At 68.7% G+C, this 55624-nt stretch carries 52 protein-coding genes and 2 pseudogenes (1 of these 54 cut by a window edge); 26 read left to right on the top strand and 28 right to left on the bottom strand.

Annotation, left to right across the window (positions count from 1 at the left end; translation table 11 throughout):
• Positions 1–1340: the 3' portion of a nickel-dependent hydrogenase large subunit gene (locus AAAZ40_RS00890; protein WP_476660737.1), read on the top strand. Its footprint begins 136 nt before the window's first position; the window shows 1340 of its 1476 coding nt (coding positions 137–1476); its start codon lies off the left edge, out of view; the stop codon is at positions 1338–1340.
• A gap of 2 nt (positions 1341–1342) precedes the next feature.
• Positions 1343–2719 (top strand): sensor histidine kinase, encoded by a 1377-nt coding sequence (locus AAAZ40_RS00885; RefSeq protein ID WP_476660736.1) that lies wholly within the window; start codon positions 1343–1345, stop codon positions 2717–2719.
• On the opposite strand, the gene AAAZ40_RS00880 is transcribed toward AAAZ40_RS00885, so the two are convergent.
• The 16 genes from AAAZ40_RS00880 to AAAZ40_RS00805 form a co-directional block, all read right to left on the bottom strand.
• A complete protein-coding gene (locus AAAZ40_RS00880; protein WP_476660735.1) occupies positions 2691–2984 on the bottom strand; it encodes a DciA family protein in 294 nt (97 codons plus the stop codon). The genes AAAZ40_RS00885 and AAAZ40_RS00880 overlap by 29 nt on opposite strands.
• A gap of 62 nt (positions 2985–3046) precedes the next feature.
• The gene (locus AAAZ40_RS00875) at positions 3047–3874 is read right to left on the bottom strand and encodes a S1 family peptidase (RefSeq protein ID WP_476660734.1); all 828 of its coding nucleotides are present in this window, start codon (positions 3872–3874) and stop codon (positions 3047–3049) included.
• 3 nt (positions 3875–3877) lie between these two features.
• A complete protein-coding gene (locus AAAZ40_RS00870; RefSeq protein WP_476660733.1) occupies positions 3878–4534 on the bottom strand; it encodes a BMC domain-containing protein in 657 nt (218 codons plus the stop codon).
• A complete protein-coding gene (locus AAAZ40_RS00865; RefSeq protein WP_476660732.1) occupies positions 4531–6900 on the bottom strand; it encodes a nitric oxide reductase activation protein NorD in 2370 nt (789 codons plus the stop codon). Before AAAZ40_RS00865 ends, AAAZ40_RS00870 begins: the two co-directional genes overlap by 4 nt.
• Before the next feature lie 48 nt (positions 6901–6948).
• A complete protein-coding gene (locus AAAZ40_RS00860; RefSeq protein WP_476661650.1) occupies positions 6949–7857 on the bottom strand; it encodes an AAA family ATPase in 909 nt (302 codons plus the stop codon).
• Between the two features lie 110 nt (positions 7858–7967).
• A complete protein-coding gene (locus AAAZ40_RS00855) occupies positions 7968–8327 on the bottom strand; it encodes a hypothetical protein (protein WP_476660731.1) in 360 nt (119 codons plus the stop codon).
• The gene (locus AAAZ40_RS00850; protein ID WP_476660730.1) at positions 8324–8965 is read right to left on the bottom strand and encodes an AAA family ATPase; all 642 of its coding nucleotides are present in this window, start codon (positions 8963–8965) and stop codon (positions 8324–8326) included. The genes AAAZ40_RS00855 and AAAZ40_RS00850 overlap by 4 nt, the downstream gene beginning before the upstream one ends.
• Before the next feature lie 7 nt (positions 8966–8972).
• On the bottom strand, positions 8973–9293 hold the full coding sequence (locus tag AAAZ40_RS00845) for a 4a-hydroxytetrahydrobiopterin dehydratase (protein ID WP_476660729.1): 321 nt from the start codon (positions 9291–9293) through the stop codon (positions 8973–8975).
• A 19-nt stretch (positions 9294–9312) separates the two neighbouring features.
• On the bottom strand, positions 9313–9621 hold the full coding sequence (locus AAAZ40_RS00840; protein ID WP_476660728.1) for a BMC domain-containing protein: 309 nt from the start codon (positions 9619–9621) through the stop codon (positions 9313–9315).
• A 66-nt stretch (positions 9622–9687) separates the two neighbouring features.
• Complete coding sequence (locus AAAZ40_RS00835; protein WP_476660727.1) at positions 9688–9984, bottom strand: BMC domain-containing protein; 297 nt, start codon at positions 9982–9984, stop codon at positions 9688–9690.
• Positions 9985–10111: 127 nt separating this feature from the next.
• Positions 10112–10450, bottom strand: a complete 339-nt coding sequence (locus tag AAAZ40_RS00830) for a carboxysome peptide B (RefSeq protein WP_476660726.1) — start codon at positions 10448–10450, stop codon at positions 10112–10114.
• The gene (locus AAAZ40_RS00825; RefSeq protein ID WP_476660725.1) at positions 10450–10710 is read right to left on the bottom strand and encodes a carboxysome peptide A; all 261 of its coding nucleotides are present in this window, start codon (positions 10708–10710) and stop codon (positions 10450–10452) included. Before AAAZ40_RS00825 ends, AAAZ40_RS00830 begins: the two co-directional genes overlap by 1 nt.
• 17 nt (positions 10711–10727) lie before the next feature.
• Entirely contained in the window at positions 10728–12257 is a 1530-nt protein-coding gene (locus AAAZ40_RS00820; protein WP_476660724.1) for a carboxysome shell carbonic anhydrase, read from the bottom strand.
• 25 nt (positions 12258–12282) lie between these two features.
• Positions 12283–14142 carry a CsoS2 family carboxysome shell protein gene (locus tag AAAZ40_RS00815; RefSeq protein ID WP_476660723.1) on the bottom strand — a complete coding sequence of 620 codons (1860 nt, stop codon included), beginning with the start codon at positions 14140–14142 and terminating at the stop codon, positions 12283–12285.
• Positions 14143–14250: 108 nt separating this feature from the next.
• Entirely contained in the window at positions 14251–14577 is a 327-nt protein-coding gene (locus AAAZ40_RS00810) for a ribulose bisphosphate carboxylase small subunit (protein ID WP_476660722.1), read from the bottom strand.
• 53 nt (positions 14578–14630) lie between these two features.
• Positions 14631–16052 carry a form I ribulose bisphosphate carboxylase large subunit gene (locus AAAZ40_RS00805; protein ID WP_476660721.1) on the bottom strand — a complete coding sequence of 474 codons (1422 nt, stop codon included), beginning with the start codon at positions 16050–16052 and terminating at the stop codon, positions 14631–14633.
• A gap of 151 nt (positions 16053–16203) precedes the next feature.
• Between AAAZ40_RS00805 and AAAZ40_RS00800 the strand changes: the two genes are divergently transcribed.
• Entirely contained in the window at positions 16204–17157 is a 954-nt protein-coding gene (locus AAAZ40_RS00800) for a LysR family transcriptional regulator (RefSeq protein ID WP_476660720.1), read from the top strand.
• A gap of 127 nt (positions 17158–17284) precedes the next feature.
• Positions 17285–18715: a pyruvate kinase gene (gene pyk, locus AAAZ40_RS00795; RefSeq protein WP_476660719.1), complete on the top strand. Its 1431-nt coding sequence runs from the start codon at positions 17285–17287 to the stop codon at positions 18713–18715.
• On the opposite strand, the gene AAAZ40_RS00790 is transcribed toward pyk, so the two are convergent.
• The gene (locus AAAZ40_RS00790; RefSeq protein WP_476660718.1) at positions 18693–19640 is read right to left on the bottom strand and encodes a LysR substrate-binding domain-containing protein; all 948 of its coding nucleotides are present in this window, start codon (positions 19638–19640) and stop codon (positions 18693–18695) included. The two genes, pyk and AAAZ40_RS00790, sit on opposite strands and share 23 nt — an antisense overlap.
• 99 nt (positions 19641–19739) lie before the next feature.
• Between AAAZ40_RS00790 and AAAZ40_RS00785 the strand changes: the two genes are divergently transcribed.
• The 8 genes from AAAZ40_RS00785 (at position 19740) to fba (ending at position 28893) form a co-directional block, all read left to right on the top strand.
• Positions 19740–20516: an HAD-IA family hydrolase gene (locus AAAZ40_RS00785; RefSeq protein ID WP_476660717.1), complete on the top strand. Its 777-nt coding sequence runs from the start codon at positions 19740–19742 to the stop codon at positions 20514–20516.
• A 48-nt stretch (positions 20517–20564) separates the two neighbouring features.
• Entirely contained in the window at positions 20565–21659 is a 1095-nt protein-coding gene (locus tag AAAZ40_RS00780) for a class 1 fructose-bisphosphatase (RefSeq protein WP_476660716.1), read from the top strand.
• 65 nt (positions 21660–21724) lie between these two features.
• Positions 21725–22609 carry a phosphoribulokinase gene (locus AAAZ40_RS00775; RefSeq protein ID WP_476660715.1) on the top strand — a complete coding sequence of 295 codons (885 nt, stop codon included), beginning with the start codon at positions 21725–21727 and terminating at the stop codon, positions 22607–22609.
• 27 nt (positions 22610–22636) lie between these two features.
• Entirely contained in the window at positions 22637–24658 is a 2022-nt protein-coding gene (tkt, locus tag AAAZ40_RS00770) for a transketolase (RefSeq protein ID WP_476660714.1), read from the top strand.
• 80 nt (positions 24659–24738) lie between these two features.
• A complete protein-coding gene (gene gph / locus AAAZ40_RS00765) occupies positions 24739–25446 on the top strand; it encodes a phosphoglycolate phosphatase (protein WP_476660713.1) in 708 nt (235 codons plus the stop codon).
• A gap of 54 nt (positions 25447–25500) precedes the next feature.
• On the top strand, positions 25501–26508 hold the full coding sequence (gap, locus tag AAAZ40_RS00760; RefSeq protein ID WP_476660712.1) for a type I glyceraldehyde-3-phosphate dehydrogenase: 1008 nt from the start codon (positions 25501–25503) through the stop codon (positions 26506–26508).
• A gap of 13 nt (positions 26509–26521) precedes the next feature.
• Positions 26522–27718, top strand: coding sequence for a phosphoglycerate kinase (locus AAAZ40_RS00755; protein ID WP_476660711.1), 1197 nt, complete (start codon positions 26522–26524; stop codon positions 27716–27718).
• Between the two features lie 107 nt (positions 27719–27825).
• Complete coding sequence (fba, locus tag AAAZ40_RS00750) at positions 27826–28893, top strand: class II fructose-bisphosphate aldolase (RefSeq protein WP_476660710.1); 1068 nt, start codon at positions 27826–27828, stop codon at positions 28891–28893.
• Between the two features lie 57 nt (positions 28894–28950).
• Here the strand turns inward: fba and AAAZ40_RS00745 are convergent, their stop codons facing one another.
• Both AAAZ40_RS00745 and AAAZ40_RS00740 read right to left on the bottom strand, forming a co-directional pair.
• Positions 28951–29277: a P-II family nitrogen regulator gene (locus AAAZ40_RS00745; protein WP_476660709.1), complete on the bottom strand. Its 327-nt coding sequence runs from the start codon at positions 29275–29277 to the stop codon at positions 28951–28953.
• Positions 29278–29340: 63 nt separating this feature from the next.
• Positions 29341–30342: a sodium-dependent bicarbonate transport family permease gene (locus tag AAAZ40_RS00740; RefSeq protein ID WP_476660708.1), complete on the bottom strand. Its 1002-nt coding sequence runs from the start codon at positions 30340–30342 to the stop codon at positions 29341–29343.
• 233 nt (positions 30343–30575) lie between these two features.
• On the opposite strand from AAAZ40_RS00740, the gene AAAZ40_RS00735 reads away from it, so the two are divergent.
• The 4 genes and pseudogenes from AAAZ40_RS00735 to AAAZ40_RS00720 all read left to right on the top strand — a co-directional run.
• The gene (locus AAAZ40_RS00735) at positions 30576–31145 is read left to right on the top strand and encodes a thioredoxin family protein (RefSeq protein ID WP_476660707.1); all 570 of its coding nucleotides are present in this window, start codon (positions 30576–30578) and stop codon (positions 31143–31145) included.
• A gap of 9 nt (positions 31146–31154) precedes the next feature.
• On the top strand, positions 31155–32045 hold the full coding sequence (locus AAAZ40_RS00730) for a CoA transferase (protein WP_476660706.1): 891 nt from the start codon (positions 31155–31157) through the stop codon (positions 32043–32045).
• Between the two features lie 170 nt (positions 32046–32215).
• A complete protein-coding gene (locus AAAZ40_RS00725; RefSeq protein WP_476660705.1) occupies positions 32216–34543 on the top strand; it encodes an NADP-dependent malic enzyme in 2328 nt (775 codons plus the stop codon).
• A 203-nt stretch (positions 34544–34746) separates the two neighbouring features.
• Positions 34747–35142, top strand: a pseudogene (locus AAAZ40_RS00720) (barstar family protein); the annotation flags it as partial.
• 119 nt (positions 35143–35261) lie between these two features.
• Here the strand turns inward: AAAZ40_RS00720 and rsmA are convergent.
• From rsmA to AAAZ40_RS00705, 3 genes are read right to left on the bottom strand one after another with little or no spacing between them, the layout of a single operon-like run.
• Entirely contained in the window at positions 35262–36173 is a 912-nt protein-coding gene (rsmA, locus tag AAAZ40_RS00715) for a 16S rRNA (adenine(1518)-N(6)/adenine(1519)-N(6))-dimethyltransferase RsmA (protein ID WP_476660704.1), read from the bottom strand.
• A gap of 15 nt (positions 36174–36188) precedes the next feature.
• A complete protein-coding gene (locus tag AAAZ40_RS00710) occupies positions 36189–37631 on the bottom strand; it encodes a peptidylprolyl isomerase (protein ID WP_476660703.1) in 1443 nt (480 codons plus the stop codon).
• A complete protein-coding gene (locus tag AAAZ40_RS00705; RefSeq protein ID WP_476660702.1) occupies positions 37624–40080 on the bottom strand; it encodes an LPS-assembly protein LptD in 2457 nt (818 codons plus the stop codon). Before AAAZ40_RS00705 ends, AAAZ40_RS00710 begins: the two co-directional genes overlap by 8 nt.
• 102 nt (positions 40081–40182) lie before the next feature.
• Between AAAZ40_RS00705 and AAAZ40_RS00700 the strand changes: the two genes are divergently transcribed.
• Both AAAZ40_RS00700 and AAAZ40_RS00695 read left to right on the top strand, forming a co-directional pair.
• The gene (locus tag AAAZ40_RS00700; RefSeq protein ID WP_476660701.1) at positions 40183–41292 is read left to right on the top strand and encodes an aminoglycoside phosphotransferase family protein; all 1110 of its coding nucleotides are present in this window, start codon (positions 40183–40185) and stop codon (positions 41290–41292) included.
• Between the two features lie 23 nt (positions 41293–41315).
• The gene (locus tag AAAZ40_RS00695) at positions 41316–42062 is read left to right on the top strand and encodes a 16S rRNA (uracil(1498)-N(3))-methyltransferase (protein WP_476660700.1); all 747 of its coding nucleotides are present in this window, start codon (positions 41316–41318) and stop codon (positions 42060–42062) included.
• Between the two features lie 15 nt (positions 42063–42077).
• On the opposite strand, the gene AAAZ40_RS00690 is transcribed toward AAAZ40_RS00695, so the two are convergent.
• Positions 42078–42638, bottom strand: a complete 561-nt coding sequence (locus AAAZ40_RS00690) for a YaeQ family protein (protein WP_476660699.1) — start codon at positions 42636–42638, stop codon at positions 42078–42080.
• 275 nt (positions 42639–42913) lie between these two features.
• On the opposite strand from AAAZ40_RS00690, the gene AAAZ40_RS00685 reads away from it, so the two are divergent.
• The 4 genes from AAAZ40_RS00685 (at position 42914) to AAAZ40_RS00670 (ending at position 47613) form a co-directional block, all read left to right on the top strand.
• Positions 42914–44050 carry a Re/Si-specific NAD(P)(+) transhydrogenase subunit alpha gene (locus AAAZ40_RS00685; RefSeq protein WP_476660698.1) on the top strand — a complete coding sequence of 379 codons (1137 nt, stop codon included), beginning with the start codon at positions 42914–42916 and terminating at the stop codon, positions 44048–44050.
• Between the two features lie 48 nt (positions 44051–44098).
• A complete protein-coding gene (locus tag AAAZ40_RS00680; RefSeq protein ID WP_476660697.1) occupies positions 44099–44428 on the top strand; it encodes an NAD(P) transhydrogenase subunit alpha part 2 in 330 nt (109 codons plus the stop codon).
• Positions 44425–45855, top strand: a complete 1431-nt coding sequence (locus AAAZ40_RS00675; RefSeq protein ID WP_476660696.1) for an NAD(P)(+) transhydrogenase (Re/Si-specific) subunit beta — start codon at positions 44425–44427, stop codon at positions 45853–45855. Before AAAZ40_RS00680 ends, AAAZ40_RS00675 begins: the two co-directional genes overlap by 4 nt.
• A 261-nt stretch (positions 45856–46116) precedes the next feature.
• Positions 46117–47613, top strand: a complete 1497-nt coding sequence (locus AAAZ40_RS00670) for a helicase HerA-like domain-containing protein (RefSeq protein WP_476660695.1) — start codon at positions 46117–46119, stop codon at positions 47611–47613.
• 52 nt (positions 47614–47665) lie between these two features.
• Here AAAZ40_RS00670 and AAAZ40_RS00665 read toward each other — a convergent pair whose 3' ends face one another.
• From AAAZ40_RS00665 to AAAZ40_RS00655, 3 genes are all read right to left on the bottom strand, one after another.
• Positions 47666–48001, bottom strand: coding sequence for a BTH_I0359 family protein (locus AAAZ40_RS00665; protein WP_476660694.1), 336 nt, complete (start codon positions 47999–48001; stop codon positions 47666–47668).
• A gap of 99 nt (positions 48002–48100) precedes the next feature.
• Entirely contained in the window at positions 48101–48883 is a 783-nt protein-coding gene (locus AAAZ40_RS00660; protein WP_476660693.1) for a DUF3108 domain-containing protein, read from the bottom strand.
• A 5-nt stretch (positions 48884–48888) separates the two neighbouring features.
• Complete coding sequence (locus tag AAAZ40_RS00655; RefSeq protein ID WP_476660692.1) at positions 48889–49272, bottom strand: TraR/DksA family transcriptional regulator; 384 nt, start codon at positions 49270–49272, stop codon at positions 48889–48891.
• 189 nt (positions 49273–49461) lie between these two features.
• Here AAAZ40_RS00655 and AAAZ40_RS00650 point away from each other — a divergent pair, with 189 nt between their 5' ends.
• Positions 49462–50256 carry a PhaM family polyhydroxyalkanoate granule multifunctional regulatory protein gene (locus AAAZ40_RS00650; RefSeq protein ID WP_476660691.1) on the top strand — a complete coding sequence of 265 codons (795 nt, stop codon included), beginning with the start codon at positions 49462–49464 and terminating at the stop codon, positions 50254–50256.
• Here the strand turns inward: AAAZ40_RS00650 and tgt are convergent.
• Complete coding sequence (gene tgt / locus AAAZ40_RS00645) at positions 50162–51364, bottom strand: tRNA guanosine(34) transglycosylase Tgt (RefSeq protein ID WP_476660690.1); 1203 nt, start codon at positions 51362–51364, stop codon at positions 50162–50164. The two genes, AAAZ40_RS00650 and tgt, sit on opposite strands and share 95 nt — an antisense overlap.
• A gap of 222 nt (positions 51365–51586) precedes the next feature.
• Between tgt and AAAZ40_RS00640 the strand changes: the two genes are divergently transcribed.
• From AAAZ40_RS00640 to AAAZ40_RS00630, 3 genes are read left to right on the top strand one after another with little or no spacing between them, the layout of a single operon-like run.
• Positions 51587–53392, top strand: coding sequence for a PHA/PHB synthase family protein (locus AAAZ40_RS00640; RefSeq protein ID WP_476660689.1), 1806 nt, complete (start codon positions 51587–51589; stop codon positions 53390–53392).
• Positions 53382–53822, top strand: a complete 441-nt coding sequence (locus AAAZ40_RS00635) for a hypothetical protein (RefSeq protein WP_476660688.1) — start codon at positions 53382–53384, stop codon at positions 53820–53822. Before AAAZ40_RS00640 ends, AAAZ40_RS00635 begins: the two co-directional genes overlap by 11 nt.
• A gap of 54 nt (positions 53823–53876) precedes the next feature.
• Positions 53877–55322: a bifunctional enoyl-CoA hydratase/phosphate acetyltransferase gene (locus AAAZ40_RS00630; RefSeq protein ID WP_476660687.1), complete on the top strand. Its 1446-nt coding sequence runs from the start codon at positions 53877–53879 to the stop codon at positions 55320–55322.
• A gap of 183 nt (positions 55323–55505) precedes the next feature.
• Here the strand turns inward: AAAZ40_RS00630 and AAAZ40_RS00625 are convergent.
• Positions 55506–55622, bottom strand: a pseudogene (locus tag AAAZ40_RS00625) (DUF3334 family protein); the annotation flags it as partial.
• Between the last annotated feature and the right edge of the window lie 2 nt (positions 55623–55624).

Below are 55624 nucleotides of genomic sequence, written 5' to 3'. Positions count from 1 at the left end.
GCAAGCTGGCGCACGATGCGCTGGTGTTCGTGCCCCGCATCTGCGGCATCTGCTCGGTGTCGCAGTCGGTGGCCGGCTCGCGTGCCTTGGCCGATCTGGCCGGGGTGCAGCCGCCGCCCAACGGCCAGCACGCCATCAACCTGATGCTGGCGACCGAAAACCTGGCCGACCACCTGACGCATTTTTACGCCTTCTTCATGCCCGACTTCTGCCGGCCGGTGTACGCCGACCGACCCTGGCACAGCGAAGCCCGGCGCCGTTTCCTGCCCGAGCACGGGGTGCAGACCCGCCAGGCGCTGGCGGCGCGCCAGCGCGCCTTCACCCTGCTGGGCACGCTGGGCGGCAAGTGGCCGCACACGCAATCGATCGAGCCCGGCGGCAGCGCGCGCGCCATCGACGCCGGCGAGCGGGTGCGGCTGCGCGCCAAATTGCGCGAATGGCGCGCCTTTCTGGAGCAGCACCTGTTTGCCGACACGCTGGAGCGCGTCAACGCCCTCGACGGCCTGGCCGCGCTGTGGCGCTGGCACGCTGCGCAGCCCGAGGCCGGCGATTTGCGCTTTTTCCTCACGCTGGCGCGCGACACCGGGCTGGCCGGCTTGGGAGCGGGCCCGGGGCGCTGCCTGAGCTACGGCACCTACCCGCAACCCGACGGCACGCTGGCGCTGCCGGCCGGGGTCTGGCAGCAGCAGCCCGATGGCGCGCAGGTGCTGGCGCTGCAGCCCGAGGCCATCAGCGAAGACGCCAGCCGCAGCTGGCTCGAGTCGGGCCCGGCGGGCGCTGCGCCGGCGCTGCACCCCTGGAACGGCCTGACCCGCCCGGCCCCCGACAAGGCCGACGCCTACACCTGGAACAAGGCGCCGCGCTGGGCCGGGCAGGTGGTGGAGACGGGGGCGCTGGCGCGCCAGCTGGTGGCCGGGCAGCCCCTGGTGTGCGAGGCGGTGGCGCAGCAGGGCTGCAGCGTGCTGACGCGGGTGCTGGCGCGCGCCCTCGAGCTGGCGCAAGTCTTGCCGCTGATGGAGCGCTGGCTGCAAGCCATACAGCCCGGCGACGCCTTCTGCGTGCCGGCGCCGCTGCCGGATGAGGGGCGCGGCCTGGGCCTGGCCGAGGCCGCGCGCGGCAGCCTGGGGCATTGGGTGGTGGTGCAGCAGGGCCGCATCGCCAACTACCAGATCGTGGCCCCCACGAGCTGGAACTTTGCCCCGCGCGACGCCGCCGGTGTGCCGGGCGCGCTCGAGCAGGCGCTGGTGGGGGCGCCGGTGCGCGCCGGCGAGGACACGCCGGTGGCGGTGCAGCACGTGGTGCGCTCCTTCGACCCCTGCATGGTCTGCACGGTGCACTGAACATGGTCGCGCGCCCCGCCTTGCCCGCCCGGTTTCCGTCTGAGCCCGGCAGCAGCCTCGACCCTCTGGGCGCGCTCGAGGGCGTGGACGAAACCGCTTGGCTGGACGTGATCCAGAAAATGGAGCAGGTCTATACCCAGTTGATCGACGACGAGGTCAAGCTGGAGCAGAAAAACGCCGAACTCGAGCTGCAGCAGCAGTTCATCGCCAGCGTGATGGCCTCGATGTCTGACGTGCTGGTGGTGTGCGACCGCAGCGGCCGCATCGAACAGGTCAACCGCGCCTTGTGCGAGCTGGTGGGGCGCAGCGAAGCCGAACTGGTGGGCCAGCCGGTGGCGCGCTTGCTGGCCGATGCCAGCAGCCAGGAGCGGGCGCAGGGGGCGATGCAAGACAGCACCCAGCAGGGGCTGGAGATCGAGCTCAACCTGCTCGACCGCCATGGGCAGCCGCTGTCGGTCGATGCCAGTTGCACCCCGCGCTTCGGCGGCGCGCGGCGCCGTTTGGGCACGGTGTGGGTGGGGCGCCCCACGGGCGAGCTCAAGCGCGCCTACCAAGAGCTGCAAGCGGCGCACGCGGCGCTCAAGAGCGCGCAGCAGCAGCTGCTGCACTCCGAAAAAATGGCCTCGCTCGGGCAACTGGTGGCCGGGGTGGCGCACGAGCTCAACAACCCCATCAGTTTCGTGCTCGGCAACACCCACGCGCTGCAAAAATATTGCAGCCGCATGCAAAGCTACCTGAGCGCGGTGCACCAGCGGCGGACCGATGCCGAGCTGGGCGAGTTGCGCCAGCGCCTGCACATCGACCGCATGCTCCACGACCTGCCCGAACTGATCGCCGGTACGCTCGAGGGCGCGCAGCGCACCGCCGACATCGTGCAGGGGCTCAAGCGCTTTTCGGCCATGGACCCGCAGGAGCACTTGCCGCTGGAGCTGGCGGCGGTGATCGAGCTGGCGATTGCCTGGGTGCAAAAGGGGCAGGCGCAACCGGTGCAGCTGCGCTGGCAGCGCCCGGCCATGGCGCTGCCGGTGCGCGGCAGCGCGGGCCAGTTGCAGCAGGTGCTGATGAACCTGCTGCAAAACGCCTGCTACGCCGTGGCCACCCAGCCCCCCGAGCGCCGCTGGGTAGAGATTCGTGCGACCGCCGACGCCAACCACGTGCGGGTGTGCGTGCTCGACGCCGGCGCCGGCATTGCGCCCGAGCACCTGCCGCGCATCTTCGACCCTTTTTACACCACCAAGCCGGTGGGGCAGGGCACGGGCCTGGGGCTGTCGATCAGCTACGGCATCGTGGAGGAACACGGCGGCCAGTTGCGCGCGCGCAACAGCGCCCACGCCGGGGCCGAGTTCGAGCTCAGTCTGCCACGGGCTTGCGCACCTTGAAGCGCAGCGCGTTCACCGGTTGCCCGCTGGCCTGCAGCGCCTGCAGCAAAGCCGGGGCGAGCTGGCGCAGCTTGCTGCCCACGGCGGGGTTGTTGACCAGCAGGCACCAGACGCCGTCGTCGAGCGCGCCGGCGCTGACCTGATCGCGCAGCGGCGGCGGCAGCAGCGGCAGCACGAGGCGCAGCAGCTGCTGCGACTGCGCCACGCGCTGCGTGATGGCCGACAGCACGCTGGAGGCACGCACGGCTTGTTCGAGCGGAATCATGGGGCCCAAGTATCGCTGGTTTGGAGCGTCGGCGCCGGCCCGCGCGCTGCGCCCCCAGCGGCTCAGTCGAGCCAGCGCCCGAGGTAGGCGGCCAGCAGCTCCTGCACCGCGCTGGCCTTGATCACCAGCCCGAGGTCGATCATCTCGCTGCCCAGCACCGTGGGCCCGACGCTGGCCGGCACGGGCACGGGCACCAGGCGGCTGGCTTCTTCACGAAAGAACACCGCCGCCACCACGCCGGCAAACCAGGGCGCACTCTGGCTGGCGTCGTCCGGCGCGCCGTCGCTGCGGCGGCGGCGCACGAACACCGGCGAGCCGCTGGAGCCCGGATAGACGGCGGCGTCGATCAGGAATTCGGCCCGGCCCTCGAAGTCCAGCGCCAGCGCCGTGGCGGTGCTGCCGCGGCGCAGTATCGGCAGCGCGTTGACCTGATCCCAGACCCCACTCGGGTAGCCGACGAACAGCACGTCTTCGAGCGCATCGAAGGCGGCGCTGGCGGCCGCGTCGGGCATGGTGCGGCTGTCGATGGGCTGCACGTACAGCTCCACGCCCTGGGCCTGAGCGGCCTCGAGCAAGGGCCGCAGCGGCACCAGCGCCAGATCGACTTCGGGCTGTGGGTGGCCAAACCAGGCCTGCGGGAAGTCTTCGATGTCGATCTGAAAGCGCTGCCCGATCAGCGGCTGGCCATGGTGGGCGCGCGTGAACACCAGCGCGCCGCGCTGCACACCCTCGACCAGGTGCCGGTTGGTGACCACGAAGCGGCTGCGGCCGCGCGCGTGCGCGTGCTCGATCACGAAGGCGGTGCCCGAACCCAGGCTGCCGTCGGCGAGCACGGTATCGACGCGCACGGTGTGGAACAGCAGGCGTTTGGCGGCGGTATCGACGTGCATGGATCAATTCTCGCTGAAAGGGGCGGCATTCTGGTTGATGGCGGCGATGGCGCGCTCGGCCGCTTCCAGCGCCTGCTGCGCCTCGGCTTCGCTGCCCATCATCGTCAGGCGGCCAAAGGAGCCGAAAGGGCGCACGTCGATCAGGGTGACGTTGGCGGCTTTTTCGGCCTGGTTGGCGGCATAGACGACGTAGCCCGCCGGCTCGACCTCGAAGATGAACATGCTCTTGCCCGGCAGCAGCATCGAGCCTTTGCGGAACTGGCGGTTGATCAGGGTGGCGTGGTCGGGCGTGAGGGCGCAGATGACTTCGCTCCAGGCGATGCGGCACGGCAGGCGCTCGGACTCGGCGGCGCCGAGCTGCTGCAGGATCAGCTGCCCGGCCTGCGCCACCTCGCTCTGGTTGCGGTAGTGGATTTCCATCGAGCCAAAGGCGCGCTCCACCACCTGCTCGCCCATGTGCACGTTGCTGCCCTTGAGCGCGATGTCGGACAGGCGGTGCACCGCCATGCCCGGCGCCACTTCGACCCACAGGCAGGCGTCGCCCGGCACCGGCAGAAAGCCCTGCGACGAGGTCGCCAGGTACGAGGCCAGCTGCGGCTGCAGCGAGTCGATCAGGACGTAGGTGCGCAGCGACACCGGCGCGCCGCCGGCGGTCTTCATCGGGTCAGGCCCAGGTAGAGCTGCGGCAGGCGTTCGGGCAGGCGCTCGACGCGGTCGATGACGCTGTAGTGGCCGCTGCCAAAGATGCGCTCGACGTAGCCGTCGGCCTGCGGATCGAGCGACAGACCGTAGCACCAGGTGCCGTCGCGCTGCAGCTCCTGCACCGCGCGCTGGGCGTCGAGGCGCAGGTACTGCGGGTCGGTGACGTCGCGGTCGGCGGGCGCGCCGTCGGTGATCACCAGCACCAGCCGTTTGCGCTGCGGCTGGCGCTGCAGTTGCGCCCCGGCGTGGCGCAGCGCCGCGCCCATGCGGGTCGAGTAGCGCGCCTTCATCGCCGCCAGCCGCGCCTGCGCCAGCTCGGCAAAGGGCTCGTCGAAGCCTTTGAAGCGGTAGTAGTGCACGTCGTGGCGGCCGTCGGAGCAAAAGCCGTGCAGGGCAAAGGGGTTGCCGATGCGGCGCAGCGTCTCGGCCAGCAAGATGGTGGCGGCGCGCGTGAGCTCGAGCACGGTCTGCTCCTGGCCGCGCACTTTTTCGTTGGCCGATTCCGACAGGTCGAGCAACACCAGCAAGGCCAGATCGCGCTCGTGGCGCTGGCGCCGCTGCATGATGCGCGGGTCGGGCTGGCGCCCCATGCGCCAGTCGAGCACCGCCTGCAGCGCCGGATCGAGGTCGATGTCGTCGCCGTCTTCGATGCGCCGGATGCGCTGCAGGCCCTGCGGCGCCAGCGCCTCGATCAGGTATTTGAGGTGCGCGATCACCGGCTTGTTCTGATCCAGCACGGCCTGCACCGGCGCCGGATCCGCGAGTTCGACGTGGCGCTCCTGCACCGTCACCCAGTCGGGCCGGTGCAGCTGGATTTGGTAGTCCCACTCGGGGTAGTGCACCGGGTCGGCCAGCGGCGCGCGGCCCAGCAGCGAGTTGATGGTCACGCCTTCCTGGTCCAGCCAGTATTCGGTCGGCAGGGTCCAGATTTCCTGCGCGTCGTCGCCGGCGTATTCGACGTCGATTTCGTTGACCATCTCCATGATGTTGACTTTGCGCCGCACCTGCTGGCGGCTGTCCCAGTCCGCCTGCAACGCCTGCGCCTCGTCGTAGCGCGCCGCTTGCCAGAGGTAGCGGTTGTCGTCGCGGTAGGGGGCGCGCAAGGCATCCTGGCGCGCCGAAAACGGTGCCCAGCCTTGTTGCTGGCGCCAGTGCTCGAGGCTCGCCGCCAGCTCCAGTCCGGTGCTCAGGCTGCGCTGGGCGTCGTCGCGGTCGGGCCAGGCGGCCCAGGCGGCCAGACCCTGCTGCACCCAGGGGTGGGGGTCGGCGCGGTCGGGTTCGAGCCAGGCGCACACCAGGCGGTGCAGCAGGTCGCCGCAGCTGGTGGGTTCGGCCACCGGCTGCGGCTGCAGGCGCCGCCAGAGCGCAGCCAGCCCAGGGAAGCGCGCGCTCGCCAAGGCTTCGACGCGCGCGTCTTCGACCGCTTCGACCAGGGCACACTGCAAGGGCGTGAGGCCGTGGTCGTCGAGCGCCGTCTGGCCAAACACCAAGTGCGCGGCGCAGTGGGCGGCGGCGGCGCGGTAGAGCTCGAGCGCGCTCACCGGGGCGGCCGTGGCGGCGGCCGTGTCGCTGCTGGCGGGCACGTCGTCGTAGGCGTCGGCGAGGTGGATCACCATCTGGTCGATGAAAGGGCGCAGCCCCTGGCGCTGCTCGTAGTCGCCGGCGGTCGGGCGCAGCACGAAGTCGCGGCCCCAGAGGGCACGCAGATACATGTTCAGCCGGCGCTGCACATCGACCAGCAAGGTGCCCTTGCGCTCCTGCTGCAGCACCGCCAGCGCGTCGGGGCTGGCGAGGCCAAAGTAGCGCTGCTGGCCCTCGAAATCGCTGCGGTAGGCGTTGGCGCCCCACATCACCCAGCGCCGCAGCCCGCCCAGGGTGAGCTGGCCCAGCAGGCGGTCGAGTTGCTCGAGCATCGGGCGCAGACCGCGCGGGGCTTGCGCCAGCACCAGTTCGAGCACGCTCAGGTACTGGCGCCACAGGCTGGCGTCGCCCAGGCGCTCGGCCACCGTGCCGGAGGTGCCGGCGATCAAGGCCAGCACCTGGCCCGAGGTGCGCGAGGCCATGCCGAGCAGGAACTGCACCAGCCCCGGCAGCTCTTCCTCGCCCACGGCACGCGCCAGGTGTGGCATCTGCTGCAGGTAGGTCAGCACCAGGTCTTCGCCGCGCCCGAGTTGGTGCAGCGCCCGCGCGCCCTTGAGGTAGTTGTCGAGCCCGCGCGGCGACATGGCGCGCGCGGCCTCCTGCCACGCCGCCGGCAGCAGCTCCTGCGCCCTGGGCGGCAGTTCGGCGAGCAGCTCGTGCTGGTCGTGCAGGTGGATGGTCATGGCGCTTGGGGGCCGTTTACAGACTGAGGGGTGCGGGCTGGTGGCGTGTCAGAAGTAGGTGCCCACGGCGGCGTCGAGCACGTCGCGCATGTCGGCGTCGTCGGTGATCGGGCGCACCAGCGCCATGCGGCAGGCCGCTGCGGGAGCGACGCCGCGCGCGATCAGGGTGCCGGCGTAGATCAACATCCGGGTCGAGAGCCCCTCGTCCAGGCCGTGGCCCTTGAGGTTGCGTGCGCGCTCGCCGATGTGCACCAGCCGCCCGGCGGTTTCGGCATCGACGCCGGACTCGTGGGCCACGATCTCGACTTCGAGCGCGTGCTCGGGGTAGCCAAAATCGAGCGCCGCAAAGCGCTGTTTGGTGGACTGCTTGAGGTCCTTCATGAGCGACTGGTAGCCCGGGTTGTACGAAATCACCAGCACGAAGTCGGGGTGGGCGTGCAGCAGCTCGCCCTTTTTCTCCAGCGGCAGCAGGCGCCGGGCGTCGGTCAGCGGGTGGATCACGACCGTGGTGTCCTGGCGCGCCTCGACCACTTCGTCGAGGTAGCAAATCGCGCCGTGGCGCGCTGCCAGCGTCAGCGGCCCGTCTTGCCAGCGCGTGCCCTGGGCGTCGAGCAAAAAGCGCCCGACCAGGTCGGAGGCCGTCATGTCCTCGTGGCAGGCCACGGTGACCAAGGGCCGACGCAGGCGCCAGGCCATGTATTCGATGAAACGCGTCTTGCCGCAACCGGTGGGGCCCTTGACCATGACCGGCATCCGGGCGCCGTAGGCGGCCTCGAACAGCTCGACCTCGTCGGCCACGGGGCGGTAAAAGGGCTCGTGCGTGGCGCGGTAGCCGCGCAACGGGTCGCTGTCGCTGGCGGTGTGGGGCGGCGTATCGAGGCCTGGGCGCAGGGCGGCGTGGCCGCTGTGGGCGGCGCTGGCCGGGGTGCGGCCAGCCTGCGGTGCGCCGGGCCGCATGGGGGGTGGCGGGGGATGCATGCCGGCCAAGTCGAGGTGGCGCGCCGGGTAGCTGCGTTCTGGGTAGCTGCGTGGGGGGGTGCTGTTCATGATCGTGCTCGGGCTAAGACCTAGTCGGGCCAGACGCGCTGCGGAAACAGCTCGCCGGCGCTGCTGCGTGGGCTGGACGTGCGCATGCCGTCGGCGCTGGGTGTGGCTGCGGGCATGGGCGCGGTGGTCGCGGGGGTGGCAGAGGAGGTTGCAGACGAGGTGGCCGCGGCCAGGTGGGCGCTGGCGTCGGCCCGAGGCCGGGCGGTGCCATTGGCGCGCGCTTTGGGCGCTGCACGCGGCGCGCGTGCCGGCCGGGTGCCGGCAGGCGCAGCGGCCTTGGGCGCCGGCGTGGGCGGCGCGTTGCCGGCCGATTCGGCCCCGCGCTCGGGCTGGGCGCTGCGGCGCACGCTGGCGGCGAGTTGGGTTTTGAGTGCGGTCATTTCAGTATCTCCTCGAGTACGGCTTCAATTTCGGCCCGGGCCGCAGCCGCCTGGCGCCCCAGCGTGTGCACGGTTTGCCCCTGCAGGGCGGCGCTGCGGTAGATCGCGCGCCGCCGCACCACCGAGGGCAGCAGCTCGAGCCCAAACTCGGCGACCGCCTCGTTCATGGCCTGTGACCAGGCGCGATCGGGCTCGGCCTGGTTGAGCACAAAAGCGGCGCGCCACCCGCTGCGCCCAGCGCCGGCCTGCTCGAGCCAACGCACCAAATGCCAGCTGGCCCACAGGTCGAGCGCCGAGGGCAGCACCGGCACCAGCACCCGATCGACCTGGCCCAGCAAGGCCTGCAAGCCGTCTTGCTGCAGCGCCGGCGGGCAGTCCCAGACCACGTAGTGCGGGCGCGGCTGCGATGCATCAGCCAGCCTCTGGGCCGCCTCGGCGCCATGCACGGCCATCGGCAAACCCGCCGCGCCGCTCTGCGCCGCCCATTGCAAGGCCGAGCCCTGCGGGTCCAGGTCCACCAACAGCGTGGGGCCGCGCTGTGCCAGCGCCGCAGCCAGGTTCACAGCCAGCGTGGTCTTGCCGGTGCCGCCCTTGTGGTTGATCAGGGCCAACTGAAACGGTGCGGCACGGCGGCTCATGGCGCTGTCAGGCCGTGGCCAGCCGCCCCAGTTCAGCCGCCAGCGCGTACTCGGCCGGGCTCAAGGCCGCCCCGGTGGCGCTGAGCGTCACGTTGACATAGGTGCGGCCAAAGTTGATGTTCTGAGCCGTAACGCCGCTGGACTCCTGCAGTTCGGCGAGACGATCCAGAAAGGCCCGCGTGTGGGCATAGCTGGCGAACTCGAAACGCCGAAACAGGCTCGGCGGGCGTTCGCTGCAGCTCCATCCAGGAGGCGCGGCAGGCGCCAACGCCGTGGCCTCACTGGCCGTGGCCGGGGTGCCGCTGGGCGTTGGGTCGAGCGCTTGCATGCGATGGCCTTTGCGCCGCTCAGCTGCGGGTCGAAGTGATCTCGAGGTCGCGGCCACCGCCGTCGGCGTCGGGGCGCACGGGCAGGATGCCCTCGACCTCGTTGTGCACGCGCGCGATGATGTGCGCCGCCACCAGCCCGTCGCCCACGCGCTCGCAGGCGTCGGCGCCAGCGCGCACGGCGGCGTTGACGGCGCCGGTCTCGCCGCGCACCAGCACCGTGACGTAGCCGCCGCCGACGAACTGGCGCCCGATCAGGCGCACTTCGGCGGCTTTGGTCATGGCGTCGGCGGCCTCGATGGCCGGCACCAGGCCGCGTGTTTCAATCATCCCGAGGGCGATTCCTGTGCTCGTAGCCATCGTGTTGCCTCTTTATCTTTACAAAGTTGAGTGGATTCAAGCGCTCGGGGCCGTGGGCAGGATGCCTTCGACCTCGTTGTGCACGCGCGCGATGATGTGCGCCGCCACCAGCCCGTCGCCCACGCGCTCGCAGGCGTCGGCACCGGCGCGCACAGCGGCATTGACGGCGCCGGTCTCGCCGCGCACCAGCACCGTGACGTAGCCGCCGCCGACGAACTGGCGCCCGATCAGGCGCACTTCGGCGGCTTTGGTCATGGCGTCGGCGGCCTCGATGGCCGGCACCAGGCCGCGGGTTTCGATCATGCCCAGGGCAATACCTGTGGTTGCTGCCATTTCATTTCTCCTTCAGTTCAAAAAAAAACACCAAAAAAAAACACCTAAACCCCACGAGCCGTCCGCTCAAGCGAACGACTCACCCATGCTCCCACGAGCTGGCCAGCGGCCGGCCCACTCAGCATTCCTACGGTGCAGCGCGCACATTGGCGCGTGCTCCGGCAGCAGGCGTCGCCGCATCGGCCGCCGCAGCGTCTGGCGCTGCCGCCTGTGCGTTGCCTGCACATTCCCAGTGATCGACGATGCCGCAGATCGCCAAATCGGTGATCGTCAGCGGATCGGGCATGGCAAACCGGGCCGCGCTGCCGGTGGTGACGAAGACCCACTTGCCCTCTGGCACCCCGACCGGGTCAGACGCGACCGAAACCACTCCCTGCTCGCTTTGCAGCACGCGCAGCGACACCGCTTGCATGCCCTCCACGCGCCGGGTGCACACCAGATCGGCCATGACTTGCAGCACTTCCATCAGGCGCTCCCCTCTGGCGTCCAGCGGTCGATGATGCCGACGATGGTCAGGTCGGAGGGGAAGTCGCGGCTGCCGGCGGCTTCGCGCGCGGCCGACGAACCGACGCAGATCACCCAGTCGCCTGGCACGCACCCGATGGCATCGACCGCCACGCTGCGTGCGCCACCGGCGCGCTCCTGCACCACCAGCAGGGGCCGGTGGCCAAAGGCTTCGATCCGGTTGGTCGAAACCAGGGTTTTTTCCACGCGCATGATCTTCATGGCTCGGCTCCTGCGCTTCAGTGCCCAGCCACCGCGGCTGCGGCTGCATCGGCCCATTCGAGCCGCTGGCCACTGTGGCGCTCGCTGACCGCCACGCGGCAGTGCAGCAGACCGCGCCCGGCCCAGTCGGCAAAACGCTCCCGCGCCGCCTGCGCCACGCGCAAGCCGCGCGCCACCGCGCGTTCGCGCGAACCCGGCACGCGTGCGCTGTAGGTGAAATGCACCAGCAGCGGCAGCGGCAAGCCGCGTTGCACGTTCAGGCCCTGAAAGATGCGCGCGCCCACGTCGAGGTCGGCCGCACCTTCTTCGACCGTGTCGAGGTGGGCAAAATAAAACTGGTTGCGCACCTGCAGCGACGGCACGGCCTCGCCGGCGCAGACGAAGGCTTCGTCGTGGCCGATCACGGCGTAGCGGCCGCCGTGGTGCTGCTGCACGTAGTCGAGCTGCGAGAAGTTGCCGACCAGCCAGGCCCGGGCCAAGCCCAGCAGCCCGTGTGGCAGTGGGTACAGCGCGGCGCCACCGAGCTCGGCGGCGTAGCGCAGCAGCGCGGCATCGAGCGCCTGCTGCGCCGCTGCGGCGCTCAGGCCCAGCGTGGCGCGGTACAGCGCCGCGCTGTCGAGGTAGCGCTCGGCGCGCAACTGGCCGCTTGCGTCGGGCAGGTGGATGCGGATCGCGTCGCAATCGGTGTCGACCCCGAGCAGCAGCACCTGCGGTGCGGCGCCGTGGCCATAGGTGTTGTCCACCGCCACTTGCAGTGCGTGCAGGCGCTCGATCGCGGCGGCCACAGCGGCGGCGTCGTGGCTGCCGTGGGCGGCGCAGCCCTGCTCGCAGGGGGCCGAACTGCTGTAGTGGTAGGCCGCGACCTTGAGGTAGTCGAGCCCGGCGCCGCCTTCGATGGCCCCGGTGAGGCGCTCGAGCTCGCGCTGGGTCCAGTCGGCGACGTCGTGCTCGACGTCAAACAACGCGCCGGCGTAGGCCTTGACCCAGACCCAGGGCGCCGGCGCGGTGCGCAGCACAAAGGGCAGCAAGCCCTGCAAGCGGCCATCGGCGCAAGGGCTGATGTCGATGGTGTGAAAACCCAGAGCCTGCCAGTGCGCGCTCTGCAGCGTCATGCGCGGCAGCCAGCAGGCCTGGTCGGTGGCGGCGTGGTCGACCGAAGCGGCGATGGTCGCGAACAGGCAGTGCGCGTACAGCGCAGACATGTCCACGCCCTGAACCCAGGCGCTGGCCAGCCAGTCGGCGGGCAACTCAAAGCCCAGCCGCTCGAGCGCCAGCGCTTGCGCCTGTTGCGCAAAGTCGCGCTCGTGCTGCAGGTTGGAGAGCGTGCGCAACACGTCGGTGACGGCAGCAAAGCGGCCGCGCAGCGTGAGCTCATAGTGGCGCAGGCAGTCGTTGAGCGCGGCATCCACCAGCGCATGCTGCGCTCGCTCCTGGGGCAGCGGCAGCTCCGCTGACCGGGTGCGCGCCGACGCCCCTGCCCGCGCATTGGGCGCAGGTTGGCTGCTGGCGCGTGCGCTCAGGGCCAGACGGCGTTGCAGGGTGTTCATGGTGGCAAGCTCAGTGGTTGCCAGCTCAGCCGCGGGCGCCGCCCGATACCGTCACGGTGGCGCCGCGCCCGGTGCTGCCCGAGGAGCCGGTGACCGGGCTGGGCGGAATCTCGGGGCGCACCTGTTCGCGCACCTGCTCGCGCGCTGCCCGTGCATCCATGCCCATGCCGCGCGGCTGGCCGCGCAGCGTCGGGTTGCGCCCTTGGGACCAAGCGCCTTCGGTGCCCGAAACGCGGCTGTTGCCGCTCCAGGCGTCGCCGGTGACGCGGCTGCCCTGCTGGCGCCCGTCGCCCGAGATTTGGCTCGACGCCAGTGCCGGCGGTGTGGCCGGGGCGGCGGCGGCAGTCGGCGCGGCCGCTGTGCGCTCGCTGGCGACCATGCGCCCGGTGGCGCGGGCGCTGCAGCCGTGGCGGAATTCGGGCGTGCCGGTGATCATGCCCTGGGCCTTGAAGCCGGGGCCGGTGATGCGCTCGCTGGCGCCGCCGCTGCCGCTGGCCACGCCGGTGACCGAGCGCACGCGTTCGGGGGCGCGCTGGCGCGCCGGCGGCACGATGCTGAAGCCCTGCGGCGCCGCTGGCACCTGTTCCAGCGCCAGCTCGGGGTGGCGGGTGAGCCAAGCGCCGTCGATGCGGCACGAGGCGTGCTGGTTGTCGGGCCCGATGTAGGCGGTGCCGGTGACCGGCTCGCAGGCGCCGCGCTCGTCGCCCGTGACGCCGCCGCCGCCCACGCCGGGCCGATCGCCGGTGAGCGACTGTGGCCGCCAGCTGGCCGGCTGCACCTGCGTTTTGGCGCTGCTGGAGCGGGCATACTGGGTGCCGGTGATCGGACGCTGCGCGCCGGCTTCGCTGCCGGTGACGCTGCCGCCACTGTGCAGCGTGACGCCGGTCACGGTCTGCTGGCCGCGGCTGGACATCACGCTGACCTTGTGCGGGCCCTCGCGCAGACCCTCTTGCTGACACAGTTGCAGCGTTTCGGCGGCCAGGTACTGGGTGCCGGTGATGCCGCGGCACGCACCCGTCTGGTTGCCGGTGACCAACGGTTTGGGGTCGGCCATGGTGCCGCTCACGGTCTGCTGTTGCCCGGTGGTGAGCGACTGCCCGACTTTGGGCGGACGCGGCTGTGGCCGCGCCTCGCACCAGGCTTCGAACTGCTCCTGGCCGATGTATTCGGTGCCGGTGACGTTGCGGCAGGTGCCGGGCTCCTGGCCGGTGACTTTGCCACTGCGCTCGACTTGGGTGCCGGTGACTTCTTGGCCGCTCAGGGTGTGGCCGGCTTCGACCTTTTGCAGCGCCGGCCGGGTGCGACCGCTGGGGCGCATGGCGCCCGTTTGGCTGCTGGCTTCGGTGCGTCCGGTGAGCGAGGCCACCAGCCGCTTTTGCATCGCCAGTTGACGGCCGGTGGCGCCTTGCTCGAGCGCGGTCTGCCAATCGGCGCGGTCCGGCATCGAGGCGGCGATGCGGGTGGCGTTGGCCACGCGCTGGATGCCGGGCTTGCCCACTGCCGCCAACGCCTGGCGCCGGGCCCGGGCCAAGGTGCGGCCGGTGGGGGCGGCGTAGAGGCTGCGCTGCATGACCGGGGCGGCACTCAGGACCTCGGTGCCCGCCGCGTCGTTGCAGCCGCAACCGCCCGCCGCGCCGGTGCAGGCGCATTCGGCCGTTGCCTCCGGGCGCTGCAGTTCGGTCAGGCTGCGCTGGCTGGTGTGGGCTGCTGCCCGCTCCGCGGCATTCAAGCCCGAACCGCTGCCCGACTGCACCTGCGCCAGCAGCGACTGCGCGCTGGCGCGGCTCGCCACCTTGCCCGCTGTGGCCATGGCCTGGCGGCGCAGGCGCGCCATCTCGCGCCCGGACAGCGTGACGTCGCCGTGTTTGACAGTGCTAGGCCCCATGGCACACCTCTGGATACTTTCTGGCGCGCGGCAAAACCGCGCCGCCCTTGCGATGCTTGTGGATACAGAAAAATGGGCGCTGCAGCGGCAGTCGAGCGCCCAGCGCTTTCAGCGATAGACCACGAAGGCCTGACCCTGGCTTTGCGAGTAGTTGTCGTAGGCCACGAAGCGCACCACGTGGTTCGGGAACTCGCGGTGGCAGGCTTCGATTTCGGTCAGCACCGCATCCACGCTTTGCTCGCCAAACAGTGGCAGCTTCCACATGTACCAAAAGCTGCTGGTGGCGGCGGTGCCGCGCTCGGTGTGCTCGATGGCCGGGTTCCAGCCTTGCGCAATCGCGTAGGCGATCTGGCGCCGCACCTGCTCGGGCTTCATCTGCGGGAGGTAGGAAAAGGTCTCGTAGCGCTGGGTCTGTTGGTAGGCTTGTACGGCCATGATGGGCTCCTGTCAATGCTCGATGGGGTTGCTGGAAGGTGTGGATGCGGGCATCACTTGTGCGTCACGTCGAGCTTGTCCACGGTGTCGAACTCGAACTTGATCTCTTTCCAAGTTTCCATCGCGATCTTCAGCTCTGGGCTGTGGGCGGCGGCGGCGGTGAGGATTTCCTTGCCCTCTTTTTCGAGCTGGCGGCCTTCGTTGCGCGCTTGCACACAGGCTTCGAGCGCGACGCGGTTGGCGTGCGCACCGGCGGCGTTGCCCCAGGGGTGGCCGAGCGTGCCGCCACCGAATTGCAGCACCGAGTCGTCGCCAAAAATGCTCACCAGCGCCGGCATGTGCCAGACGTGGATGCCGCCCGAGGCGACTGCGAACACACCCGGCATCGAGCCCCAGTCCTGGTCGAAGAAGATGCCGCGGGCGCGGTTTTCGGGCACGAACGATTCGCGCAGCAGATCGATCCAGCCCAGCGTGGCCTCGCGGTCGCCCTCGAGCTTGCCGACCACGGTGCCGGTGTGCAGGTGGTCGCCGCCCGAGAGGCGCAAAATCTTGGTCAGCACGCGGAAGTGGATGCCGTGGTGCGGGTTGCGGTCGATCACCGCGTGCATGGCGCGGTGGATGTGCAGCAGCATGCCGTTTTCGCGGCACCAGTTGGCCAACCCGGTGTTGGCGCAAAAGCCGGCCGTGATGTAGTCGTGCATGATGATCGGCGCGCCGATCTCTTTGGCGTATTCGGCGCGCTTGTACATTTCCTCGGGCGTCGGGGCGGTGACGTTGAGGTAGTGGCCCTTGCGCTCGCCGGTCTCGGCCTCGGCCTTGAGCGTGGCTTCCTGCACGAAGTCAAAGCGCTGGCGCCAGCGCATGAACGGTTGGCTGTTGACGTTTTCGTCGTCCTTGGTGAAATCGAGCCCGCCGCGCAGGCACTCGTAGACGGCGCGGCCGTAGTTCTTGGCGCTCAGGCCGAGCTTGGGCTTGATGGTGCAACCCAACATCGGGCGCCCGTACTTGTTCAGAATGTCGCGCTCGACCTGAATGCCGTGCGGTGGGCCGCCGCAGGTTTTCACGTAGGCGATCGGGAAGCGCACGTCTTCGAGACGCAGCGCACGCACGGCCTTGAAGCCGAACACGTTGCCCACCAGCGAGGTGAAGACGTTGACCACCGAGCCTTCTTCGAACAGATCGATCGGGTAGGCGATGAAGGCGTAGAAGCAGCTGTCGTCGCCGGGCACGTCCTCGATGCGGTAGGCGCGGCCCTTGTAGTAGTCGAGGTCGGTGAGCAAGTCGGTCCAGACCGTGGTCCAGGTGCCGGTGGACGATTCGGCGGCCACCGCGGCGGCGGCCTCTTCGCGATCCACCCCCGCCTGTGCGGTAATCTTGAACACCGCCAACAAGTCGGTGTCGAGGGGGATGTAATCGGGCATCCAATAGGTTTGACGGTATTCTTTGACACCGGCACTGTAAGACTTGACAGCCATGCTTGCTCCTGTTTGAAGGTGGGTGGAACCGAGTACCTGCACCCTTGCTGTGTTGAGTGCCGATCCAATGTGGTTCATTGTTGGCTCCTTTTTTGTTTGATGCAAGTAAATTGTTCAGACTGTCATGTTTTATTGAGGTAAACTTATCGCCATGAACCTGCGCCACCTCACCCTGCACCAGCTGCGCATCTTTCACGCTGTGGCGCGCCACGGCAGTTTTGCCCGCGCCGCCGAGGCGCTGCACCTGTCGCCGCCCACGCTGTCGCTGCAGGTCAAGCAGCTGTCCGAGACCGTGGGGCAGCCCTTGTTCGAGCAGATCGGCAAAAAGATTTTTCTCACCGCCAGCGGTCGCACGCTGGCCGACGCCTGCCACGACATCGAGGGCCGCATGGAGCGCTTGAGCGCCGACCTGTCGGCCCTGCAAGGGGTGGAGCGCGGCAGCATCAAGCTGGCGATCCTGACCACCGTCAAGTACACCGTGCCCAAGCTGCTGGGGCGTTTTTGCGCCGCCCACCCCGGTATCGAGGTCAGCATGCAGGTGGGCAACCGCGAGCTGCTGCTGCAGCGCCTGGCACACAACCAGGACGACCTGACCATCATGGGCCAGCCACCCGAGCCACTGGCGCTGGTCAGCGAGCCCTTTGCCGACAACCCGCTGGTGCTGGTGGCGCCACCCGATCACCCCTTGGCCGGCCAGCGCCAGATCGACCCGCAGCGCCTGCAGGGCCTGCCCTTCGTGCTGCGCGAACCGGGTTCGGGCACGCGCCTGACCAGCGAGCGCTTCTTTGCCAGCCAGGGGATTGCGATCAAACCCCGGCTCGAGCTCGCCAGCAACGAGGCCATCAAGCAGACCGTGGCCGGTGGCCTGGGGCTGGCGGTGCTGTCGGCGCACACGGTGGTGGCCGAACTGGCGCTGGGCGAACTGGTGCAGCTCGACGTGCAGGGTTTCCCGCTCATTCGGCGCTGGTACGTGGTCTATCCGCAGGGCAAGCGCCTGTCGGCGGCGGCGCTGGCCTTCAAGGACTGGCTGTTCGCCCACCGCGGCCCCGAGAGGGCGGGAGCGGACCCAGAGCGCAGCGCCGGCGCCGCATCAGGCGATGCTTAAGCGGGGTCACAAAAGAATTGAAGGAGTGGACAAGCCGCAAGGGCACCACAGGGGCCGCGCCGTCACGCGCCGCACTTCACGGTCTGGAATAATGTTTCATCCTTCACCGCAGCAGCCCGGAGCCCCCATGAACCCACGCGCCACCAAGATCGTCGCCACCCTCGGGCCGGCTTCCAACACGCCCGAGATCTTGCAAGCCATCATCGAGGCGGGCGTGAACGTGGTGCGGCTCAATTTCTCGCACGGCAGCGCCGACGAACACCGCCAGCGCGCGGCCATGGTGCGCGCCGCCGCGCAAAAAGCCGGGCGCGTAGTGGCCATCATGGCCGACTTGCAAGGGCCCAAAATCCGCGTCGGCAAGTTCGCCCAAGGGCGCGTGCTGCTGCAAACCGGGCAGCCCTTCGTGCTCGACGCTGCGCGCAGCCTGCCGGGCGACGAAACCGCCGTGGGGTTGGACTACAAGAGCCTGCCCGACGAGGTGCAGGTGGGCGACGTGCTGCTGCTCAACGACGGCCTGATCGTGCTGCAGGTGCTGCGCCTCGAGGGCGCGGCGGTGCACACCGAGGTGCTGCAAGGCGGCGAGCTTTCCAACCACAAGGGCATCAACAAACGCGGCGGCGGCCTCACCGCCCCGGCCCTGACCAGCAAAGACATGGAAGACCTGAAGGTGGCGATGGCGCTGCAGGTCGATTTCGTGGCCGTGAGCTTTCCCAAAGACGCGGCCGATATGGAACTGGCGCGCCAGTTGTGCCACCTGGCCCAACCAGATGGCCCGCAACCGGCCCTGATCGCCAAGATCGAGCGCGCCGAAGCCATCCCGGTGCTCGAGAGCATCGTGCTGGCCAGCGACGGCATCATGGTCGCGCGCGGCGACCTGGCGGTCGAGGTCGGCAACGCGGCCGTGCCGGCGCTGCAAAAGCGCATGATCCGGCTGGCGCACGCGCACGACCGCTTCGTCATCACCGCCACGCAGATGATGGAGAGCATGATCCACGCCCCCATGCCCACGCGCGCCGAAGTCAGCGACGTGGCCAACGCCGTGCTCGACGGCACCGACGCCGTGATGCTCAGCGCCGAGACAGCCGCCGGCAAGTTCCCGCTCGAGACAGTGCGCGAAATGGCTTTGATCTGCGAGGCCGCCGAACGTGCCGACCGGCACGACCTCGAGTCCGACTTCAGCGGCAAGGCCTTCACCCGCATCGACCAGTCGATCGCCATGGGCGCGCTCTTTACCGCCTCGCACCTGGGCGCCAAGGCGATCGTGGCGCTGACCGAATCGGGTTCGACCGCGCTCTGGATGAGCCGCCACAAGGTGCACATTCCCATCTACGCCCTGACGCCGCGTCTGCGCGCGCAGCGGCGCATGGCGGTCTATCGCAACGTGCACCCGATGCTGGTGGATTCCAGCACCGACCGCGACACCGCGCTGGCCCAGGCCGAGCAGCACCTCAAGGCGCGCGGCGTCGTCGCCGCCGGCGACGTCTATGCCATTACCTGTGGCGAGCCCATGGGCACGCCGGGTGGCACCAACATGCTCAGGATTTCGCGGGTGGGCTAAAGGGCAGCAGTTGCCCGAAACGCGCCGCCAGAAACCCTTCGCCACGCTCGAGCATGAAGTAGCGAAAAGCCTCGGCCGCCGGCGAGAGCACCTTCGACAGGGTGTGCACCAGGTTCCACGCCCGCACCACCGGCGTGGCCTCCACCTCGAGCCGGGCAATCAGGCCGTGCTGCAGCTCCAGCCCGATGGTATGCAGCGACAGAAAGCTCAAGCCCATGCCGGCCATCACCGCCTGTTTGATGGCCTCGTTGCTCGACATCTCCATCACCACGCGCGGCTGCAAGCGGGTGCCTTGTAAAAATTTCTCCATCGCCGCCCGGGTGCCCGAGCCGCGCTCGCGCACGATGAAGCCGTAGGGCTCCAGCGCTTGCGCCGTGGGGTGGCCGATCTTGAGCAGCGGGTGATCGGTGGAGGCCACGAACACCAGCGGGTTGGCGGCAAAGGGTTCGGTGCGCGTGGCCAGTTCCTTGGGCGGCTGGCCCATGATGGCGATGTCCACCTCGCCGCCTTGCAGCATGCGCAGCAGCTGGTCGTGGTTGCCCAGCACCAGGCGCGTTTCCACGCCCGCGTGTTCGAGCCGGAACTGGCCGATCAGGTGCGGCAAAAAATACTGCGCCGTGCCCACCATGCCGATCGTAAGCTGCCCGACCTCGACCCGTTTGAGGCGAGCGGCGGCGTCTTGCGCGTCCTTCAGCGTGGCCAGAATTTTTCGCGCATAGACCAGCATGTACTCGCCGGCGGTGGTCAGCGACACCTTGCGGCCGCTGCGCTCGAACAGGGGCAGCCCGACGTTGTCTTCCAACTCCTTGATCTGCATGGTCACGGCGGGCGGCGTGAGGTGCAGGGCTTCGGCGGCGCGGGCAAAGCTGAGGTGGCGTGCGACCTCAGTGAAAACCCTGAGTTGGCGAAAGGTGGTGTTTTTCACTCAGCTTATCCTGAATTGGTTGTGAATAAAACGTAAATTTACCTTATTTGGCTTTGGAACTACATTGCGGACTCCCCTTAAATTTGCACGCCGCTTTTCATGCTCAATGCCCTGATCTTCGATGTGGATGGCACCCTGGCCGACACCGAGAGCGTGCACCTCGCGGCGTTCAACCACGCCTTCGCGCAAGAGGGGCTGGACTGGCACTGGGACGTGCCGCTCTACACCCAGCTGCTCGAAGTCTCGGGCGGCAAAGAGCGCCTGCTGCACTACTGGCGCATGGTGCAGCCGGGTCTGAAAGAGGTCGATGGCGGCGCCGTGCGCGACACCGTGGCGCGGCTGCACGAAATCAAGACCGCCTGGTACGAGCAAGCCATCAGCGCCGGCGCAGTGGAGCTGCGCCCAGGCGTGCTCACGCTCATGCAGGCGGCGCTCAACCAGGGCCTGCAACTGGCGATCGCCACCACCACCTCGCCGGTGAACATCGCGGCGCTGCTGCGCACGGCCATCGGGCCGGATTGGCGCAGCCACTTTCTGGCCATCGGCGACGCCAGCAACGCGCCCCTCAAAAAACCGCACCCGCAGGTGTACCTCAAGGTGCTGGCGGATATGCGCCTCGACCCGGCGCAGTGCGTGGCCTTTGAGGACTCGGCCAATGGCCTGCAGTCGGCCACGGCGGCGGGGTTGGCGACCGTCATCACCCCCACCAGCTACACCGCGCAGCACGATTTTGGCGCCGCGCTGCGCGTGCTGCCCGACCTGAGCCAGCTCGATTTGGGGCAACTGCGCCAGTGGCTGAGCGAGCGCCAGGCCACTCGGGCCACCGTTGGCACCCAGCGCGCAGCGGCCAAGCCGCCCGGCAGCGCCAAACGTTGAAGCCCCCAAGCCGCCCCGCACTGTTCATAAAAACCACTGAGACACACCATGCTCCAGACCAACCGTTCCACGCTGACCCAGTTCCTGATCGAGGAGCGGCGCCGCTTCCCGCAGGCCAGTGGCGATTTCAACGCCCTGATCCTCGACGTGACCCTGGCCTGCAAAGCGATAGCGCGCACCGTGGCCTACGGCGAACTCGGGGGGGCCATGGGCAACTACGCGCCCGAGGCCGGCGGCAGCGTCAACGTGCAAGGCGAAACGCAGAAAAAGCTCGACGTGCTGAGCAATGAATTGTTCATGCAGCGCACCGAATGGTCGGGCCACCTGGCGGGCATGGCGTCCGAGGAGATGGATTTGCCGCACCAGATCCCGGCGCAGTACCCGCGCGGCCCCTATCTGCTGGTGTTCGACCCGCTCGACGGCTCGAGCAACATCGACGTCAACGTCTCGGTGGGCAGCATTTTTTCGGTGTTGCGCGCACCCAAGGAGGTGATCGACAGCGGCCGCGATGTGGTCGAGGCCGATTTTTTCCAGCCCGGTGCTGCTCAAGTGGCGGCTGGCTACGCCCTCTATGGCCCCACCACCATGCTGATCCTGACCGTGGGCCGTGGCGTCAACGGCTTCACACTGGACCCGAACCTGGGCGAGTTCATGCTCACCCACCCCCATTTGCAGGTGCCGCCGGATACGCAAGAGTTCGCCATCAACGCCTCCAACAGCCGCTTCTGGGAGGCGCCGATCAAGCGCTACGTCGATGAATGCCTGGCTGGCAAGACGGGCGTGCGCGGCAAGGACTTCAACATGCGCTGGATCGCCTCCATGGTGGCCGAGGCGCACCGCATCCTGATGCGTGGCGGCGTGTTCATGTACCCGCGCGACAACAAAGACCCGAGCAAGCCTGGGCGCCTGCGCCTGCTGTACGAGGCGAACCCGATCGGCATGATCATGGAACAGGCCGGTGGCCGCGCCAGCACCGGGCGCGAACCGATGATGGAAGTGGTGCCGACCTCGCTGCACCAGCGCATCGGCTTGGTGTTTGGCAGCAAGAACGAAGTCGAGCGCATCGAGCGCTACCACCGCGAACCCGCGCAGGCCAAAGAGGGCGAACCGCTGTTTGCTTCGCGTTCGCTGTTTCGCAACTGATGCCGCTGCCATACCAGGTCGAGCAGAGCCGACCTTAGCCACACACCATCCAGGAGACCCTCGCCATGTCCGAACGCCACCCCATCATCGCCATCACCGGCTCCTCTGGTGCCGGCACCTCGACCGTCACGCGCACCTTTCAGAACATCTTCAGGCGCGAGGGCATCAAGGCCGCCGTGATCGAAGGCGACAGCTTCCACCGCTTTGAGCGCAAGGCCATGAAGCAGCGCATGGCCGACGAAGAGGCCAATGGCAACCGGCATTTCAGCCACTTTGGCGCCGAGGGCAATATGTTCGAGCAGCTCGAGGCGCTGTTTCGCGACTACGCGGCCAGCGGCCAGGGCAAAAGCCGCCTGTACCTGCACAACGAGCTCGAGGCCGCACCCTATGGCCAGGAGCCCGGTACCTTCACCCCGTGGACCGACTTGCCCGCCGGCACCGACCTGCTGTTCTACGAGGGCCTGCACGGCGCCGTCAAGACCGATACCGTGGATGTGGCGCGCTACCCCGATCTGCTCATCGGCGTCGTGCCCTCCATCAACCTGGAGTGGATCCAGAAGCTGATCCGCGACAAGACCCAGCGCGGCTACAGCCAGGAGGCGGTGGTGGACACGATCCTGCGTCGCATGCCCGACTACGTGCACTACATCGTGCCGCAGTTTGGTCTCACGCACGTCAACTTCCAGCGCGTGCCGGTGGTGGACACCTCGAACCCGTTCATCACGCGCGACATTCCCACCGCCGACGAAAGCGTGTGCGTGGTGCGTTTTGCCCAGCCCAAGGGCATCGATTTCCAGTATTTGCTGAGTATGATCAACGGGTCGTGGATGAGCCGCGCCAACACCATCGTGGTGCCCGGGGGCAAGATGGAACTGACGATGCAGCTCATCTTCACGCCCTTCATCTGGCGCATGATGGAGCGCAAAAAGCGCGCGCTCGGTCTGGCCTGAACCCGAATCCGACCTCAACCCCTACGCATGAACACCCCCACCCCCGAACTGGCCCGGCAGATGGCCAACGCGATCCGCATGCTGGCCGTCGATGCCGTGGAAAAAGCCAAGAGCGGCCACCCCGGCGCGCCGATGGGCATGGCCGAGATTGCCGAAGTGCTCTGGAACCGCCACCTCAGGCACAACCCGGCCAACCCCCATTGGCCGGACCGGGACCGCTTCGTGCTCTCCAACGGCCACGGCTCGATGCTGATCTACGCGCTGCTGCACCTGAGCGGTTACGACCTGCCGCTGAGCGAGCTGCAAAACTTTCGCCAACTGCACAGCAAGACCGCCGGGCACCCGGAGGTCGGCATCACCCCCGGTGTGGAAACCACCACTGGCCCGCTGGGGCAGGGGCTGGCCAACGCGGTCGGCATGGCGCTGGCCGAAAAGCTGCTGGCGGCCGAGTTCAACCGCGACGGCCACACGGTGGTGGACCACCACACCTACGTCTTTTTGGGTGACGGCTGCCTGATGGAGGGCATCAGCCACGAGGTCTGTTCGCTCGCCGGCACGCTGCGCCTGCCCAAGCTGATCGCCTTCTACGACGACAACGGCATCAGCATCGACGGCCACGTCGAGGGCTGGTTCACCGACGACACGCCCAAGCGCTTCGAGGCCTACGGCTGGAACGTGATCGCACGCGTCGATGGCCACGACCCAGCGGCGGTGGACGCGGCGCTGCGGCAAGCCAAGCAGCAAGCCGCTGCCGCCGACGGCAAGCCGACCCTGATCTGCTGCCAGACCGTGATCGGCCAGGGCTCGCCCAACAAGGCCGGCACGCACGACGTCCACGGCGCGGCGCTGGGCGCAGCCGAAGTGGCGGCCACGCGCGCCGCGCTGGGCTGGGAGCACGCGCCGTTCGAGGTGCCGGCCGAGCTGTACGCCGCCTGGGACGCACGCGCCCATGGCGCCAGCGCCGAGGCCGATTGGGCGCAGCGTTTTGCCGCCTACCGCGCCGCGCATCCGCAGCTCGCGGCCGAGTTCGAGCGCCGCATGGCAGGCGAGCTGCGCGCCGACTTCGGCGCGCGCCTGGGCGAGATGTTTGCCGCCGTGGCCGCCAAGCCCGACGCCATCGCCACGCGCAAGGCGAGCCAGAACGCGCTCGACGCGCTCGCACCCCTGCTGCCCGAGTTCTTTGGCGGCAGCGCCGACCTCACTGGCTCGAACCTGACCAACTTCAAGGGCTGCGTCAAGGCCGGGCGCGACACCTGGGGCAACCACCTGAGCTACGGCGTGCGCGAGTTCGGCATGGCCGCGATCATGAACGGCATCGCGCTGCACGGCGGCTACATCCCCTACGGCGGCACCTTCCTGACCTTCAGCGACTACTCGCGCAACGCCATCCGCATGGCGGCGCTGATGAAGCAGCGCGTGATCCACGTCTTCACGCACGACTCCATCGGCCTGGGCGAAGACGGCCCCACGCACCAGTCGATCGAGCACGTGCCGAGCCTGCGCATCATCCCGAACCTGGACGTCTGGCGCCCGGCCGACGGGCTGGAGACGGCGGTGGCCTGGGCGCAGGCGCTGCAACGCCGCGACGGCCCGAGCGCCTTGTGCCTGTCGCGCCAGAACCTGCCGCGCGTGAGCACGCTGGCGCAGGCCGACGCCATCCGCCAGGGCGGCTACGTGCTGGCCGAAGTGGCCGCTGCGCAGGCGCTGATCGTGGCCACCGGTTCCGAAGTGGAAATCGCCCTGCAGGCCCAGGCCCTGCTGGCCGCCGAGGGCGTGAGCGTGCGCGTGGTCTCGATGCCTTGCACCAATGTGTTCGACCGCCAGCCAGCCGCCTACCAAGACCAGGTGCTGCCGCCGGCGCTGCCGGCGCTGGCGCTGGAGGCCGCGCAGCCCGACTTCTGGCACAAGTACGTGGGCCGCACCGGCAAGGTGCTGGGCATCGCCAGCTACGGCGAATCGGCCCCGGCCAAAGACCTGTACCGCCACTTTGGCCTCACGCCCGAGCGCGCCGCCGAAGCGGTACGCGCCCTGCTGCGCCGCAGCGTCTGAAGCTTTGGCTCGCAGCCCTTGCCGCCCACCCCTGGACCACCCTTCCCGCCTGGCCCCCAGCACATCCCTTGCCGCACGACGTGAACACCGCCCCCCCTGACGACCGCGCCTACGACCTGATCCTGTTCGACCTCGACGGCACCTTGATCGAAACCGCGCCCGAGATCGCCGACGCCGTCAACGACACGCTGCTGCAGTTTGGCCACGCCCCGGCCAGCGAGCAGCAGATCACCGACTGGATCGGCCACGGCACGCGCGAGCTGCTGATCCAGGCCCTGGCCCAGGCCAGCCACGCCACGCCCGAGGCGGTGCGCAGCGCGGCGCAGTTTGCGACCATCGAAGCCGCCTTTGGCCAGCACTATTTGCGCCGTTGCGGCAGCCGCAGCCAGCTCTACCCACAGGTGCGCGGCACGCTCACGGCGCTGCGCGCTGAGGGTGTGCGGCTGGCGCTGGTGACCAACAAAGAGGCGCGCTACACCCAGGCGGTGCTCGAGGCGCACCAGCTGGCCCATGCCTTTGACCGCGTCATCTGCGGCGACACGCTGGCGGTCAAAAAACCCAACCCGGCCGGCATCCAGGCCTGCCTGCAGCAGTTTGGCGTACCGCCCGAGCGCGCGCTGTTCGTGGGCGACTCGTCGATCGACGTGGCCACGGCGCGCAACGCCGGCATCGCGGTCTGGGTGCTGCCCTACGGTTACAACATGGGCCAGCCCATAGCCGCCAGCGCGCCCGATCGCGTCATCGCCGACGTCAGCGCCTTGCTGCCCACGGCGCTCGAGCTGTGTTGAGTGCCGCAGGGCAAGCCTTACAATTTTTGCTTTCAACCCCGGAGACATTCCATCATGAGCATCAAAGTCGGCATCAACGGTTTTGGCCGCATCGGGCGCATGGTTTTTCGTGCCGCCATCGCCGAGTTCAAGGACATCCAGATCGTTGCCATCAACGACTTGCTCGAACCCGAGTACCTGGCCTACATGCTGCAGTACGACAGCGTGCACGGCCGCTTCAAGGGTGAGGTGTCGGTCGAGGGCAAGGACCTGATCGTCAACGGCCAGCGCATCCGCCTGACGGCCGAAAAAGACCCGGCCAACCTCAAATGGGGCGAGGTCGGCGCCGAGGTGGTGATCGAGTCCACCGGCATCTTCCTGACCAAGGAGGGCGCGCAAAAACACCTCGATGCCGGGGCCAAGAAAGTCATCATGTCGGCCCCGTCCAAGGACGACACGCCGATGTTCGTCTATGGCGTCAACCACGGCAGCTACGCCGGCGAGGCCATCGTCAGCAACGCCAGCTGCACCACCAACTGCCTGGCCCCGGTGGCCAAGGTGCTCAACGACAAGTGGGGCATCAAGCGCGGCCTCATGACCACGGTGCACGCCGCCACCGCGACGCAAAAAACCGTCGACGGCCCGAGCAGCAAAGACTGGCGCGGCGGCCGCGGCATCCTGGAGAACATCATCCCCAGCAGCACCGGCGCCGCCAAGGCGGTGGGTGTGGTGATTCCGGCCATCAAGGGCAAGCTCACCGGCATGGCGTTTCGCGTGCCCACCAGCGACGTGTCGGTGGTCGATCTCACCGTCGAGCTCAACCACCCGGCCAGCTACGCCGAGATCTGCGCCGAAATGAAGGCCCAGAGCCAGGGCGCGCTCAAGGGCGTGCTCGGCTACACCGAAGCCAAGGTGGTGGCGAGCGACTTCCGTGGCGAGCGCTGCACCAGCGTGTTTGACGCCGATGCCGGCATCGCGCTCGACAGCACCTTCGTCAAGGTGGTGGCCTGGTACGACAACGAGTGGGGCTACTCGTGCAAGTGCCTGGAAATGGCGCGCGTGGTCGGCCAAGCGGCCAAATGAGCAGGGGCGCGCGATGAACTTCCTGCGGTTTTCTGATGTGTGCGCCAGTGGCCAGGCCACGGGCAAGCGGGTGTTCATCCGCGCCGACCTGAACGTGCCGCTCACCCCGGACGGCCAGATCAGCGAAGACACGCGCGTGCGCGCCAGCATGCCGGCGGTGCGCATGGCGCTCGACGCCGGCGCGGCGGTGATGGTGACCTCGCACCTCGGGCGCCCGAGCGAAGGCATGTGGCGGCCCGAGGACTCGCTGGCCCCTGTGGCGGCGCGCATGGCCGAGCTGCTGGGCTGCCCGGTGCCCCTGATCGCCGACTGGGTCGAGGGCGGTTTCGAGGTGCAGCCGGGCCAGGTGGTGCTGCTGGAAAACTGCCGCCTCAACCCCGGCGAGAAGAAAAACAGCCCGCAACTGGCGGCCAAGCTCGGGCGTCTGTGCAACATTTTTGTCCACGACGCCTTTGGCACCGCGCACCGCGCCGAAGCCAGCACCTACGGCATCGCCGAGACCGCGCCGTTGGCTTGCGCCGGCCCGCTGCTCGCGGCCGAGATGGACGCCATCGGCCTGGCGCTGGCCAACCCCAAGCGCCCGCTGCTGGCGATCGTGGCCGGCTCCAAGGTCAGCACCAAGCTCAGCATTTTGCAAAGCCTGTCCGACAAGGTCGATGGCCTGATCGTGGGCGGCGGCATCGCCAACACCTTCATGCTCGCCGCCGGGCTGCCGATCGGCCACAGCCTGGCCGAGCCCGATTTGGTGGAGCAGGCGCGCAGCGTGATGGAGGCCATGAAGGCGCGCGGGGCCGAGGTGCCCATCCCCACCGACGTGGTGGTGGCCAAGCGCTTTGCCGCCGACGCCGAGGCCTGCGTGAAAGCGGTGGCCGACGTGGCCGCCGACGACCTGATCCTGGATATCGGCCCCGAGACCGCCGCGCGGCTGGCGGCCAAACTCGAGCGCGCCGGCACCATCGTCTGGAACGGCCCAGTGGGCGTGTTCGAGTTCGACGCCTTCGCCCACGGCACCGAGGCCATCGCGCGCGCCATCGCCGCCAGCCCGGCCTTCAGCATCGCCGGTGGCGGCGACACGCTGGCGGCCATCGCCAAATACGGCATCGAGTCGCAAGTCGGCTACATCTCCACCGGCGGCGGCGCTTTCCTCGAAGTGCTCGAGGGCAAGACGCTGCCGGCGTTCGAGGTGCTGGCGCGGCGTGCGGCGGCCTGAGTTCGGTGCAAGGCGCCGCTGCAACTGCGCTGCAAGGCCGCTGTTGCTCCTGAACCGTTGACCTGCCAACCCGCTTTCCGTCCCCAACCCATCCCCTGGAGTTTCCCATGGCCCTGATTTCCCTGCGTCAACTGCTGGACCACGCCGCCGAACACGGCTACGGTCTGCCCGCCTTCAACGTCAACAACCTCGAGCAAGTGCAGGCCATCATGCAGGCCGCCGCGGCGGTCAACAGCCCGGTGATTCTGCAAGGCTCGGCGGGCGCGCGCTCCTACGCCGGCGAGCCCTTTTTGCGCCATCTGATCGCCGCTGCGATCGAGATGTACCCGCAGATCCCGGTCTGCATGCACCAGGACCACGGCGCCACACCGGGCGTGTGCTTTCGCTCCATCCAGTCCGGCTTCAGCTCGGTGATGATGGACGGCAGCCTGCGCGAAGACGGCAAGACCCCGGCCAGCTACGAGTACAACGTCGAGGTCACGCGCAAGGTGGTCGAGCTCGCGCACGCCTGTGGCGTTTCGGTCGAGGGTGAGCTGGGCTGCCTGGGCTCGCTCGAAACCGGCAAGGCCGGCGAGGAAGACGGTCACGGCGCCGAAGGCGAGCTCGATCACTCGATGTTGCTCACCGACCCCGACGAAGCCGCCGACTTCGTGCAGAAAACGCAAGTCGATGCGCTGGCCATTGCCATCGGCACCAGCCACGGCGCCTACAAGTTCAGCAGCAAGCCCACCGGCAAGGTGCTGCGCATCGACCGCGTCAAAGCCATCCACCAGCGCATCCCCAATGTGCATCTGGTGATGCACGGCAGCTCGAGCGTGCCCGAAGACTGGCTGGCGATCATCAACCAGCACGGCGGCGACATGGGCCAGACCTACGGCGTGCCGGTGGAGGAAATCGTCGAGGGCATCAAGAACGGTGTGCGCAAGGTCAACATCGACACCGATTTGCGCATGGCCAGCACCGGCGCCATCCGCCGGCACCTGGCCACGGACCGCAAGAACTTCGACCCGCGCAAGTTCTTCAAAGAAGCCACCAAAGCCATGCAAGCGATCTGCGAAGACCGCTACCGCGCCTTTGGCTCGGCTGGCATGGCGTCCAAGATCGGTCCCATCCACTCGTTGGAAGCGATGCAAAAGCGCTACGACAAGGGCGAGCTCAAACCGCTGATCGGCTAAGCGCAGAAGCCACCCCCAGCCTGCACACTGACCCCCGCTCACCAAGCGGGGGTTTTTTTATGCTCCGGCTGGGGTGTCGGCGACCTTGCGCGGCAGGATCTGGATGTCTTGCACGATCGCCTTGATGCGGTAGCCGCGCTCCATCAGGGCGTCGATGTCTTCGAGCACCCCGACCAGGCGCCGCTCCGACAGAATGATGTGGATCATCACGTTGCTGTCGCTGGGCAGGGCGCCGGTGTTGAGCCCCGAGGTGCCGGCGCCGGTGACGGTGGAGATGGTGTAGCCGCCGATGCCGCGTGGAGCCAGGGTTTCGATCACCATGCGCTGCAGCGGCTTGGCGGTGATCAGGATGAGCAGCTTTTTTTGTTCGAGTTGGCGTTTCATGGTCGGGGTCTCCGGGGGTGGGCGAGGGGCGGCGCGAGCAGGGGAGCGCGTGCAGGTCGAGGCTCAAACGAGCGGCTGCAGCCAAAGCGCGTAGCTATAGTACAGCGGCAAACCCAGCAGCAGGTTGAAAGGCAGCGTGATGCCCAACGACGAGGTCAGGTAGATGCCCGGATTGGCCTCGGGCAACGAGGCGCGGCAGGCCGCCGGTGCGTCGATGAACGAGGCGCTGGCGCACAGGGCCCCGAAGACGAAAGAGCCGCCGATGTCGAGCCCGATCAACTGCGCCAGCGTCACGCCGACGATGCCGTTGACCACCGGCATCAGGGTGCCAAAGCCGAGCATGAACCAGCCCACATCGCGAAAGGCGCGGATGTGGCGCGCCGCCGTCATGCCCATCTCGAGCAGGAACAGCATCAACATGCCGCGGAACAGGTCGTCGTAAAAGGGCTTGATCTGCTGCCACTGCGCGTCAGAGGTGAGAACGCCGATGATCATGCCGCCGCCGAGCAGGATGATGCCACGCCCGCGCAGGGTGTCGAGCAGCAGCTCGCCGATGCGGATCTGGTTGCGGCTGGCCTGGTTGCTGGCCGCCATTTCGCGCGCCATGGCCACGCGTGCGATCAACAGCGAGAAGATCACGGCAAATTCCATCAGCGCCACCATCGCCACCATGTAGCCCCCCGCCGGGGTGCCCATGGCGGTGGCCAGGGTGAGCGAGGAGAAAAAGGTGGCGGTCGAAACCGAGCCGTAGTGCGCCGCCAGCGCCGCCGCGTTGCTGATGTCAAAGCGCCCCAGCAGCCGCGTCACCGAATAGACCAGCAGTGGGATGGCCACGACCATGAACAGCGTCAGCCCGATCAGGGGCATGAGACCGCCCAAGTCGGCCTGTGCCAGTTCGCGCCCGCCCTCGAGGCCGATGGAAAAAAGCAGGTAGATCGCCAGCAGGCTGATGACGGCGGCGGGCAGTTCGAGCTCGCTGCGCAAAAAACCCGCAATCGCCCCCAGAACGAAGGCCAGAATGATGGGTTGGATCAAATTGGCGATGAGCAAGTCGAAGCCGGGCATGGTGTCGCTTTCAGTGGTGGCTGAGGGCAGTTGCAGATTAGACCGATGATCATGATTCAGGTAAAGTCACAAATTATTTATAGTCAGGTAAGTATAAAATTAACTGATCTAATCAACCCCAAGCACGCCAGCGCCAATCGGTGGGTTTAGAATGGACGCCAACCGCTCAAGCGTGCGTGGGGCCGGTCTTGTGCGCCCACGCTCGCCTGGTCTGCTTTGGAGGCAACACACCGATGGCCCGCACCCCCTCGACCATGCGTGCGCTGGGCAGCGCCGCACCCGATTTCTCTTTGCCCGAGCCGCTCAGCGGCCGCTTGGTGCGGCGGTCGGACTTCAGCGGCCAGCCGCTGCTGGTGCTGTTCACCTGCAACCACTGCCCGTTCGTGCTGCACATCCTCGACGAGCTGGTGCGGGTGCTCAACCGCTGCCAAGCCCAAGGCCTGGCGGTGGTGGCGATCAACGCCAACGACGTGACGCGCTACCCCGACGACGCACCCGACCGGATGGCGCAGCTGGCGCAGCGCAGCGGCTTTGCCTTCCCCTACCTCTACGACGAAACGCAGGCGGTGGCACAGGCTTACCAAGCCGCCTGCACGCCCGACTTCTTCCTCCACGACGCGGCGCACCGGCTGGTCTATCGCGGCCAGTTCGACGACGCCCGCCCCGGCAACGGGGTGCCGGTGACGGGGCAGGACTTGCGCGCCGCCATCGAGGCCGTGCTGGCTGGGCGCGCCCCCGCGGCCGAGCAGCGCCCCAGTCTGGGCTGCAACATCAAGTGGAAGCCGGGCCACGAGCCGCAATGAACCCGGGTCGTGCCGTCTGGTAAGCTCAAAAGCCATGCCCTGCAAGGCACGCGCCTGCTCAGTCTGGCGCTGAATCTGCCCGGTCCGGCGGCCTTGCAGCGCCTGCACGCCATGGGCGCGCGCTGCACCCAAGTGCTGCCGCCCAGCGGCGACCCGATGGCGCAGTACAGCCCGCAGGCGCAGCAGCAGCTGTGCCGCGGCATCAGGCAGACCACGCTCGACCTCAAAAGCCCTGCCGGCCAGCGCCGCCTGCACACCCTGCTGGGGCGCGCCGACGTGCTGCTCACCTCCTTCAGGCCAGCGGCCTTGCGCCGCCTCGGTCTGGAGGCCGAGGCGTTGCGCGCGCGCTACCCCAGGCTGTGCATGGTGGCCATCGTCGGGGCAGCGGGTGCGCGCGCCGACGCGCCCGGCCACGACCTGAGCTACCAGGCCGAGGCCGGGCTGGTGCCAGGGCTCGATCTGCCCGTGAGCTTGCTGGCCGACATGGCCGGGGCCCTGCTGGCCAGCGAGGCGGTGCTGCAGGTGCTGGCCCAGCGCCAGCGCAGCGGCAGCGGCGTGCAGCGCGAAGTCTCGCTCACCGAGGCCGCGCACTGGCTGGCCCTGCCGCGCCAATGGGGCCTGACGACAGCCGGCGCCCTGCTGGGCGGTGGGCAGGCCACGTACCGCATCTACCCCTGCCTGGACGGCCGGGTGGCGTTGGCGGCGCTGGAGCCGCATTTCGCTGCCACCTTGGCGCGGGTGGTCGGCCTGGCCGACTTGAGCGCGCCAGAGGCGCCCGACTGGGGCAGCGCGCAGGCGCATCGAGCGGTGGCCGCCTTCATGGCGCAGCACAGCTGTGTGCAGCTGCAGCAGCTGGCCATGGCGCACGATCTGCCCCTGCACATCCTGCCCGTAGGCTGAGGGGCCATCGCTCATGCACGCCTTGACGCACCCAGCCGCTGCGCCAGCCCAAGTCTGAGGGCCAACCCGTAGCGCCAAGAGGCCGGCAGCGGTGGCGTGGCTTCGCCCTACAATGCCTTGGCGCCGCCCACCCTGGCGCTCGACCCTTACACCAGACCAAGGCCAGCACCATGTCCACCGATGCCGACGACCAGCGCGCCGAATTGAAGCGCGCCGCGCTCAAGTACCACGAGTCCCCGACCCCGGGCAAGGTCGCGATCCGCGCCACCAAGCAGCTCACCAACCAGCACGATCTGGCGCTGGCCTACTCGCCCGGCGTGGCGGCGCCGTGCGAGGAAATCGTCGCCGACCCGGTCAACGCCTTCAAGTACACCAGCCGCGGCAACCTGGTGGCGGTGATCACCAACGGCACGGCGGTGCTGGGCTTAGGCGACATCGGCCCGCTGGCGGCCAAGCCGGTGATGGAAGGCAAGGGCGTGCTGTTCAAGAAGTTCGCCGACATCGACGTCTTCGACCTCGAAATCAACGAAAAAAACCCCGACCGCCTGGTCGAGATCATCGCCGCGCTCGAGCCCACCTTTGGCGGCATCAACCTCGAAGACATCAAGGCCCCGGACTGCTTCTACGTCGAGCGCCGCCTGCGCGAGCGCATGCAGATCCCGGTCTTTCACGACGACCAGCACGGCACCGCCATCGTCGTCGGCGCGGCCCTGCTCAACGGCCTGAAGGTGGTGGGCAAGCGCATCGACCAGATCAAGCTCGTGACCTCGGGCGCCGGGGCGGCGGCGCTGGCCTGCCTGGGGCTGCTGGTCAAGCTCGGGCTGCCGCGCAGCAACATCTGGGTCACCGACCTGGCCGGGGTGGTCTACAGCGGCCGCACCGAGCTCATGGACCCCGACAAGGTGCAGTTTGCGCAAGACACGCCGCTGCGCACGCTGGCGCAGGTGATCGAAGGCGCCGACGTGTTTCTGGGTCTGTCGGCCGGTGGCGTGCTCAAGCCCGACATGGTGCGCTGCATGGCGGCGCGGCCGCTGATCTTTGCCCTGGCCAACCCCACACCCGAGATTCTGCCCGACGAAGTGCACGCGGTGCGCGGCGACGCCATCATGGCCACCGGCCGCAGCGACTACCCCAACCAGGTCAACAACGTCCTGTGCTTTCCCTACATCTTTCGCGGTGCGCTCGATGCCGGCGCGCGCACCATCAGCGACGAAATGGAGATCGCCGCCGTGCACGCCATCGCCGAGTTGGCCGAGGCCGAACAAAACGAGGTCGTGGCAGCGGCCTACGTGGGCGAGCAGCTGTCGTTTGGGCCGCAGTACCTGATTCCCAAACCCTTCGACCCGCGCCTGATGATCAAGATCGCGCCGGCGGTGGCCGAGGCCGCGGCGCGCTCGGGCGTGGCGCAGCGCCCGATCGCCGACCTCGAGGCCTACCGCGAGCGGCTGCAGAGCTTCGTCTTTGCCTCCGGCACCATCATGAAGCCGGTCTATGCCATCGCCAAGCAGGCGCAGCACAAGCGCATCGCCTTTGCCGAGGGCGAAGAGGAGCGCGTGCTGCGCGCCTGCCAGATTCTGGTCGATGAGGGGCTGGCGCGCCCGACGCTGATCGGGCGCCCGGCGGTGATCGGGCAGCGCATCGAGCGCTTTGGGTTGCGCCTGCAAGTCGAACGCGATTTCGATGTCGTGAACATCGAGCACGACGCGCGCTACCGCGAGCTGTGGCAGGATTACCACCGCCTGCAAGAGCGCCGGGGGGTGACCGAGCAGATCGCCAAGATCGAGATGCGCCGCCGCCTGACCCTGATCGGCGCCATGCTGCTGCGCCGGGGCGACGCCGACGGCCTGATCTGTGGCACCTGGGGCACGCCGCAGATCCACCTCAACTACATCGATCAGGTGATCGGCAAGCGTCCCCACGCCAGCTGCTACGCGGCCATGAACGCGCTCATGCTGCCGGGGCGCCAGGTGTTCATGGTGGACACCCACATCAACTACGACCCGAGCGCCGAACAACTGGCCGAAATCACGCAGATGGCGGCGCGCAAGATGCTGCGCTTTGGCGTCACGCCCAAGGCGGCGCTGCTGTCGCATTCCAACTTTGGTTCTTCGGATCAGCCCTCGGCGCTCAAGATGCGCCGTGTGCTGGAGTTGCTGCGCGAGCACGCGCCCTGGCTCGAGGTCGAGGGCGAAATGCACGGTGACGTGGCGCTGGACGCCGCAGCGCGGGCGCGCCTGATGCCGCGCAACGCCCTCGAAGGCGAGGCCAACCTGCTGGTGCTGCCCAACGTGGACGCGGCCAACATCGCCTACAACCTGCTCAAGACCGCCGCCGGTGGCGGCATCGCCGTGGGGCCGATGCTGCTGGGCGTGGCCAAGCCGGTGCACGTGCTCACTGCCAGCGCCACGGTGCGGCGCATCGTCAACATGACGGCGCTGTGCGTGGCCGAGGCCAATGTGGGGCCGCGTGCCGTCGTCGCGGGCGCCGAACCGGGGTGAGGCCCGTGCGCCGCAGCCGATTGGGCTTGCTTTTTTGGGGGGCTTGAGGCAAAATCGCGTCTTCGTTTCACAGCAGACGCAATGCCGCCTCGGGCTGTGGCTGGGTGGGCCAAGGCGTGGTTTAGCAAGGCCTGAGGCCCAGCGCACACGAACATCAGCCGGTTTTCCTTGATTTTTTAATATTTTTCTGGACTTGCGCCGAGATGGACAACCCCCTTCGTCACGTGCGAACCAACATCGTGCAGTCGATTCGTGCCCACACGGTCAAAGACTTGCAAGCCGCGGCCGAGCAACTCGGACACCGCTTTTTGTACGCCGACCTTGCCGCAGCCCTGACCAAGCAAGACGTGATCGACCTCGTCGGTCAGCACCCCAGCTTGCCGGCCCAGGCGACCAAGAACTTCGATGCCTTGCACGACAAGCTCACCGATGCCCTGCACAAGTCGGGCCCGCAAGCCGGCTTCATCGTCGTGCTCGAACACATCCCCACCGGGCCCAAGTTCGACAAAGAGGCGCGTGAGCAGTTGCTCGACATTTTCCGCGACGTGGCCGACTACTGGAGCGAGCGCAAGGTGGCGTTTCGCTGCTTTTACTCGTTCTCGGTGGCCCGTGCGCCCAAGGCGGCCGACCTGCAGGCCGGGGTCGAGCAGGTGCTCACCGACAAACTGGTCGATGTGAGCCCGCAGGCGCTGCGCATGAGCAGCCCCTTCAACGCCGGCTACTGGTTGTCGGCGGCTTGAGGCGTCGGCGCGACGGCGCCGGGCGGTGGCGCCGGGCCGCTGCCAAGCGCCTGCGCCAGCGCCACGTATTCAGCCACCGGCACTTCTTCGGCCCGGCGTTGCACGTCGAAGTGCCCGCTGTGGCCCTGCTCCTCGAGCCAGCGCCCCAGGCTGTGGCGCAGCAGCTTGCGCCGTTGCGAAAACGCCACCCGCACCAGGTGCTCCAGTGTCGGCAGGTGCAGCGCCGCCGGCTGCGCCCACGGCACCATGCGCACCACCGCGCTGTCCACTCGTGGCGGCGGCGTGAAGCTGTGCGGCGGCACGTCAAGCACGTTGGCCATCGCGTAGCGCCATTGCAGCATCACGCTCAAGCGGCCGTAGTCGGCGCTGCACGGGGCGGCCACCATGCGCTCGATCACCTCTTTTTGCAGCATGAAGTGCTGGTCCTGCACCCACTGCGCCCAGGGCAGCAGGTGAAACAGAATCGGGCTCGAGAGGTTGTAGGGCAGGTTGCCGACCATGCGCAGGCGCGGCGCTGGGGCCGCCCCCGGTGCGTCCACCGCGCACGGCGCGGGGTCGGGCGCGGGGGGTGTGGGGACCAGGGTGGCAAAATCGACCCGCAGCACGTCGGATTCGATCACGCGCAGCTGTGGGTGCGCGCGCAGGCGCTGCGCCAGGTCGCGGTCGAGCTCGATCACCGTCAGGTGGCCCAGGCGCTCGACCAGCGGTTGCGTCAGGGCCGCCAGGCCGGGCCCGATCTCCACCATGAGCTGGCCGGGGCGGGGTGCAATGGCGTCCACCAAGGCGCCGATGATCGCTGGGTCGGACAAAAAATGCTGGCCGAAGCGCTTGCGCGCCCGGTGGCCATCGAGCTTGGCCGATGGGCCTTGGGCCGTGTGGCGTGGTGACACCGGGGTGGCAGGCGCTCAGCGCCCGGTGAGACGCAGCTCGACGAAAGCGCGGCTGCGCAGTTCGCGCGCCCACTCTTCGTACACCTGCTCGCTGCGCTGCTCGCGCAGCCGCACGCGCACCCAGTTGCGCCGCTCCAGCGCCGTGGTCTCGATCTCGCGCCGCTGCACCACCTCGATCAGGTGCAGGCCAAAGCGCGAGCGCAGCGGCTGCGACACCTCGCCCGGCGCCAGCCGGTTCATGACTTGCTCGAACTCGGGCACAAACTGCCCTGGGTTGGCCCAGCCCAAGTCGCCGCCATCGGGCGCCGAGCCGTCGGCGCTGTGCTGGCGCGCCAGGTCCTCGAAGCGCGCCGTGCCAGCCACCAGGCGCGCGCGCCATTCGTTGAGGCGCTGCACGTCGGCGGCCTCTTCGGCGGCGTTGGTCGGGCGCAGCAGAAGGTGGCGGGCGCGGGTTTGCACCTGGTGCGTGGGCGGCAGGTTGAGGTTGCGCTGCTCGAGCACTTGCAGCACGTGAAAGCCGGCGCCGCTGCGCAGCGGCCCCACCACGGCCCCGCGCGGCTTGCCCTGCACCGCTTCCACGAACAGCGTCGGGTAGCGGTCGGCGCTGCGCAAGCCCATCTGGCCGCCCATGGCGCGCTCGGGGCCTTCGGAGTACTGGCGCGCCAGCGCAGCGAAGTCGGCGCCGGCGCGGGCGCGCTGCGCCAGGCCGGTGGCCAGCGCCAGGCGCTCGGCCACCGTGGCCGCGTCGGCGCCCTCGGGCACGGCGATGGCGATTTGGGCCAGGTGCATGGCCGTCTGGGCCAAGGCCGCCGCCCCGCCGTGCTGGCGCAGGTAGGCGTCGATCTCGAGTTCGCTGATGCGCACCCGCGCCGCCACTTCGCGCTCGCGCACGCGCAGCAGCAGCAGCTCGTTTTCCAGGTTGGCCCTGAAGCCGCTCAGGCTCAGGCCATCGGCTTGCAGGCGCTGGTGCAGTTGCGCCACGGTGACGCCGTTTTGGCGCGCCACCGTGGCTTCGGCTTCGGCCAGGGCGGCGGCGTCGATGCGCAGGCCCGTCTGGCGCGCCCATTGGATCTGGGTGCGCTCGACGATCAGCAGCTCCAGCACCTGGGCCTCGAGTTGCGCCGGCGGCGGCAAGTTGGCCGCTTGGGTGGCCTGCACCCGTTCGATGCGCTGGCGCAGCTCGCGCTCGGTGATCGGCTCCGAGTTGACCAAGGCCACGATGCGGTTGAGCTCGCGCACTGGTGCGGCGGCGGGCGGCAGCGCCGGGCGGGCAGGAGCGGGGGCGGCAACGGGGCTGGACTGCGGCGCCGCAGCGGGCACGGCCTGCAGGGCCGGGGCGGGTTGCGACGGCCTTTGCAGCTGTGCCTGGGCGGGCGACCAGAGGCTGGCCAAGGTGGCCCAGAGCAACAGGGCCAAGGGAGCGGGGCGTGCCCGGCGGCTGGAGGGGTGTTTATTCATGGCGCTGAAAGCGGCTGGGCGGGTTGATCTCTTCACGCAGGAACTGGTAGCGTGGAATGTGGTCGCGCAGCACCTGCAGGGGGTTGGAGCCGATGCGCGAAAAACCAGCAAACTCGAGCTGGAACAGGATGCGCTGGTTGGCCTGGGTGCGGCTTTGTTGCAGCCGCTCGACCACGATGCGGGCGATCCAACACCCGGCATCGTACTCGAAGCCAGCGATCAGGTCCACGATGCGGCGCTCGCTGAAGCTGTAATTGATGCGCCCCACGCTGAACCAGTGCCCCGGTCCCAGGCCGCGCCCCGGCCCCAGCGCCGCCACCGGTGGGCCGCGCAGCAGATCGCTCAGAGGCCACTGCCAGCCGATGTCGAGCTGCTCGCTGGTGTCGCGCTGCAAGCGGTAGGCGACGTTGAACACGCGGAAGTCGCCCGGGCTGTAGCGCGCCGCCAAGGTGGTGCGCTCGGTCTGGCCCAGTTCGGGGTTGTATTGCAGCGTGCCGTTGAAGGCCCACTGTGGGCTCCAGTTCAGGTGGGCAGCGAACAACACATCGCTGAGCTCCTCGCGTATGGCCTGCTGTCCGGGCAGCACCACTTCCTGGTCGCGCAGCCGCAGCCGCTGCGCCACGCTCAGGTTGGCCCATTCGGCCCCGGTGGCCGGGTCGAGCAGGCGCGTGGTGGCCCCCAGGGTGACGGCGCTCAAGTCGGCGATGCGGTCGTGGCCGCCAAAGGGGTTGGCAGAAAAAATCGAGTTCAGGTTGAAGTCGAAGGCCGAGCTGTCATAGACCGGCAGATAGCCTTGGCGGCGGTACGGGGTGTGCGCCACGAACAGGCGCGGCTCCAGCGTTTGCAGCACCGCGCGACCAAAATAGAGCGCGTCGCGCTCCAGCACCAGGCCCGTATCGACGGAGAAGGTCGGCACCAGCACATTCGGGTTGCGCACGCGCGCCCCCAGCGGCCCCACGGCCTGCTCGAGCTGGTACTGGCGCGCGTGCAGCTGCAAGGCCGGGCGCAGGTAGGCGCCGGGGGTCTGCCAGCTTTTGTCCACATTGAGCACGCCCAGCCAGCGCGTGCCATTGACGTCGGTGCGCTGGTTGAAGGCGCCGATCAGGGGCTGGCGGTCGGTGCGAAACTGCGTCACGTCGGTCAGCAGCGACACGCTCCAGCCCGCGCTCCCGGCCCAGCCCAAGGGGCCGCTGCGGTAGCTGGCCGACAGCGACGGCAGGCGGTCGTAGGGGGCCTCGATGGGGGCGTCGCGGTCTTGCAGTGTCTGCCAGGTGTAGGCGCCGGCGCGCAGGGCCCAGTTGCCGCGCTGGGCCAGCAGTTCGACGTCGTTGCGCAGCAGGCGCGAGGTGAGCGAGGTGCCGGTGCGGGGGAAGTCGCGCCAGTAGTTGTCGTCGCTGACGCGGTTCAGGTCCAGCCGCAGGCTGGGCGCGCCCAGGCCGCCCCAGACGGGCAGCGCGTGCTGGTGCTGCAGCGACAGGCCCCAGCGGTCGGCGTCGCGCAGGCGGTCGTCGGGCATGAAGGCGGCGCGCACCTGGCCGGCGTAACGCGGCTCGAGGTAGCGAAATTCGCCCGCCCAATCGATGCCGCGCTCGCTCATCAGGGTCGGAAACAGGGTGGCGTCGCGGTTCGGGGCCAGGTTGAAGTAGTAGGGCAGCGTGAGCTCGACGCCGCTGATGTTGTCGAGGTTGAAAGTCGGGGCCAGAAAGCCCGATTTGCGCCGGTCCGAGAGCGGAAAACTGATCCACGGCGCGGCCAGGATCGGCAGACCTTTGAAATTGAGCACGGCACCGGTGGCGGTGCCGGTGTCGGCCTGCTGGTCGAACACGATCCGGTGGGCGCTCAGGTACCAGTCGGGCTCCCAGTCGGCGGTGCGCGGGCGCGGGCAGGTGCTGTAGCGCACCTGGTGCGCCACGCTGCGGCCCGGCCCCTCGAAATCCACCCGGCTCGCTTCGCCGTAGCCGCCGTGGCGCAACAGGCTGAAGCGGGGCGACTCGAAATGGCCTTGGCGGGTGTCGAGTTGCAGCGTCAGCGCCGGGCCCTCGAACACGTCGCCCAAGCGGTTGATGCGCACCGCCCCCTGGGCGTGGGCGGTGTCGGTGTCCGCCTCGTAGCGCAGGGTGTCGGCGCGCAGCACGAGGTCGTGGCGGCGCAGCTCGGCGCGGCCCTCGAGCTGCACCTCGTGCCCGGCTTGCCCGCTCATGCGCTCGGCCGACAGCAGCAGCGCCGCTTCGGACAAGGCCGCAGTGGGCAGCGCCTCTTGCAAGCGCTCGCTTGGCTGCAGCACCAACGCGCCCGGGTTCGGTGGCTGCGCCCCCCACGCTGGTGCGGTCGCGCAGGCCAGTAGGCAAGCCCGTGCCAAGGCGCGCAGGCGCGCGGTAGCCGGGCGCGGTCCAGCCAAGGCGGGCGGGTGGGTGGCGGTTCGGCCCCAAGGGCGCAGCAGAGTGGGCATGGAAGGCAGGTTCAGGGCCACGCGGCCGGATCATCGAGGCGCTTGGGGCTGCGTAGAATCAGCGGCCATTATCCACCAGCGCTGCGCCCGACCGCTCCACCCATGAACCCTGCCGCCCCGCTTGCGCCCGCGCCCGTCACCTGGAGCGACCCGGTGCGCGCCGCCGCCTTCGAGGCCTGGCTGGCCGCACAAGCGCCGGCGCACGCCCTGGTGCCTGCCAGCCTGCGCTTGGCCTCGGCCGACGCCAGCTTCAGGCGCTACCTGCGCCTCGACCGCGTGGGCGGTGGCAGCTGCATCGTCATGGACGCGCCGCCTGAGCGCGAAGACTGTCGGCCCTTCGTGCAGGTGGCGGCCTTGCTGCGCCAAGCCGGGGTGCGCGTGCCCGAGGTGCTGGCTTGGCAGCCCGAGCAGGGCTTCATGCTGCTGAGCGACCTTGGTGCCCAGACCCTGCTCGAGGCACTGGATCCGGCCCAGCCCAGCGCCGCCTTGCCCTACTTCAAAGACGCGCTGGCCGCCTTGCTGGCCTGGCAGCAAGCCAGCCAACCGGGGCTGCTGCCGGCCTACGACGCCGCCCTGCTGCGGCGCGAGCTGCAGCTGTTCCCCGATTGGTATCTGGGGCGCCACAAGGCTTTCGAACTGAGCGCGGCGCAGCAGGCCAGCCTGCAGCAAAGCTTCGATCTGATCGTGCAGCGCAACCTCGCGGCCCCGCTGGGCTTCGTGCACCGCGACTTCATGCCGCGCAACCTCATGCTGCCCCACGGCGGCTTCAACGCCAGCCAGCCCGAGGGGCGCCTGGGCGTGCTCGACTTCCAGGACGCCGTCCATGGCCCGCTGACCTACGACATCGCCAGCCTGATGCGCGACGCCTTTTTGAGCTGGGACGAAGAAGTGGTGCTGGACGTGACGGTGCGCTACTGGGAGCAGGCGCGCCGCCTCGGGCTGCTCGACTTCGAAGACTGGAGCAGCGATTTTGGCGCTTTTTACCGCGCTGTCGATTGGATGGCGCTGCAGCGGCACCTGAAGGTGGCGGGCATTTTTGCGCGCCTGACGCTGCGCGACGGCAAAGCCAGGTACCTGGCCGACGCCCCGCGCTTCATTCACTACATCCGCACCACGGCGCTGCGCTACCGCGAGCTCACGCCGTTGCTGCGCCTGATCGACGAGGTCGAAGGCTGGCAAGGGGCCAGCGGTTTTGCCTACGGCCGCCTCTGAGGCGCTCGGCCCCAGCCCCAGCCATGCCGCGCATCCACCACCCCGAGCCTCTGCACCCAGGCCAGACGCTGGAGCTGGGTGCCGCCGCCACGCGCCACGTGCAGGTGCTGCGCCTGCAGCCCGGTGCTGCGCTCACGCTCTTTGGCGGCTGCGCGCACGGCAGTGAGGCCGTGGCCGAAGTGCTGCAGATGGGGCGCCACCGGGTGCAGGTGCTGGTGCAGGCGCTGCGCCCCGGCGCGCCTGCGCCGCTGCGGCCGGTGCACCTGGCCATCGGCATGCCGGCCAACGAGCGCATGGACTGGCTGGTGGAAAAAGCCACCGAACTCGGCGTGGCCAGCATCCAGCCGCTGCACACCGAGCGCAGCGTGCTGCGCCTGCAGGGGGAGCGCGCCGTGAAAAAAGTGGCGCACTGGCAGGCGGTGGCCATCAGCGCCTGCGAGCAGTGCGGCGCCAACCAAGTGCCGCCGATCCTCCCGGTGCAAGCCCTGCGGCCGTGGGTGCAGGCCTTGGGGGCCGAATCCGACGCGGCGACGGCACCGTGGCGCGCCGTGTTGTCGCTGGCCGCTGGCAGCCAGCCCTGGCCTGCGGCGCTGGCGCAGGTGCAGCCAAGCACGCGGCCGCTGTGCCTGGTGCTGGGGCCCGAAGGCGGGCTGGCGGCGGCCGAGGAGCAGGCTTTGCAGGCCCACTGCTTTGCCCCGGTCAGCCTGGGGCCGCGGGTGCTGCGCAGCGAAACCGCGGCCTTGGCGGCCTTGGCCCTGGCGCTGGCCTGAGCACGGGCGGGGGGCTTACTGCCAGCGCAGCGGCTCCAGCGTCACCGTGGCGCTGGGGCTCGAGAGCGTCAGCGCGCCGTCGTGCAGCGTGGCCTGCAAGGCCATGCTGCGCTCGGCCAAGGCCGCCAGTGCCTGCATCTCGGCGCTGGGCAGGCGCCAGACCTGCAGTCTGTCCAGCCGCGCCAGCGCACCCTGTGCCCCCTGCCACCAGACCTCGGCCGCCGGCCCGTAGGCATAGACGCGCACCGCATCGGCCTGGCTGCAGGCCTTGGACAGGGGCTTGGCCTCGGGTTGCCCCACTTCCACCCACAGCCGCTTGCGGCCGGTGAAGTCGCTCAGGTGCACGTCCGGGTCTTGCGGGTCCGACAAGCCGGCGCCAAAGGCCAGCGTGGCGTCGCCGCCACACCAGTCTTTGATCAGGTGCGCGTTGAGCACCAGCGCCACCAGCCGCGCCATCAGGCGCGCATCGGTCTCGCTCGGGTGCCGGGCCAGCGTCAGGGCGTGGTCGGCGTAGTAGCCGTGGTCGATGTCGGCGATGTGCAGGGCGGCTTTGAAGACGGTGGATTTGAGTGCCATGGGCTTTGGGGGTTATACCGGCTGGTGTATATTCCTCCTGTCCAGAGGTGACCGCCCGTGCGTGCGTTCAAGGCGGCCGCCCCAAGGCGCGGAGTTCAGCGCAGGTGCGTGCCGATCGATTATCGGGCCACGGCGCGCAACGCAGGGCGCACCGTGCGCCCACGCGCTTGCGCAAGTTGAAGCCGCACCGGCGCAGCGCCCGCGCAAAAAGGGCTGAAAATGCCTGTAAGCTACGGTCAAGCGCGGATAGTCAAATCGAGTTGCAGGAGTTGCATATGTACATTGGTGTTCCGGCCGAAAGCGCGGCAGGCGAAACGCGGGTCGCTGCCACGCCCGAAACGGTCAAAAAGCTGGTGGCGCAGGGTCACGGCGTGCGCGTGCAAAGCGGCGCCGGGTTGGCCGCCAGCGCCACCGACGCCGCCTACCAGGCGGTCGGGGCCGAGGTGGTCGATGCCGCCAGCGCCCTTGGGGCCGAGCTGGTGCTCAAGGTGCGCGCGCCCAGCGCCGCCGAGCTGGCCCTCATGCGCTCCGGCGCCACCTTGGTCGGCATGCTCAACCCCTTCGATGCCGAGGGCCTGCAGCGCCTGGCCGCCGCGGGCCTGAGCGCCTTTGCGCTCGAAGCCGCGCCGCGCACCACGCGCGCGCAGAGCCTCGACGTGCTCTCGAGCCAAGCCAACATCGCCGGCTACAAGGCGGTGATGCTGGCCGCCAACCAATACCAGCGCCTGTTTCCCATGCTCATGACGGCGGCCGGCACCATCAAGGCCGCGCGCGTGGTGGTGCTGGGTGTGGGCGTGGCGGGTTTGCAAGCGATTGCGACCGCCAAGCGCCTGGGCGCGGTGATCAACGCCTCGGATGTGCGCCCCAGCGTGAAGGAGCAGGTCGAGTCGCTCGGGGCCAAGTTCATCGACGTGCCCTACGAAACCGCAGAAGAAAAGGAAGCCGCTGAAGGCGTGGGCGGCTACGCCCGTCCCATGCCCCCGAGCTGGCTCGAGCGCCAAAAGATCGAGGTCGCCAAGCGCGTGGCCCAGGCCGACGTGGTGATTTCGACGGCCCTGATCCCCGGCCGCGCCGCCCCCACCCTGATCACCGAAGACATGGTGCGCAGCATGAAGCCGGGTTCGGTGATCGTCGATCTGGCCGCCGGCAAAGGCCCCGACGGCGTGGGCGGCAACTGCCCCCTGACCGAGGCCGATCGCACGGTGCAAAAGCACGGCGTGTTCCTGATCGGCGAGACCAACCTGCCCGCGCTGGTGGCCGCCGACAGCTCGGCCCTGTACGCGCGCAACGTGCTCGATTTCCTCAAGCTCGTGCTGCCCAAAGACGCCAGCGCGGTGCAACTGCCGCTGGACGACGACATCGTCGCCGCCTGCCTGATGACGCATCAGGGCGAAGTGCGGCGCAAGCCCTGAAAGCCGCTGCGCACCACCCCATCCCACCCCCAACGAGGAACCTGCGCCATGGAAGCCGTTTCACCCATCGTCTTCAACTTCATCATCTTCGTGCTGGCGATCTACGTCGGTTACCACGTGGTCTGGAACGTCACGCCCGCGCTGCACACGCCGCTGATTGCCGTCACCAACGCGGTGTCGGCCATCATCATCGTCGGTGCCATGCTGGCGGCGGCCCTGACCGAAACCACGCTGGGCAAGGTCATGGGCGTGCTGGCCGTCACGCTGGCGGCGGTGAACGTGTTCGGCGGCTTTCTGGTCACGCGCCGCATGTTGGAAATGTTCAAGAAGAAAGAGCGCAAAACCGCACCGGCTGGCGCTGCAGGAGCCGACAAATGAGCATCAACCTCGTCGTCCTGCTGTACCTGGTGGCTTCGGTCTGCTTCATCCAGGCGCTCAAGGGGCTCAGTCACCCGACTTCCTCCATCCGCGGCAGCGTGTTTGGCATGGTCGGCATGGCGCTGGCCATCGTCACCACCTTTGGCCTGGTCTGGACCATGGCGCAGCACTTGCAGCTCGACGCCGTGACGGGCGTGGGCTGGATTGTGCTCGGGCTGGTGCTCGGCGGCAGCTTCGGCACCTGGCTGGCGCTGCGCATCGAGATGACCAAGATGCCCGAAATGGTCGCCTTCATGCACAGCATGGTCGGCCTGGCGGCGGTGTTCATCGCCATCGCCGCCGTGGCCGAGCCCTGGGCCTTTGGCATCGCCGATCGCGGCGAACCGATCCCGCTGGGCAACAAGATCGAACTCTTCCTGGGTTCGGCCATCGGCGCCATCACCTTCAGCGGCTCGGTCATTGCCTACGGCAAGCTCAGCGGCAAGTTCAAGCTGCGCCTGTTCCAGGGTGCGCCGGTGGTGTTTGCTGGCCAGCACAAGCTCAACCTCGTGCTGGGGTTGGTGATCGTCGGCCTGGGTGCCTATTTTGCCGCCACCGGCAACTGGACCGCGTTCATCGTGCTCACGGCGCTGGCCTTCGTGATCGGGGTGCTGATCATCATCCCCATAGGCGGCGCCGACATGCCGGTGGTGGTGTCCATGCTCAACAGCTACTCGGGCTGGGCCGCAGCCGGCATTGGCTTTGGCCTGAACAACAGCATGTTGATCATTGCCGGGGCGCTGGTGGGCTCGTCGGGCGCGATCCTGAGCTACATCATGTGCAAGGCCATGAACCGCAGCTTCTTCAGCGTCATCCTGGGTGGCTTTGGCGGTGAAGGCGGCCAGGTGGCAGCGGCGCAGCAGCGCAGCGTCAAGAGCGGCAGCGCCGACGATGCCGCCTTCATCCTGGGCAACGCCGAGACGGTCATCATCGTGCCCGGCTACGGGCTGGCGGTGGCGCGCGCGCAGCACGCGGTCAAGGAGCTGGCGCACAAGCTGGCCGACAAGGGCATTACGGTCAAATACGCCATCCACCCGGTGGCCGGGCGCATGCCGGGGCACATGAACGTGCTGCTGGCCGAAGCTGAAGTGCCCTACGACCAGGTGTTCGAGATGGAGGACATCAACAGCGAGTTCGCCCAGGCCGACGTGGCCATCATCCTCGGCGCCAACGACGTCGTCAACCCGGCTGCGCTGCAAAAGGGCAGCACCATCTACGGCATGCCCATTCTGGAGGCCTACAAGGCCAAGACCGTGATCGTCAACAAGCGCTCCATGGCCGCCGGTTATGCCGGGCTCGACAACGACTTGTTCTACATGGACAAAACCATGATGGTGTTTGGCGACGCGAAGAAGGTGGTGGAAGACATGGCGAAGGCCATCGAGTGAGCGCGGCGCCGGGGGTAGCGCTGCCTGGCGCGGGCGCTGCCTTTGGGTCCAAACCCTAGTGTGGTGTTGCGCGCTATCTGGAACATAAAACCGCGCCTTTTCGTCCCTGCTGTCGTTGCAAATCCGCGCCATAGTGGCACTATGGCTGTGGTTTGCGCCTAAGCAGGGCCAAAAATCCATCGGTTTGTCCCATCAAGCGCGCACCACCACACTAGCTGTCGTGAACAGAGCGCCCCAATTTTTCCTTCTTGCAGCACCGCCATGGCCTCACCGCTCCTGATCGCGCGCAACGCGCACACCGAATGCTTCTTGCTGCCTGGGCTGGCGAACCGCCACGGCCTCATCACCGGGGCCACCGGCACCGGCAAGACGGTGACGCTGCAAACCCTGGCCGAGGCCTTTTCTGGCATCGGGGTGCCGGTGTTCATGGCCGACGTCAAGGGCGACTTGACCGGCATCAGCCAGCCAGGCCAGCTAAGCCCGAAGCTGGCGCAGGTGCTGGCCGAGCGCGGCCTGCCGGCGCCGCAGCCGCGCGCCTGCCCGACCACGCTCTGGGACGTGTTCGGCGAACAAGGGCACCCGGTGCGCGCCACGGTCAGCGACATGGGGCCGCTGCTGCTGGCGCGCATGCTCGACCTCAACGACACCCAGTCCGGCGTGCTCGATCTGGTGTTCAAGATCGCCGACGACCAGGGCCTGCTGCTGCTGGACCTGAAAGACCTGCGCGCCATGCTGCAGCACGTGGGCAGCAACGCGCGCCAGTTCACGCTCGAATACGGCAACGTCAGCGCCGCCAGTGTGGGCGCGATCCAGCGCGGCCTGCTGCAGATCGAGAGCCAGGGCGGCGAGCAGTTCTTTGGCGAGCCGATGCTCGACCTGAACGACTTCATGCAGACCGTGGGCGGGCAGGGCGTGGTCAACATTTTGGCCGCCGATCGGCTGCTCAACGCGCCGCGCCTGTACGCCACCTTTTTGCTCTGGATGCTGTCCGAGTTGTTCGAGCAGTTGCCCGAGATCGGCGACCCCGAAAAGCCCAAGCTGGTGTTCTTTTTCGATGAGGCGCACCTGCTGTTCAAGGACGCGCCCAGGGTGCTGGTCGAGCGCATCGAACTGGTGGTGCGGCTGGTGCGCTCCAAGGGCGTGGGGGTGTATTTCGTGACGCAAAACCCGCTCGACATCCCCGACAGCGTGCTCGGGCAGTTGGGGCACCGCATTCAGCACGCGCTGCGCGCTTTCACGCCGCGCGACCAGAAAGCGGTGCGCGCCACGGCGCAGACCATGCGCCCCAAGGCTGGGCTCGACATCGAGGCCGCCATCACCGGTTTGGCCGTGGGCGAGGCGTTGGTGAGCCTGCTCGACGCCAAGGGCCGGCCACACGAGACCGAGCGCGCCTACGTGCTGCCACCGGGCAGCCAGCTCGGGCCCATCACGACGGCACAGCGCCAGGCGCTGCTGCAGCAGTCGCTGGTGGCCGGGGTCTATGAGCAGGTGCTGGACCGTGAAAGCGCCTTCGAGCGCTTGCGCCAGCATGCGCAAGCGGCGCTGGCGCCGCAGCCCGAGCCCGAAGCGCGGTCGCTGGCAGAGGCCGCTGGCGGCAGCGCGCGCCAGAGCGCGCCCCAGCGCAACGTGTCCGGCGCATCCGGCGGTTTGTTGCAATCCGTGGCACAACAGGCGCTGCGCGCTGCTGCCAGCCACGCTGGGCGACAACTGATGCGCGGCGTGCTCGGCAGCCTGCTCGGCGGCGGGCGGCGGCGCTGAGCCGGGTTGGCCAAGCCCCAATCAGCAGGCCGACGGCGCGCCCGGCGTGCCCTCAGTGCACCGCCACCGGGGTCTGCGCCAGCGTGGCGTAGCCTTCCAGCGTGTCTTCCACTTCTTCCTGGGTCGGGGTGTTGCGCTGCCAGGCGTGAATCTGCTGCTGGAACAGCTCGGCCCAGGAGCCGTCCAGATAGACCTCTTTGCCCGAGCGCTTGTCCACGATCTCGAAGCCGTGTCGGGGCAGTTGGTGCGTCGCCGGGTCGGGCGCGGGAGTCGTCACCGAGCTTTTGATGCCGAGCTGCGCCACGCCGGGCAACCCCGCCGGCAGGGACGGGGCGGGCGCCAAGATGTGGACCACCACGAAGGTGTCGGAGTCGTAGAGCGTGTGCATGGTCGTACTGTGCGCTGAAACGGAAAACCTTGCAAGGGCTTGGGCTGCGCTGGCCGCCGCGAGGTGCATGGTCCTTAGATGGGGCGCGCCAGCATTTGTTCAAGCCGTGGGCAGTTGCCGCAGGCGCTGGTCGGCCCAGTCGCCATCGGGCTCTTGCAGCAGGATGCGCACGGGCAAAAAATGCGCGGCTTCGGCCAGCCACAGGCTCATGCGCGTGTCGTCGGGCTGCGTGTGGTGGCGCTCCAGCCGCCAAGCCGGCAGGACGCCCGCCGGGGTTTCGGTGGGCTCTTGAGCGCGCAGCCGCAGCGTCCAAGGCTGCACCCCGCCTGCGCCAAGCACAGGCACGGTCCAGAGCGCATCGGCAACCGACGGCTGCAGGCGCAGCCGACGGGCGAGCTCGAAGAACAGGCTGAGCCGGTCTTGGGTGCCCGCTTGCAGAGGGCCGACCTGCTCGGCCTCGTTGTCGCGTTGGTGGCGGTAGCGTTGCGCGGCCCAGTCGAGCTCGAAGCGGCGCAGGCGCCGGGTTTGGTCGCTGAAAGCCAGCGGTTGCAGACCACCGGGCAGCAGTCGCCCGCGCGAGCGCTGGGTGCGCGCGCCCACCAGCGGCAAGCGCATCGACAGGCTGGCCTCGTACAGGTCGCCTTGCAGCAGCCACTGCAGTTGGCCACTGGCGCGCAGCGGGATTGCGCCCACGCGCGCACTGACGTCGTAGTCCAGCTGCAGCCGCTCGGGCCATGCCGCCGGCCCCTTGCGCGGGTTCGTCGGCGCAGCCGGGTTGGCCTGGGCCGCACCGCCACCAGCCAAGCCCAGCGCCAGCGCCCAAGCCAGGCACTGACGCCGGTTGGCTTGCAGCGCTGTGCAGGGCCAAGGGGCGGAATGCATGGTGCTTACATCGAGGGGTGGGTCTCGGCGCGGGCGCGCTCGAACTGGCTTTGGCAGCTCACGCAGCGCGCCGCGGTCGGGTTGGCGTGCAGGCGCGCGGTCGGGATGTCGACGCCGCAATCGATGCACAGCCCGTAGCTGCCGGCGGCGATGCGCTTGAGCGCGGCGTCGATGGCCGACAAGGCCTCGGTCTCGCGCTCATCGATGGCCATGGCCAGGTCGCGTTCGGCCTCGTTTTGCGCCCGGTCGCCGCTTTGCACGTCGTGGCGGTCGGGCGCCGCCTCGGCGCGGCCGATCTTGCCGCCGCGCTGGGCCCGCAACTGCACGATCAGGTCGGTGCGCATCTGCTGCAACTGCGAGGCAAAGGTGTCGGAAATGTTCAGGCTCATGGCGAAGGCTCCTGGGACTGCGTGTGCCTGCATTGTGCGGCAAAAACCCGCGCCGGGTGTTGACGCAACGCAAGGGTGCCGCCGCGACAGCGCCATCCATGCCCCCCATCCCGCACCATCCGTGCCGCTTGGCCCGCACCCCAGCGCCCGCAGCCTGTGGCATGATCTGTGCAAGCACAGGAGCGCGCCATGTCGACCCAAGATGCCCCGCATCACGCCCACACCCTTCCCGGCTTCGATTTTTTGAGCAAGCTCAGCCAGCACGGCGCGTCCGGCTTGGGTGGCGGTGCCGCTGCGCTGCCGGGTCTGCCGCCCATGAGCCACTGGATCGCGCCGGTGTTTGATCCCGATGAGCTCGACAAACGCATCCACGACTTGCGCGCGGTGCATTTCTGGCTCGATCAGAACACCAAGGCCTTGGCCGCCACGATCCAGGCGCTGGAGCTGCAGAAAATGACGCTGCTCACGCTCAGAGGCATGAACGTGAGCATGCAGGAAATGGCCGAGTCCTTTGTGGTCAAGCCAGCGCCCGCCGCTCAGGCCGCCCCCGACGCAGCCCGCGCCAACGCCGGCTGGCCGCAAAGCGCCCATGCCGCCCAAAGCGCTCAAAGCGCCCAAGGCGATCCAGCACCGGCCGCACCACAGGCCGCAGCCGCTGATGCGCCTGCGGCGCCCGCGCAGACTGGCACCATGCCGCCCGCAGTCGATCCCATGCAGTGGTGGGGCGCCCTCACCGAGCAGTTTCAAACCATCGCCAACGAGGCGCTGCGCGACATGTCCGCGCACGCCAGCCGCGCCGCCGAGCAGATGGCGCACAGCGTGCAAGCCGGCACCGATGCCATGGCCAGCGCCCAAGCGGCCGCTGCGGCGGCACCGTCCGAAGCCGCCGCTACACCCCGCGCGAGCGCTCCGCCGCAAAGCGCGCGCGCCAAGCCGCGAAAGCGCCCGCCGCCAGCGCCGCGCGCAGCTCGCGCATCAAGTTGAGGTAGTAGTGCAGGTTGTGGATGCTGGCCAGCATCGGCGCCAGCATCTCACCGCAGCGCTCCAGGTGGTGCAGGTAGGCGCGCGAGAAGCCGCCGCGCCCGCCGTTGTCCCAGCTCACGCCCTCGGCACCGGCGCAGGCGGTGCAGGTGCAGGAGGGGTCGATCGGCTGCGGGTCGTGGCGGTGCCGGGCGTTGCGGATTTTCAGGTCGCCGTAGCGCGTGAACAGGGTGCCGTTGCGCGCGTTGCGCGTCGGCATCACGCAGTCGAACATATCCACGCCGTCGGCCACGCCCTGCACCAGGTCTTCGGGCGTGCCCACGCCCATCAGGTAGCGCGGCTTGTGCGCGGGCAGGCGGTGCGGCGTGTGCGCCATGATCTGGCGCATCAGCTCCTTGGGCTCGCCCACGCTCACGCCGCCGATGGCGTAGCCGGGCAAATCCAGCTCCACCAGCGCCTGCAGCGACTCCAGCCGCAAATGCTCGAACATGCCGCCTTGCACGATGCCAAACAGTGCATTCGGGTTGCCCAGGCGCTCGAACTCGGCCTGCGAGCGCCGCGCCCAGCGCAGGCTCAGCTCCATGCTGGCGCGCGCCTCGGCCTCGGTCGTCACATGGCCGCTGGCTCCCTTGGCCGCAGCCGCACCATCGCCTTGCCAGTAGGGGGTGCACTCGTCGAACTGCATCGCGATGTCGCTGTCGAGCACGGTCTGGATTTGCATGCTCACTTCGGGCGACAGGAACAGCTTGTCGCCATTGACCGGGCTGGCAAACTGCACCCCCTGCTCGCTGATCTTGCGCATCGCGCCCAGGCTCCAGACCTGAAAGCCACCCGAGTCGGTCAGGATCGGGCGCGTCCAGTTCTCGAACCGGTGCAGGCCGCCGAAGCCTTGCAACACCTCCAGCCCAGGGCGCAGCCACAAGTGAAAGGTGTTGCCCAGGATGATCTGCGCATCCATGGCCAGCAAGCTCTGCGGCAACACCCCCTTGACGCTGCCGTAGGTGCCCACGGGCATGAACACTGGCGTCTCGACCGTGCCGTGGTTCAGGGTCAGGCGGCCGCGGCGGGCGTGGCTGGTGGGGTCGGTGCAGAGGATTTCGTATTGCAGCATGGGCGCGATTTTCGCCCAGCTGGGCGCGGTGGTGGCGCAACCGCACGGGTCGGCGGTGCGGGTCGACGCCAGTCCGGGCCTGCGCGCCGCAAATGTGGTTCGAATGCAACCGTCCAATGGTAGGATGGCGCGTAGGGGTTTTTGTTGCAGCCCGGGGCCGACCGCAGTGGGCCGGGGGCTGATCGCCCCACCGTCGCAGCATAAGCAAGCAAGAGGGAAGCCATGACCCAGTCACCGCCCCCCATTGGCGTGCAGCCGCCGCCCAGCAGGCCGCATCGCCAGTTCGACTGCTGGGTGCAGTCGCAGTTGTCGCGAGCGGCCATGGGTCTGTCGCCGATCTCGCTGGCGTTGGCGCAGGCCGATTGGCTCTGGCACCTGGCAGCCGCGCCCGGCAGGCAGCTCGAGCTGGCGCAAAGGGCGCTGGATCTGTCGGCACAGGCCGCGCGCAACCTCGGCAGCAAGGCACCCGCCACACCCGATCCCGACCCGCGCTTCACCGAACCCGACTGGCAGCAGTGGCCGTTCAAGGCGTGGCGCGAGGGTTTTCGGGCGCTGGATGACTGGTGGCGCGAGGCCGCACAAGTCGAGGGCATGAACCGGCACCATCAGCACCTGCTGGGGTTTTTTGCGCGCCAAGGCGTCGATGCCATGGCCCCGTCCAACTGGCCCTGGAGCAACCCGGTGGTGCTCAAGTCGGGCTTGCAGACGGCAGGACAGAGCTGGGTCAGGGGCGGTCAGCAATTTTTACAGGATGTGGCGGCGCAGCAACGCGCCAAGGACAACACCCCGCCCGAGCAACTCGATCCTCTGCCCTACGCCGTGGGCGAGCAGGTGGCCGTCACGCCGGGCCGGGTCATTTACCGCAACCGCCTGATCGAGGTCATCCAGTACCTGCCCAGCACCGAGCGCGTGCACCCCGAGCCGCTGCTGATCGTGCCTTCGTGCATCATGAAGTACTACATCCTGGACCTCTCGCCCGAGAACTCCATGGTGCGCTACCTGGTTGCGCAAGGCTACACGGTGTGCATCATTTCCTGGCACAACCCGGACGCCAGCGACCGCCAGCTCGGGATGCAAGACTACCTGCGCCTGGGGGTCATGGAGGCGTTGGCGGTGGTGCAGCGCAGCACCGGTGCCGAGCGCGTGCACACCTTGGGTTACTGCCTGGGGGGCACCTTCCTGGCGCTGGTGGCGGCGGCGCTGGGCCGGCGCCAAGCCGATCGCCAGCTGTCGGCGTTGCTGCAACGCCGCCGTGCCGACACCCTCTACGACCACCTGCCCACCCTGGCTTCGGTGACGCTGCTGGCGGCTCAGACCGATTTCAGCGAACCCGGCGAACTCGGCGTGTTCATCGACGACGACCAGCTCCAGACCCTGCGCACCACGATGGCGCGCACTGGCTACCTGTCGGGGCGGCAGATGGCGGGATCGTTCCAGTTCCTCAACTCGCGCGACCTGATCTGGTCGCGCAACACGCGCCGCTACCTGCTCGGGCAGGACGAAATCGGCAACGACATGATGAGCTGGAACGCCGACGTCACGCGCCTGCCCGAGCGCATGCACTCCGAATACCTGTCGTCGCTGTTCCTGAACAACGCGCTGGCGGCCGGCCACTACCGGGTCGATGGCCGCGGTGTGGCGCTGGTCGATATTCAGGCGCCGCTGTTCGTGGTCGGCACCGTGCGCGACCACATCTCGCCGTGGCGCTCGGTGTACAAAATCCACCTGCTCACCGACACCCCCATCACCTTCGTGCTGGCTGCGGGCGGGCACAACGCCGGCATCGTCTCCGAGCCTGGGCGGCCGCGGCGCAGTTACCAGATCGCCACCACCGTGCCGGCCGACGGCTGGATCGAGCCCGAAGTCTGGGCGGCGCAGGCCCCGCTGCGCGAAGGCTCATGGTGGGAGGCCTACCGGGATTGGTTGCAGGCCCACTCTGGCGCCAGGCAGGCGCCCCCCCCGATCCCGCCCGAGATGCAGCTCGGCGACGCGCCGGGCCTTTACGTCAAAGAGCGCTATGCAGACTGACGACGACCAAAAACACCTGCGGGCCGAGGCCGCCTTCATTGTGCGGCGCGAGGACTCGGTGCGCGAACTCAACCAGCGCATCGACCGCCTGGCGCATGCGCTGGCGCTGGACTTGCAGCAACCGGGCACCATCGACCGGCTCATCCGCCAAGTGAAAATCCCGGCCCCGCCCAGCAACGCCAGCCCGAGTTACAGCGGCCCGGAGCGGCGCGCGCGCGCGCCCGACGGCAGCAGCGAACGGCGGCGCAAGGACATCCTGTACTACGAACTGCGCGGTCTGGTGGTGTTGCGCTACGAGCTGGTGAGCGCCTTTGCCAGCCAGTTCGGCTCGCAGGTCATGATGCAGATGCTGGCCAGCGTGGACTTGCGCCCGTGGGACGTTGGACTGGATGGCGCTGCCGCCCACTCCGAGCCGCTGTCATCGTCCTGACGCCGGCGCCGGGCAGACTGCAGCTTGCACCTTGACCTCGACGCTTGCGCACCCATGACAACCGCTGCGACTGCGCTTCTGGCCGACGCCCCCGAATGGCTCGAAAACCTCACTTTCGACGAATTGCACCTCGGGCAGCGTGCGCAGTTGCAGCGCACCCTGAGCATGGCCGACATCGAGGCCTTTGCCGCCGTTTCGGGCGACACCAACCCAACGCACCTGGACCCGGTCTTTGCCCACGCCGACCAGACCCAGGGCGTGGTCGCGCACAGCATGTGGGGCGCGGCCCTGATCTCGGCCCTGCTCGGCACGCGCTTTCCTGGCCCAGGCACGATTTACCTGGAGCAGCAGCTCAGCTTCATGCGCCCGCTGCATTTGGGCGACACGCTCGACATCACGCTCAGCGTAGCCAGCCTGGATGCCGAGAAAAAGCGCGTAAGCCTGGACTGCGTGGCGCACAATCAGCACGGCGAGCTGGTGCTCCAAGGGCTGGCCAAGGTGCTGGCACCGACGCAAAAACTGCGCTTGCGCCGGCCCGACCTGCCGCACCTGCAGCTCTTCGACCCCCAATCCCGCTTTCGCGAGCTGCTGGCCTTGGCTGACGGCATGGCGCCGATGCGCTGCGCCGTCGTGCACCCGTGCGACGCCGGTTCGCTCAGCGGCGCGCTCGAAGCAGCGCAGCGCGGCCTCATGCACCCGGTGCTCATCGCGCCCGAGCGGCGCTTGCGCCAAGTGGCCGAAGAAGCCGGCCTGAGCCTGCAAGGGGTCGAGATCATCCCGGTGGCGCACAGCCACGAAGCCGCCGAGCGCGCCGCTGCGCTGGCGGCGGCGGGCGAAGTCGAAGCGCTCATGAAAGGCAGCCTGCACACCGACGAGCTCATCGCCGCCGTGCTGCAGCGGCGCGAACTGCGCACCGGGCGGCGCATGTCGCACGTGTTTCGCTTCGACGTGCCGCTCTACAGCAAACCCTTGCTCATCACCGACGCCGCGCTCAACATCCGCCCCGCTTTGAGCGAGAAAGTCGACATCATCCAGAACGCCATCGACTTCGCGCGCATCATGGGGCTGGAGCGCCCGCATGTGGCCATATTGTCGGCGGTCGAGACCGTCAACGCCGCCATCCCGTCCACGCTCGACGCCGCAGCCCTGTGCAAAATGGCGCAGCGCGGCCAGATCCGCGGCGGCGTGCTCGACGGCCCGCTGGCCTTTGACAACGCCATCTCGGCGCAGGCGGCGGCGATCAAGCACATCGACTCGGCCGTCTCGGGCCAGGCCGACATCCTGATGGTGCCGGACCTGGAAAGCGGCAACATGCTGGCCAAGCAGCTCGAATACCTGGCGGGCGCTACCGGCTCTGGGCTGGTGCTCGGGGCGCGCATTCCCATTGCGCTCACCAGCCGCGCCGACGGCCCGATGGCGCGCACCGCTTCGGCGCTGCTGGCGCTGTTGGTGGCCAACAACGCACGCCGCGACCAACCGCGCCGGGCTTGGGCAGACTGAGCCAACGCAGCCAGCGGGTGCAGCGGTCGCTGCGCGTGACCGCGCACAGCGCCTGGCCTCACATGCCGAGCGAGCGCAGCAGTTCGTCGGTGTCGCTGGCGGCAGCCGCCGGGGTCGGCGCGGGTCCGTTCTTGGCCTGCTCCATCAGCGCGTCCGGGTCCGGGGCCTCCTGCGGCTCAAAGCCATGCCCGAGTAGGTGATCGGGCTCTGCGTGGCCACACCCACCAGCACCTTGGTGACCGAGTTGCACAGGCTGGTGAGCAAGTCTTCGGTGTTGAAGACGGTTTCGCTGCGTTGCATGG

The sequence above is a fragment of the Serpentinimonas sp. SMBJO2 genome, assembly GCF_056341105.1.
This window is presented reverse-complemented; position numbering and strand designations above follow the sequence as displayed.

Bases quoted from the DNA above. Each gene is read 5' to 3' on its own strand.
- AAAZ40_RS00885 (WP_476660736.1), top strand. From the start codon at position 1,343: ATGGTCGCGCGCCCCGCCTTGCCCGCCCGGTTTCCGTCTGAGCCCGGC.
- AAAZ40_RS00880 (WP_476660735.1), bottom strand. From the start codon at position 2,984: ATGATTCCGCTCGAACAAGCCGTGCGTGCCTCCAGCGTGCTGTCGGCC.
- AAAZ40_RS00875 (WP_476660734.1), bottom strand. From the start codon at position 3,874: ATGCACGTCGATACCGCCGCCAAACGCCTGCTGTTCCACACCGTGCGC.
- AAAZ40_RS00870 (WP_476660733.1), bottom strand. From the start codon at position 4,534: ATGAAGACCGCCGGCGGCGCGCCGGTGTCGCTGCGCACCTACGTCCTG.
- AAAZ40_RS00865 (WP_476660732.1), bottom strand. From the start codon at position 6,900: ATGACCATCCACCTGCACGACCAGCACGAGCTGCTCGCCGAACTGCCG.
- AAAZ40_RS00860 (WP_476661650.1), bottom strand. From the start codon at position 7,857: ATGCGGCCCGGCGCACCGCAGGCTGGCCGCACCCCGGCCAGCGCCGCC.
- AAAZ40_RS00855 (WP_476660731.1), bottom strand. From the start codon at position 8,327: ATGACCGCACTCAAAACCCAACTCGCCGCCAGCGTGCGCCGCAGCGCC.
- AAAZ40_RS00850 (WP_476660730.1), bottom strand. From the start codon at position 8,965: ATGAGCCGCCGTGCCGCACCGTTTCAGTTGGCCCTGATCAACCACAAG.
- AAAZ40_RS00845 (WP_476660729.1), bottom strand. From the start codon at position 9,293: ATGCAAGCGCTCGACCCAACGCCCAGCGGCACCCCGGCCACGGCCAGT.
- AAAZ40_RS00840 (WP_476660728.1), bottom strand. From the start codon at position 9,621: ATGATTGAAACACGCGGCCTGGTGCCGGCCATCGAGGCCGCCGACGCC.
- AAAZ40_RS00835 (WP_476660727.1), bottom strand. From the start codon at position 9,984: ATGGCAGCAACCACAGGTATTGCCCTGGGCATGATCGAAACCCGCGGC.
- AAAZ40_RS00830 (WP_476660726.1), bottom strand. From the start codon at position 10,450: ATGGAAGTGCTGCAAGTCATGGCCGATCTGGTGTGCACCCGGCGCGTG.
- AAAZ40_RS00825 (WP_476660725.1), bottom strand. From the start codon at position 10,710: ATGAAGATCATGCGCGTGGAAAAAACCCTGGTTTCGACCAACCGGATC.
- AAAZ40_RS00820 (WP_476660724.1), bottom strand. From the start codon at position 12,257: ATGAACACCCTGCAACGCCGTCTGGCCCTGAGCGCACGCGCCAGCAGC.
- AAAZ40_RS00815 (WP_476660723.1), bottom strand. From the start codon at position 14,142: ATGGGGCCTAGCACTGTCAAACACGGCGACGTCACGCTGTCCGGGCGC.
- AAAZ40_RS00810 (WP_476660722.1), bottom strand. From the start codon at position 14,577: ATGGCCGTACAAGCCTACCAACAGACCCAGCGCTACGAGACCTTTTCC.
- AAAZ40_RS00805 (WP_476660721.1), bottom strand. From the start codon at position 16,052: ATGGCTGTCAAGTCTTACAGTGCCGGTGTCAAAGAATACCGTCAAACC.
- AAAZ40_RS00800 (WP_476660720.1), top strand. From the start codon at position 16,204: ATGAACCTGCGCCACCTCACCCTGCACCAGCTGCGCATCTTTCACGCT.
- pyk (WP_476660719.1), top strand. From the start codon at position 17,285: ATGAACCCACGCGCCACCAAGATCGTCGCCACCCTCGGGCCGGCTTCC.
- AAAZ40_RS00785 (WP_476660717.1), top strand. From the start codon at position 19,740: ATGCTCAATGCCCTGATCTTCGATGTGGATGGCACCCTGGCCGACACC.
- AAAZ40_RS00780 (WP_476660716.1), top strand. From the start codon at position 20,565: ATGCTCCAGACCAACCGTTCCACGCTGACCCAGTTCCTGATCGAGGAG.
- AAAZ40_RS00775 (WP_476660715.1), top strand. From the start codon at position 21,725: ATGTCCGAACGCCACCCCATCATCGCCATCACCGGCTCCTCTGGTGCC.
- tkt (WP_476660714.1), top strand. From the start codon at position 22,637: ATGAACACCCCCACCCCCGAACTGGCCCGGCAGATGGCCAACGCGATC.
- gap (WP_476660712.1), top strand. From the start codon at position 25,501: ATGAGCATCAAAGTCGGCATCAACGGTTTTGGCCGCATCGGGCGCATG.
- AAAZ40_RS00755 (WP_476660711.1), top strand. From the start codon at position 26,522: ATGAACTTCCTGCGGTTTTCTGATGTGTGCGCCAGTGGCCAGGCCACG.
- fba (WP_476660710.1), top strand. From the start codon at position 27,826: ATGGCCCTGATTTCCCTGCGTCAACTGCTGGACCACGCCGCCGAACAC.
- AAAZ40_RS00745 (WP_476660709.1), bottom strand. From the start codon at position 29,277: ATGAAACGCCAACTCGAACAAAAAAAGCTGCTCATCCTGATCACCGCC.
- AAAZ40_RS00740 (WP_476660708.1), bottom strand. From the start codon at position 30,342: ATGCCCGGCTTCGACTTGCTCATCGCCAATTTGATCCAACCCATCATT.
- AAAZ40_RS00735 (WP_476660707.1), top strand. From the start codon at position 30,576: ATGGCCCGCACCCCCTCGACCATGCGTGCGCTGGGCAGCGCCGCACCC.
- AAAZ40_RS00725 (WP_476660705.1), top strand. From the start codon at position 32,216: ATGTCCACCGATGCCGACGACCAGCGCGCCGAATTGAAGCGCGCCGCG.
- AAAZ40_RS00710 (WP_476660703.1), bottom strand. From the start codon at position 37,631: ATGAATAAACACCCCTCCAGCCGCCGGGCACGCCCCGCTCCCTTGGCC.
- AAAZ40_RS00705 (WP_476660702.1), bottom strand. From the start codon at position 40,080: ATGCCCACTCTGCTGCGCCCTTGGGGCCGAACCGCCACCCACCCGCCC.
- AAAZ40_RS00700 (WP_476660701.1), top strand. From the start codon at position 40,183: ATGAACCCTGCCGCCCCGCTTGCGCCCGCGCCCGTCACCTGGAGCGAC.
- AAAZ40_RS00695 (WP_476660700.1), top strand. From the start codon at position 41,316: ATGCCGCGCATCCACCACCCCGAGCCTCTGCACCCAGGCCAGACGCTG.
- AAAZ40_RS00690 (WP_476660699.1), bottom strand. From the start codon at position 42,638: ATGGCACTCAAATCCACCGTCTTCAAAGCCGCCCTGCACATCGCCGAC.
- AAAZ40_RS00685 (WP_476660698.1), top strand. From the start codon at position 42,914: ATGTACATTGGTGTTCCGGCCGAAAGCGCGGCAGGCGAAACGCGGGTC.
- AAAZ40_RS00680 (WP_476660697.1), top strand. From the start codon at position 44,099: ATGGAAGCCGTTTCACCCATCGTCTTCAACTTCATCATCTTCGTGCTG.
- AAAZ40_RS00675 (WP_476660696.1), top strand. From the start codon at position 44,425: ATGAGCATCAACCTCGTCGTCCTGCTGTACCTGGTGGCTTCGGTCTGC.
- AAAZ40_RS00670 (WP_476660695.1), top strand. From the start codon at position 46,117: ATGGCCTCACCGCTCCTGATCGCGCGCAACGCGCACACCGAATGCTTC.
- AAAZ40_RS00665 (WP_476660694.1), bottom strand. From the start codon at position 48,001: ATGCACACGCTCTACGACTCCGACACCTTCGTGGTGGTCCACATCTTG.
- AAAZ40_RS00660 (WP_476660693.1), bottom strand. From the start codon at position 48,883: ATGCATTCCGCCCCTTGGCCCTGCACAGCGCTGCAAGCCAACCGGCGT.
- AAAZ40_RS00655 (WP_476660692.1), bottom strand. From the start codon at position 49,272: ATGAGCCTGAACATTTCCGACACCTTTGCCTCGCAGTTGCAGCAGATG.
- AAAZ40_RS00650 (WP_476660691.1), top strand. From the start codon at position 49,462: ATGTCGACCCAAGATGCCCCGCATCACGCCCACACCCTTCCCGGCTTC.
- tgt (WP_476660690.1), bottom strand. From the start codon at position 51,364: ATGCTGCAATACGAAATCCTCTGCACCGACCCCACCAGCCACGCCCGC.
- AAAZ40_RS00640 (WP_476660689.1), top strand. From the start codon at position 51,587: ATGACCCAGTCACCGCCCCCCATTGGCGTGCAGCCGCCGCCCAGCAGG.
- AAAZ40_RS00635 (WP_476660688.1), top strand. From the start codon at position 53,382: ATGCAGACTGACGACGACCAAAAACACCTGCGGGCCGAGGCCGCCTTC.
- AAAZ40_RS00630 (WP_476660687.1), top strand. From the start codon at position 53,877: ATGACAACCGCTGCGACTGCGCTTCTGGCCGACGCCCCCGAATGGCTC.